Below are 45,081 nucleotides of genomic sequence, written 5' to 3'. Positions count from 1 at the left end.
GCTGCGCCTACTCTTTCACCTCTCAAATTTGCATCTTCGCAAAGCCACTAATTCACCACTTTCTGGATTGTGCAAGTGGCTCTATTTAATAGCGAATGGCAGTGAGGCGCCTTGAACGCCTTGAGGTGACGGCAGTGGTGGTTTTGCTTACGCAACTTGCGTTGCACGTTTTAGGTTGCCGCAAATTCCCCGTTAAGCTTGCCACCCATGCCCGCCTCATTTCCCGCCCTTCGCTCACGCCGTTGCCTTTTGCAGGGCGCACTTGCCACTCTCGGCGCAGCAGTACTGCCGCAAGCCATCTCAGGCGAGGCTTACCAGGTCAGCCCGTGGACTGATCAGGTGGAACCCTTGCAACTGGTGGACACCACCGGCAAGGTTTGGCAACCTGCTGATTTCAAAGGCCGGGCAGTGTTGCTCAACTTCTGGGCCAGCTGGTGCGAGCCCTGCCGCGCCGAGATGCCTTCGCTTCAGCAGGCGGCTGCCATGCATGGCGCCGACAAGCTGCTGGTGCTGGCGATCAACTTCAAGGAAAAACCGGCCAGTGCCCTGCAGTTCGCACAGCAAACGGGCATCACACTGCCGGTGCTTCTTGATGTCGATGGCCGGACCGCCCGGCGCTGGAGTGTCAGGATTTTTCCAACCACGCTCACCCTTGACCGCCATGGCCGGCCCATGCATCGGGTGCAGGGTGAACTGGACTGGACGGGCCCGGCCGCCGGCAAGCTGATCGCCAGCTTGCTTTGACCCTGGTTTTTCAGGTTCTACGCCATGGCACGGCGCCGTTTAAAAAGCCGCCTTGCCAACGCTGCCAAAGCGGCTCCAGCGATAATCGGCGACTGCCCGAGGCTGGCGAGCTGCCCTGCAGCGGTTTTCCAGTCCGGCCTCACTTCCCGGTGCTTCTTCACCTGTGCCGGTGCTGTGACCCTTTCACCATCCTTTCCCGGAGTCCATCAATGACCACCTTACGCCGCAGCTTCCTGAAAAACACGGCCGCCACTGCCTTGGCCGCTTCCCTGCCAAGCTTCGGCTTCGCTCAAACCCCAGCAAACCGCACCCTGTTTGCACCGCAAAGTGGCGCCTGGCGCACGTTCGAGGTCACGACCCGGGTGGACATTGCCCCGTTGAATGGCGCCACCCGCGTGTGGCTGCCGATTCCCTCGGTCAACAGCGACTACCAGCGCTCGCTGGAAAGCAGTTTCTCCGGCAACGGTGCTGCCAGGTTCATGCAGGACGGCCAGGACGGCGCCAAGATGCTGTACGTTGAGTTTGCCGCTGACGAAGCCAAGCCATTTGTCGAACTGACCAGCCGTGTGCAGACGCAAAACCGTGCCACCGACTGGTCGCAGAAAACCGCCCACGTGGAAAATGCCGACACGCTGCGCTATTTCACCCGGTCCACCGATTTGATTCCAACGGATGGCATTGTCCGCACCACCGCGCTGGAAGCGACGAAGGGCGCCCGGACCGACCTGCAAAAAGTCCAGCAAATCTACGACTGGGTGGTCACCAACACCTACCGCGAACCCAAGGTGCGCGGTTGTGGCGAAGGCGATATCCAGACCATGCTGGAAACCGGCAACCTGGGCGGCAAGTGTGCCGACCTGAATGCGATCTTTGTCGGCCTGTGCCGCGCCGTGGGCATTCCGGCACGCGACGTGTATGGCATCCGGCTGGTGCCTTCTGCTTTTGGCTACAAGGAACTGTCGGGCAACCCGGCCAGCCTCAAGGGCGCGCAGCACTGCCGCAGCGAAGCCTACCTGAAGGACTACGGCTGGGTGGCGATGGACCCGGCCGATGTGGCCAAGGTGATGCGCATGGAAACCGCCGACTGGATCAAGAACACCACCAGCCCGGTGGTGGCGCCGGTCAACAAGGCGCTGTTCGGCGGATGGGAAGGCAACTGGATGGCCTACAACACCGCGCATGACGTGTCCTTGCCGAATGCCAAGGGCAGCACGCTGGGCTTTTTCATGTACCCGGTGGGTGAGAACGCCGCCGGACGTTTTGATTCGTATGCGCCGGATGATTTCAAGTACCAGATCACGGCGCGGGAAATCAAGGCTTGAGGCTGATTTCTGGCAGGTGCTGACGCTTGCGCATTGATGGCTCCTTTTTGTACTTCGGCATGGGGCGCTGGGTAATTTCTTCTGTGGTTTGAGGGTGAGCGCCTTCCCGGCGGGGGGTAACTTTCTTTTCTGGCAAAAAAGAAAGTCACCAAAGAAAGTTGCCTTGGGGAGCGGGAGCGGATCAGAGCTGAACGCTCTGACGGGCCATCGCTTCGCTGGGCCTTGGGTTCTCTGATCGGCAGCGGGGAACCCATGCCTTTGCTTGCTGGTTCGACCGCTCGTTCGCCAACAGCTTCACGCTCTGCTTGATCGTTACTTTTGTGCCTCAAGCACTGCTGGCACGATACAGGTCGGGTTAGTGAAGCGTAACCCGGCATCTGCGACTAATGCCAAACGAGGGTTTCCCGCTTGCTGCACAAGTGCAGGAAGCTATCAAAATGAGAGTGCTTAACTCATTTCAGGAATAAGCCAAGCCGGCTTTCAAACCGTCGCGGCTCGCCGGTCAGCGGGTCGGTGAACGCAATCGATTTCGCCAGCAATTGCAGCGGCAGGGCGTAGTCATCGTCAGGTGTCACATCGACAGGCGGGTACATCCGGTCGTTGCAGATCGGCAGGCCCAGCGCGTTCATGTGGATCCGCAACTGGTGCTTTTTTCCGGTCACGGGGCTCAGCGCATACAGCGCCTGTTCGCCCCGGCGCTCCAGCACCTCGACCCACGTCTCGCTGTTGGTTTCGCCCGGCATTTCGCGCTGCCTGAAAAAAGGCGTGTCCTCGACGATGCGGGTCTTGCGCTGCAGGGGAAACTGCAAATCGGCGCGCCACGGGGCAACGGCTTCGTAATGCTTGACGACTTCATGCCGCCGGAACAGCGCCTGGTAGGCATCGCGCTCGTCTGGCCGGACAGAAAACAGCACCAGACCGGCGGTCTCGCGGTCGATGCGGTGGATCGGGATCAAGCTGTCGATGCCGAGCTGGTTCTTCAGCCGCACCAGCAGCGTTTCCTGCAGGTAGTGGCCTGAAGGCGTGACCGGCAGGAAATGCGGCTTGTCGGCCACCACCAGGTGCTCGTCCTGGAACAGCACGGCGGCTTCGAAGGGAATGCGGACCTCAAAGGGCAGGGCGCGGTAGTAGTACAGCCGCATGTGGCCCCGGTACGTGCGCAGCGCCGTCACGGGGCCGCCAAACTCGTCGGCCACCAGACCGGCGGCCATGCGCTCAAGCCAGGTAGCCCGCGTGACGGCCGGAAAGCGTTCGACGAGAAAGTCGGTGAAGGTCGGCCAGCTGCCCGCCGGCAGGCCGACGCAACTCGGGCTGACGCCGTGGCGCGTGGGCAAACCGCCGTGAAGCAAGGGAGCCGTCACACCCGCGTGAACACCAGGTCCCACACGCCGTGGCCGAGCTTGATGCCGCGGTTTTCAAACTTGGTCAGCGGGCGGTAGCCGGGTTTGGGCGCGTAGCCGCCGCTGGCCGCGTCTGCCGTGTTTGCCAGCAACGGCTCGGCGGCCAGCACTTCGAGGATCTGTTCGGCATACGGCTGCCAGTCGGTCGCGCAGTGCAGGTAGCCGCCGGGCCTGAGACGCGCCGCCAGCTTGGCGATCAGGGGCGCCTGGATCAGCCGGCGCTTGTTGTGCTTGGTCTTGTGCCACGGATCCGGGAAAAAGATGTGCGCGCCGTACAGGCTGGCCAGCGGCAGCATGTGGTCGATCACCTCGACCGCGTCGTGCTGCAGGATGCGGATGTTGCCCAGCGTTTGTTCGTCGATGCGCTTGAGCAGCGCACCGACGCCGGGCGTATGCACTTCGCAGCACAGGAAATTCTTTTCAGGCATCAGGGCCGCGATGTGCGCGGTGGCTTCGCCCATGCCAAAGCCGATTTCCATGATCGTCGGGACGTCGCGTTCGTAGATGGCCCTGAAGTCCACGGGCGCGCCGGTGTAGGCCAGCAGGAACTTGGGGCCGACATCGGCGAAGGCCTTGGCCTGGCCGACGGTGGTGCGGCCTGTGCGGCGCACGAAACTGCGGATGGTGCGGGGATGGCTCACATCGGCAGGTGCGCCCTCGTGGCTATCGGGCGTGGCGGACATGGCGGGCGGGGTTGGGGAGGAAGGTTCAATCACAAGGCGATTTTAGTGCGCCGCCTTTTGCCCGCCGGATGCAGGCGCTGGCGCCGCGCGCTTTTGCAGCACCACCAGCGCGATGCCGCCCAAAATGGCGCTTGATGCCAGCACCAGTCGCAGCGTCAATGGCTCGCCCAGAAAGGCGATGCCGCCGAGTGCGGCCAGCACCGGAACGCTCAGCTGCACGCTGGCCGCGCTGGTGGCTTTCAGCGCGGGCACCACGGTGTACCAGACCGCGTAGCCGATGCCCGATGTCAATGCGCCCGACGCCACCGCCAGACAGAAACCCGCTGCGTTCAGCGATGCGCTCCGGGACAGCAGCATGACCACGCCCAGCCCCACAGCCAGCGGCGCCGCCCGCAAAAAGTTGCCGGCGGTCACCCGCGTCGGGTCGCCTGCGCCCTTGCCGCGCAGCGAATAGATTCCCCATGACATGCCGGCCAGCAGCATCAGCACCGAGCCGGCCAGCGGCGGTGCGGACACGCCCGGCAGCAGCAGGCCGGCCAGCCCGCCAAAGGCCAGCGCCAGGCCGGCGAGTTGCAGCGGCCGCAGCCGTTCACCCGACCAGATGCCGTAGCCGATCATCAAGGCCTGGACCGCGCCGAAAAGCAGCAGCGCACCGGTTCCCGTCGGCAGGCTGACATAGGCGAATGAAAAGCAGGCCGCATACGAAAACAGCGCCAGGGCCGACAACCAGTTGCCCTGGCCTGCTTGCGCGCCACGCGTGCTGCGCGCCACGGCCCAGAGCACCAGTGCGCCGGAAACCAGACGGATCGCAGTGAACGACGCGGCATCGATGCCGGTTTGTTTCAATGCCAGCCGGCAGAGCAATGAATTGCCGGCAAAGGCGGCCATCGCTCCTGCGGTGAGGAAAAGGATGCGTAATGGGGACATGTCACTGCATTGCGGGATGGGAAGGGTTGGCAAGCATACCGGTGCCAGTCGCCGGACGGTGTGCGGGACTCGCCAGCGTGTCCTGCCAGGCGTTCACCCAGCGGGCCAATGCATCGGCCACCGGGCCGGTCTGCGCTGCCAGCCCCAGCACGCCGGCCGCCCGGTTCAGCGCTGCGAGCGGATCATGGGTGTCCAGCGCCTGGGCGCCGTTTTGTTTCGACAATTTTTCGCCGTTCGCACCCAGCACCAGCGGCGTGTGCAGGTAGCGCGGCGCAGGCAGGCCCAATGCGCCTTGCAGCAGGATTTGCCGCGCCGTGTTGTCGGCCAGGTCGGCGCCGCGCACCACATCCGTGATGCCCTGAACTGCATCATCGACCACCACGGCCAGCTGGTAGGCCCACAGGCCGTCGGCGCGCCTGAGCACGAAGTCGCCCACCTCGCGGCTGACATCCTGGCTTTGCCAGCCGAGCTGACGGTCGTGCCAGACAACTTTTTCCTCCAGCGTGCCGGCCACTCTATTTGCTATGAATCCAGTAGCTGGTAGCGCACGTCCACCAAGCGGAAACGCCGTATTCGGTTCATTTTTTTCGACCCTGAAGCGCCAGGCGCGCTCCGGCCGTCCGTGCAGGCCCTGGCGGCAGGTGCCCGGATAGACCAGTTCGCCGTGCCGCTGCCGGGAATATCCCGACGCGGCCAGCGCGCGGGCAATGTCCTGGCGCGTGCAGCCGCAGGGATACGCCATGCCGCCTTGCACCAGCTGGTCGAGCGCCTGCAGGTACAGCGCGCCGCGCCGGGACTGGTGAATTGGCGGTTCGTCAGGCTCCAGCCCGCAGGCGGCGAGTTGCTGCAGGATGGTCAGGTCGGCGCCGGGCACGCAGCGCGGCGTGTCGACGTCTTCGATGCGCACCAGCCACTGCCCGCTGTGCGCCCGTGCGTCCAGCCAGCTGGCCAGCGCGGCGACCAGTGAACCGGCGTGCAGCGGGCCGGTCGGGGAAGGGGCAAACCGGCCAAGGTATGTTGCCCCCACGCTCCCCGCTTCGCGTGGTTCGCTGCCCCCCGAGGGGGCCGCTGCGCCTGTGGCCCGGCAAAGCCGGTTCCACGGCCCCTGCTGGGTGGGGGATGCCTCCTCTACGCTTGCTGCGCCTGCGGACTGGCAAAGCCGGTTCCACGGCCCCTGCTGGGTGGGAGGGGATGCCTCCTCTACCCTTGATGCGCCTGCGGACTGGCAAAGCCGGTTCCATGGCCCCTGCTGTGTTGAAGAGGATGCCGCTACGCTCGTCGCGCCGGCCTGCGCCGCATTGCAGCCGCTCGCTTCGGGTAACTTTTTGTCCGGTTGAGCGGCTGCGTTTTCGGCCTTGCAAGGACGATTCAACGGCGCCTGCTGGGTAGCAAAAAACGCCTCCACGCTGGTCGCTTTGTTTGCGGCTCCGGTCGCCATCGCCTCAACCGGTCAAAGAATCGCCAGCGCCATTTCCAGTCCGGACACGAAGCCGTCCTCGACCCGGTGGCCCAGGCACCAGTCGCCGCAGGCGCCGATACGCGATTCGGCATCCCATGCATGTGTCTTGCCGAGGGGTTTGGTGGTCTGGGCATAGCGCCAGCGGTGTACTGACGCGTAGGGCGGCTCGGCGCGGATGCCGGTGACTTCGGTGAAGGCTTTCAGCAGCTTGGCCTTGACGCGCTCGGCGTCGTCTTCAAGGTGGCGCTGCGACCAGGCGGGGCTGGCCTGCACTGTCCAGCGTTCAATCGGGCCGCGTCCGGGCTTGGACGACTCGCGCGCCAGCCAGGCAATCCGGTGGTGGGTGCTGCGCGCCACGTTCCACTGCGGGCCCAGGCTTTGCAGCGTGGGCTGCTGCGCCTGCGGAAAGGCCACCATCAGCGTCCAGCAGGGCGCCACGTTCACGCCTGCCAGGTCGGCCAGCAGCGGCGCAGCCTGCTCCGAATCGCGCAGCAGGGCATGCGCCTGCGGTGCGGGAATGGCCAGCACCACGGCATCAAAGCCGGAATGCACGCCGGCGCCCGGGCCGTCGGTCTGCAACTGCCAGCGCTTCGGGTCCAGCTTGTCTTCCTCGATATAGACCACGCGCGTGTCCAGCACCAGCTGGCCGGCGTCAAGCAAGGGCTGGGCCCACTGGCGAACCAGCGCATTCATGCCCGGCTTGGCCACCCAGTGGGCTTCCTTGGCGGGCAGCGACGCCGCCACGACGCGCCCCAGGTCGTCCAGCACCTGCACGCTGTTGGCGCTCCAGGGCCGCACCAGTCCGGAGGCGGTGGCCAGGGCTTTTTCGAAGCGTTCGTCGCGCACGGTGAAATACTGCGCGCCATGGTCAAAACCGCCAAATTCGGTGTTCCGGGTGGACATGCGCCCGCCGGCGCCCTTGCTTTTCTCAAAGACGGTGACGCGGTGGCCGGCCTGAACCAGCGTTCGCGCGCAGGTGATGCCGGCAATGCCGGCGCCAACGACTGCGATGTGACGCTGTATGTCAGGTTCAAAGAAAGCAGCGGTGAAGGGTTTGTTTGTCATGGCTTTTTTGCTTTTTCTGAGGTGAAGGAAAAGGTCGGGAAGACATGGCATCGTGACGAAAGGTCAGGCATCAACGAACGCCATGCGCACACTCTACACCGCAGCCGCTGCCTGGGGCCCGCTGGCGCGGATTTATAGCGAGTGCGCGCGCTCCAGCAACGCCTTGCGGGTGGCCGGATTGCCGAGCTGCTGCAGCCACCATTGCAGCGCCTGCCCTTCGGCGCTGGGCGTTGCGCAGCGCCAGGCGTAGCGCATCGGAATCATCCGCGTGGCGCGCTGCATCTGCTTTTCGACCAGGCGTCCGGCGTCAATGTGCGGCCGCGCCAGGTATTCAGGCAAAAAGCCGCCGCCCAGCCCGCGCAGCTGGGCATGGAGCTTTTCCTGCATGCCGGGAACGGTGAAAACGTCCTGCCCGCCCAGCAGCCCGCTGGTCACGCCGCTGCCCTGCCTGACCGAATCGGCCACCACCACGGCACGATGCAGCAACAGCTGTGCGTCGGGCACCGGCTCGGCGGCCTGCGCCAGCGGATGGTGCGGCGCGACGGCATAGACAAAGTGAATGGTGCCCAGCGGCCGGCTTTGCACCGACAGGTTGGGCGCAGGATCGAGCGCCACGCCAATGGCCAGATCGGCCTGGCCGGACGTCAGCGCTTCGAGCGTTCCGGACAGCGCCTCCTCGCGGATTTTCAGGCGCGTCGGCGGATTCAGCGCGAAGAATGCTTCGCACAGCTCCAGTACGGTGGTGCGGGAAATGACGCTGTCCACCGCCAGCGTGAGTTGCGGCTCCCAGCCGGTGGCCACGCGCTTGACGCGGTTGGCGATGGCGTCGAGTTCGAGCAGCAGGCGGTTGCCTTCGCGCAGCAGTTCCTGGCCCGCCACAGTCAGCCTGGCCTGGCGCGACGAGCGGTCGAACAGCAGCACGTCAAGCGCGTCCTCGACCTGCCTGATGCGGTAGGTCAGGGCGCTGGGCACCACGCCCAGCGCGCGTGCGGCGGCCGCCATGCTGCCCGTGCGGTGAATGGTGTCAATCAGCCGGATGACGTCGGGCGTCAGAGCGTTGCGCACCGGATTTTGGGGTGCCAGCATGTAAATCCTTCAAAAAATTTGAATGATGCCAGCAAACCTGCGCAACGATGCAAGCGCTGGGGGCACCTAAAGTCAAGGCATTGCAACGCAGCTTGAAAGGCGCACTTCATGATGACATTACGGCCCTCGGGCGAACGCGGCCTTGCCGACCACGGCTGGCTCAAGTCTTTCCATTCTTTTTCCTTTGCGGGTTACCACGACCCGGCGCACATGGGCTTTGGCAACCTGCGGGTCATCAACGAAGACCGCATTGCCGCCGGCCGGGGCTTTGGCACGCACAGCCACCAGAACATGGAAATCATCAGCTACGTGCTGAGCGGCGAGCTGGCGCACAAGGACAGCATGGGCAATGTCAAGGGCATTCCGCCCGGCGACGTGCAGCGCATGAGCGCGGGCACCGGCGTGCAGCACAGCGAGTTCAACCATGCCGAGGGCCAGACCACGCATTTCCTGCAGATATGGATCGAGCCCAACGTCACCGGCATTGCACCCGGCTACGAACAGAAAACCTTTGCCGAACTTGACAAGCGCGGCGCGCTGCGGCTGGTGGCGTCGCCCGATGGTGCGCAGGGCTCGGTGCTGATCCATGCCGACGCCCGGCTGCATGCCGGCCTGTTCGATGGCGGTGAAGCGGCCGTGCTGGCGCTGGACCCGAAGCGCAAAGCCTATGTGCACCTGATTCGCGGCCAGCTGGAGGCCAACGGAAAGGTGCTGCACGGCGGCGACGCCTTGCGGCTCGAAGGCGAAGACCGCCTGAACCTGGCGCGGGGCCAGGACGCCGAGGTGCTGGTGTTCGACCTGGCGCCATGAGTGACCGGTTTTTTGCCGTTTGCCGTGCGGTCCGGCTTGCCCGGCCGCTTTTTTTAATTCATCATTCCATCAAATTTTTCAAGGATTTCCCATGTTTGCTTCGCTTCAAAATCCCCTGTCGCTCATTGGCCGCGTGCTGCTGGCACTGCTGTTCATTCCCGCCGGTTTCAGCAAGATCGGCGGTTTTGCCGGCACCGCAGGCTACATCGCCTCCAAGGGCGTGCCGCTTCCGGAACTGGCCGCTGCCGCCGCCATCGGTGTCGAACTGGGCCTGGGCCTGCTCCTGCTGATCGGCTGGCAGACGCGCTGGGCAGCGCTCGGCATTGCGTTTTTCACCGTCGTCATCACCTTCATCTTTCACAATTTCTGGGCCGTCCCGGTCGAGCTGGCCATGGCGCAGCAGCAAAACTTTTTCAAGAACATCGCCGTGGTCGGCGGCCTGCTGACGGTGGCCGCCTGGGGCGCTGGCGCCTGGAGTGTTGACGGCAACCGGCGGGGTGCGTGATGGCTGGCGCCACCGATTCCCGCGAACCGGTCGTGGTCGTCATCTACCACTCCGGCTACGGCCACACCCAGCGCATGGCACAGGCCGTGGCGGCTGGCGCCGGCGCCGAATTGATTGCCATTGATGGCGAAGGCAACCTGCCGGCAGGCGGCTGGGAGGCGCTGGCCGCCGCCGACGCCATCATCATGGGCTCGCCGACCTACATGGGCAGCGTCAGCTGGCAGTTCAAGAAGTTTGCCGACGCGTCGTCCAAGCCCTGGTACACCGAATCCTGGAAGGACAAGCTGTTTGCCGGCTTCACCAACAGTTCGGCACCCAACGGCGACAAGTCGTCCACGCTGATCTACCTGTTCACCCTGGCCATGCAGCACGGCGGCATCTGGGTCAGCCAGGGCATCCCGCCCAGCAACAGCAAGGCCGCGCAGCGCAACGACCCGAATTTCCTCGGTTCCTACAGCGGCGCGATGGCGCATTCGCCTTCGGACGCCGGCGCCGGTGAAATGGCGCAGGGCGACCTGGAAACGGCGCGCAGTTTCGGCGAGCGCGTGGCGGAGGTGGCGGGCCGTTTCAGCCGCTGATACGCCGGTGCGCTGTGGCGACCACGACCCTTGTCAATGTTTCAAAAGGAAAACGCATGACGATTGAACTCCGGCTTGACCGCACCGCCATACTGGCGCAGACGGTGCATATCCGTACCCACGAACTGGTGGCCGACATCAGCGAGGCCGAAGGCGGCAACGACACCGGCCCCAGCCCGCATGACCTCTACGATGCCGCGCTAGGCGCCTGCAAGGCCTTGACGGTGATGTGGTATGCCCGCAAGAAAGGCATTTCCGTCGATGACATCCAGACGCTGGTCGAGCGCGACGATGCGGACGAGCGCAAGGGTATTTACCGCTTGACCACCACCCTGAAGGTACACGGCGCCCTGAGCGATGCACAACTGAAGGAACTCGAAGCCGTGGCCCGGAAATGCCCGGTTCACAAGCTCATGACCACGGTGACCACTGAAATCACCACCCGGATGGAACGGCTGCCATGAGCATCGACCTCACATTGACGGGACAGGCCAAGGACCTGGGTGGCGGCTTTCTGGTCAGCCGCCTGTTGCCGGCGGCCAGCCGGCAGTCGGTGGGGCCGTTCGTGTTCTTCGACCATTTCGGACCGCTGGAAGTGCAGGCCGGCGAGAATCATGATGTGCGGCCGCATCCGCACATCGGGCTGGCCACCGTGACCTACCTGTTCGACGGAGCCATCCTGCACCGCGACAGCCTGGGCTCGGTCCAGCGGATCGAACCCGGCGCCATCAACTGGATGACGGCGGGGCGCGGCATCGTGCATTCCGAAAGGGCGCCCGAAGACCTCAGGGACAAGGCTTATTTGCAGCATGGCCTGCAGCTCTGGGCCGCGCTGCCCCAGGCGCATGAAGAAGCCGCGCCCGATTTCGCGCATACGCCCGCCAGCGACATTCCGGTCGTGGTGTCAGGCGCGGCCGAGGTGCGCGTGCTGATCGGCGAGGCGTTCGGACAGACATCGCCGGTCAGGACCTTTTCAAAAACGGTTTACCTGGACATTCGACTTGCTGCCGGGAGTCATGTTGACCTGCCGCCGCTGGCCGACGAGCTGGCGCTGTACGGCGTAGAGGGCGATCTGGCGGTGGACGGCGAAGTGCTGGCGGCGCGCACCCTGGCCATTTTGGCGCCGTCTGAGGCGACGCGCATCACTGCCACGGAACCCGCGCGCTTCATGGTGCTGGGCGGCGATGCTCTCGACGGGCATCGCTTTATCTGGTGGAATTTTGTCTCCAGCCGCAAAGAGCGCATCGCGCAAGCCGGCGATGACTGGACAGCCCAGCGCATGGGCCAGGTCGCCGACGACAAAGAATTCATTCCCCTGCCCGAGCGCAGGCTGTAGGGGCGGAATAGCCCCCAACCTTTCAAAAATTTTCAACCTTTCCAAACGCGACCATGCCAACCATTCCTGAAATATCTCCAACACCCGCACAGCCCGAAATGCCACCGGTGACGCCCGCCACACCTGAAACAGCCCCTTCGCCTGCAGTGCCCGAAATGCCCGTCACGCCCGATCTTCCGGAAATGCCCTCAGCGCCGGAGTTACCGGAAATACCGGCAATGCCTCAGTCACCAGCGATGCCCGAGACGCCAGGCATGCCGGAAATACGCGCGACGGGTTCTTAACCCTGAACGTTACGCGCCAGCCGCACGCCGCTGAACTGCCATTGCGCATCCGGCGGAAAAAAGTTGCGGTAGCTGGCGCGGACGTGGCTTTGCGGTGTGGCGCAGGAGCCGCCGCGCAGCACGAACTGGTTGCACATGAACTTGCCGTTGTATTCGCCGACCAGCCCTTCCCACGGCTGGTAGCCCGGGTAGGGGTTGTAGTTGGACTGCGTCCATTCCCACACATCGCCGAACATCTGGGCCGGTGACTCGCGGCTGGCGTGCTGCTGCGGCAGCGGATGGTAAGCCCCGGTTTCCACAAAATTACCCGGCTTTGCACTGGAGGCGGGCAGCCGGCGTGCGGCCAGTTCCCATTCAAACTCGGTGGGCAGCCGCGCCCCGGCCCAGCGCGCCAGCGCATCGGCTTCAAAATAACTGAGGTGGCAGGCGGGCGTGTTCGGGTCAACGTCCTGCAGCCCCTGCAGCGTGAAATGGCGGTAGCTGCCGGCGTCGTCTTCCTGCCAGTACAGCGGAAGCTGCCGCTGCCCGGCCTGCACCCAGTCCCATCCCATCGACAGCCACAGTTCCGGCCGCCGGTAGCCGCCGTCCGCCATGAATTCGATCATTTCGCCGTTGGTGACCAGCCGGCTGGCCAGTTCGAACGGCGCCACATAGGCCGGGTGGCGCGGGGTTTCATTGTCAAACGCAAATGCACCATCCAGCTCGGCGTCAAAGCCATGCGCGACCAGACCGCCTTCATAGCCATGCCAGCGTAGCGGCTGCGGCGCGGTGCTCGCCAGCGGCCAGTGCCGGGCATAGGCCGGACGCTGCGGATTGAACGACAGCGCATGCTGGATGTCGGTCAGCAGCAGTTCCTGGTGCTGCTGCTCGTGCTGCAGGCCCAGGCTGATGAGTTGCGCCAGTGCCGCGTGGTCAGCCTCGTCGGCCCTGGAAATGACACCCTGGACGCGGGCATCGACCTGCGCCCGGTAGGCCAGCACTTCCTTCAGCGACGGCCGGCTGATCAGGCCCCGCTGCGGGCGTGGGTATTTGTCGCCCACGCCGTTGTAATAGCTGTTGAACAGGACGCGAAAACTGGCGTCAAAGGGTTTGAACCGTGCTTCGTAACGTTCCAGCACGAAGGTTTCAAAAAACCAGGTCAGGTGGGCCAGGTGCCATTTGGCCGGGCTGGCGTCAGGCATGGACTGCAGCTGGCAGTCCTCCGCGCTCAGCGGCTTGACCAGCTGCACGGTTTGGGCGCGAACGTGCTCGAAGCGCAGCGCCAGCGGCGATGACGCTGCGGCGTTGGGGAATGCAGTTTGAAAGGAAGGCATGGTGGGCTCCGTCAGGTTCAGGCTGCCAAGCTTTACACGGCGTGTGCGGCGTCGCTGTCAGACGATGCCCCAATTTCGACGCGGGGTTTGAGCGCTGAATCCACCCCGCGCCTGTCGTCAAACACAAAGCATTCGCCATCAAAATGCGCTGGGCCGCAGTCCTCAAAGTATTTGAGGATGCCGCCGTCGAGCTGGTAAACATGCGCAATGCCTGCTTCGCGCAGGTAAATCGCCGCTTTCTCGCAGCGGATGCCGCCGGTGCAAAAGCTCACGATGGTCTTGCCGGTCAGCTCGTCGCGGTGGTCCAGCACTGCCTGCGGAAACTCGGTGAATTTTTCCAGCCGCCAGTCGATGGCCTGCCGGAAGGTGCCCGCATCGACTTCATAGGTGTTGCGTGTGTCCAACATCGCCACCGGCCGGCCGTCATCGTCCCGGCCCTGGTCCAGCCAGCGCCTGAGCGTGGCCGCGTCCACCGCTGGCGCGCGGCCCGCTGCGGGCTGGATGGCCGGATGGTTCATGCGGATGATTTCCGGCTTGATCTTGACCAGCAGCTTGTGAAAAGGCTGCGTCGCCGACCAGCTTTGCTTGATGTCAAGGCTGTGGAAACGCGCATCCCGCTGCAGCCATGCCAAAAAATCATGAATCGCGGCGCTGTCGGCGGCCAGGAAAAGATTGATGCCTTCTTCGGCCAGGAGCACGGTTCCCAAGATGCGCCGCGCTGCCAGCGCCTGCGCGATTCCGTCCTTCAGTTCGGTCAGGCGGTCGAGCGCCACAAACCTGTAGGCAGCAATATTCAGAATTTTCATGATGCCGCAATTGTAGGCAGGCGCTCTGGCGTATGGCCCGGGCGCGCTGGCGGGATGGCGGCGTCCGGGCCGCATCCCAGACCTAAAATGAAGCGCATGTTTGTCCATTTAAGAATCCACACCGAGTTTTCAGTCGTTGACGGTACCAACCGCATTGATGAAATTGTTGAAGCCGCTGCCGCCGACCAGCAACCCGCGCTGGCCATCACCGACCTGAGCAACCTGTTTGGCACGGTCAAGTTCTACAAGGAAGGGCGCAAGGTCGGTGTCAAGCCGCTGATCGGCGCCGACATCTGGCTCGAATCGCCCGGCAAGGACGCCAGCGCGCCGGCGTCGCGCCTGCTGCTGCTGGTGCAGGACAGCCAGGGCTACCTCAACCTGTGCGAGTTGATCACCCGCGCGTGGACCCAAAACGTGGTGCGCGACCAGGCGGTCGTCAAGCTGCAGTGGCTGCAGGAACTCAACGAAGGCTTGCTGGCCCTGTCGGGCGCGCAGCGCGGTGCCGTCGGCCAGGCTCTGGTCCAGGGCGACAGCGCGCGGGCGGCCGAATGTGCGCAGCACTTTGCCAGCATGTTCCCGCAGCGCTTTTACCTGGAGCTGCAGCGCTCGGGGCATGCCGATGACGAACGCCATGTCAGGTCCGCCGTCCAGCTGGCGGCGCAACTCAAGCTGCCGGTGGTGGCCACGCATCCGGTCCAGTTCCTGACCTATGACGACTACGAGGCGCATGAAGCCCGGGTCTGCATTTCAGAAGGCGAAATCCTGGGCAATGCTCGCCGGGTGCGCAAGTTCACCCGCGAGCAGTATTTCAAGTCAACGGCGCAGATGGAGGCGCTGTTCGCCGATGTGCCGTCGGCGCTGGCCAACACGGTTGAAATTGCCAAGCGCTGCAACCTGACACTGGAGCTGGGCAAGCCGATGCTGCCCGAATTCCCGACGCCCGAGGTCAATGGCGTTCGCATGGCGCCTGAAGACTATTTCCGCCACACGTCCTTCGAGGGGCTGGAAGAGCGGCTGCTGCATCTTTACCCGAGTCCGGCCGTTCGCGATGCCAGGCGGCCCGAATACGTGGCGCGGCTGGAGTTCGAGATCAACACCATCCTGAAGATGGGCTTCCCCGGCTACTTCCTGATCGTCGGCGACTTTATCCAGTGGGCCAAGGCCAATGGCTGCCCGGTCGGGCCGGGACGCGGTTCCGGTGCCGGCTCGCTGGTGGCGTATGCGCTGAAAATCACCGACCTGGACCCGCTGCGCTACAACCTGCTGTTCGAACGGTTTTTGAACCCCGAACGTGTGTCCATGCCCGACTTCGACATCGACTTTTGCCAGAGCAACCGCGACCGCGTGATTGACTATGTGAAAGACAAGTACGGCCACGCAGCCGTCAGCCAGATCGTCACCTTCGGCACCATGGCGGCGCGCGCGGCGATTCGCGACGTCGGCCGGGTGCTGGATTTCCCCTACGGCTTTTGCGACGGCATTTCCAAGCTGATCCCGAACAAGCCCGGCCAGGCCGTCACGCTGCAACTGGTGCCGGCCGACCGCAAGAAAAACGACAAGATGGTCTATGCGCTGGAGGCCGAGCCGATTCTGGCCGAGCGCGAAGCCAAGGAAGAAGACGTCCGCACCTTGCTGGAGCTGGCGCGCAAGCTCGAAGGCCTGACGCGCAACGTCGGCATGCATGCCGGCGGCGTGCTGATTGCACCGGGCAAGCTGACCGACTTTTGCCCGCTGTACCTGCAGCCTGGCAGCACGTCGGCCGTCAGCCAGTTCGACAAGAACGACGTGGAGGCGATTGGCCTGGTGAAGTTTGACTTCTTGGGGCTGGCGACGCTGACCATCCTGGAAATCGCACGCGAGTTCATCATCGCCCGCTACCCGGCGCAAAAAGACTTCAAGTTTGAGGACCTGCCGCTTGACGATGCGCGGGTGTACCGGCTGTTTGCCGACGGCAAGACCGAAGCCGTGTTTCAGTTTGAAAGTATCGGCATGCAGCGCATGCTGAAGGATGCGCGACCCGACCGGCTCGAAGACCTGATCGCGATGAACGCGCTCTACCGTCCCGGCCCGATGGACCTGATTCCGACCTACATTGCCCGCAAGCAGGGCAAGGAAGTGCCCGAATACCCGGACCCGCGCGTCAAGCCGATGCTGGAGGAAACCTACGGCATCATGGTTTACCAGGAGCAGGTGATGCAGACCGCGCAGATCCTGGGCGGCTATTCGCTGGGCGGCGCCGACATGCTGCGCCGCGCGATGGGCAAGAAGGACGAGAAGGAGATGGCCCAGCACCGGGAAATCTTCCGCAAGGGCGCCGGCATCAATGGCCTGACCGAGGAAAAGGCCGACGAGGTGTTCGACCTGATGGAAAAGTTCGCGGGCTACGGCTTCAACAAGTCGCACTCCGCCGCCTATGCGCTGCTGGCCTACCACACCGCCTGGCTCAAGGTGCACTTCCCGGCCGAGTTCTTCGCGGCCAACATGACCGTTGAAATGGACGACACCGACAAGCTGAAGATCCTGTTCGGCGACGCGCAGAAGATGGGGCTGACGTTCGAGGTGCCCGACATCAACCAGGGCGACTACCGCTTCGAGCCGATCACCGCCAAGTCGGTGCGCTACGGCCTGGGTGCCCTCAAGGGCACCGGCCGGCAGGCGATTGACGCCATCGTCGCCGCCCGGAAAGAGGGTGGCCCGTTCACCTCGCTGTTTGATTTTTGCGTGCGTGTGGACCGCAGCAAGATGAACAAGCGCACGGTGGAAGCGCTGATCAAGGGCGGTGCCTTCGACAAGCTGCACCTGAACCGGGCCGAATTGATGGCCTCGGTCGAACGCGCTTTTGATTTTTCTGCTGCCACGCAGGCCAATGCCAACCAGGGCGGATTGTTCGACATGTCCGACTCGCACGCAGCCAGCACGCAGGAGCCGGAACTGGTCGAAATGCCGATGTTCGGCGTCAAGGCGCGGCTGGTGCTGGAGAAGACTGCCATCGGCTTTTACCTGTCGGGCCACCTCTTTGACGAGGTGGAGCAGGAAGTGCGGCAGTTCGCCAAGCGAAAGATCGACGACCTGATTGACTCGCGCGACTCGCAACTGCTGGCCGGCATCGTGACCGACCTGCGCATCATCAACGGCAACCGTGGCAAGCTGATCATCTTCAAACTGGATGACAAGACCGATGTGCTGGAAGCCTCGGTGGACGAGGCGACCTACAACGCCAACCGCAATTTGCTGAAGGAGGACGAACTGGTGGTCGTGCAGGGAACACTGCAGGGCGCGTCCGAGCGCTTTGGCCGGCGCTTCAAGCTCACGCAGGTCTGGGACCTGGAGTCGGCGCGCTGCCGTTTCGGCAAGTTCCTGCGTGTCGCGGTCAATGGTACGGCGCCGGACATTTCAAGGCTGGTCCGGGACTTTCCGCCGCGCCAGAGCGGCCTGGCCGATGCGTCGGAGCCGGTCCGTGGCCTGCCGGTGCGACTGAGCCTGCGCCGCCAGGGTGCGACAGCAGAGCTGCACCTGGGGGACGCCGCCCGGTTTTTCCCGACCGACGCGGCGCTGGCAAGCTGGACGGCGCAGGCCGACAAGGGCCTGGCACGCATCGTTTATGAATGAAATAGTGCTTTTGCGCAGACTGGGCGGGCGCAACCAGCTATCTATTTGATAGTGACGGCCGGGCCGACCTAATTGGGCCGAAATTCGATGATCATGGGTGTCGGCACCCGGCCATCGACATCGCGCGGCAGCGAGCCGGTGCGAACGATGGCCTTGAGCACGGCATCATCCCAGGCCTTGTTGCCACTGGAGCCGATCAGGCGCTGACTCATGATGGTGCCATCGGCGGTGGTCCGCACCTCGACTTCCGCCTTGGGGTTGCCGGGGATGTCGTCGTTGAACACCACATTCGGCAGGACCCGCGCCCTGACCTTGCCGGCATAGCCCGCCGAAGGGCCGCTGGCTTTTCCTGCGCCAGACGATCCGTCGGAATTTCCCGCGCCAGCCATGTCCATGATGCGCTTCTGGATGGCCGCCTGGCGTGCCTTTTCCGCGCCTGCGGCGGCAGCAGCCTTTTGTTTCGCCGCTGCAGCGGCCGCTGCTGCCTCTTTCTGCTTTTCAGCATTGGCCGCAGCCGTGGCGGCAGCAGCCTTTTGCTTCGCGGCTGCAGCGGTCGCTGCTGCTTCTTTCTGCTTTTCGGCATTGGCCGCAGCAGCCTTTTGTTTTTCAGCGGCTACCTGCTTCTGCTTTTCAGCAGCAGCCGCAGCTGCCTGCTTTTGTTTTTCTGCGGCGGCGGCATTGGCGGCGGCGGTGCGTTTTTCCTTTTCCTTTTCTTTTTCCTTCTCGATAGCCAGTTGCCGGGCTTCCTGCTTTTTGGCTTCGGCTTTTTCAGCCACTTCCCGGGCCTTGCGTTCGGCCAGTTCCTCGCGGGCCTGCTGTTCCTTTTCCTTCTTTCGTTCCAGTTCCCTGGCTTGCCGGGCCTGCAACTCGGCCTCGCGTTTTTCCTGCAGTTTTTGCGCCTTCAGCACTTCGGCCTCTTTTTGCTGCTGGAGCAGCTTGCGTTTCTTTTCCTTTTCCAGCGCAATGTCCACATCCGGCAGCGGCGGCGTTTCCTTGATTTCGGGAGCCTTGGCCACGGGCGGGGCCGGGCGGGGCGGCGGCGCTGGCGTGGGAACTGGCGGTGTTGGCTCTGGCGCCGGTGCTGGCGGTGGCTCGGGCGCTGGTGCGGGCGGTGGTGGCGGCGGCGGCGGTGGGGCCTGAATCTGCCGGGGTGCGGCCGGTTGCGGCACGCCAGACCACAGTTCTGCTTCAAACGATGCCGCGTCGTCGGTACGCTTCCAGTTAACGCCCCAGGTCAGCGCGGCAATCAGCAGGGCATGGACCAGCAGCGCCAGCCCGAACGCGCGCGGCGAACCCTTGTCGCGCGGCGGGGCAAATTCAAGACGGTCTGCGTTGCTGGACATGTTTCAGGGGGCGCTTGAGGTTGAAAGGGACAAAGTTACTTGCTGGTTTGCACCGAAAGGCCGACACGGGCCACGCCGGCTTTTTGCAGCGTGTCCATGACCTGCACCACAGTTTCGTACTTGATCGACTTGTCGGCGCTGATCACCACCGGCACGGCCTCGGCGCCTTGCGCTTTCACATCGGGCTCCCGGCTGACAATATCGGCCGCCACGCCGCGCACGGTGCTGGACACCGTGTCGGACTTGAATCGGATCTGCACGCTTTCGTCTTTCTGGATGTCGATGCGCACCGGGCTCTGGGGCTGTTTGGACGCCTGGCCGACCTTGGGCAGGGCAATCATGCTCGGCGTGATCAGCGGCGCTGTCACCATGAAGATGATCAGCAACACCAGCATCACGTCGATGAAGGGCACCATGTTGATTTCACTGATGGTGCGGCGACCCCGGCCGCGTGAACTGACTGCTGGCATGGTGGTTTCCTTAATTAGGCAGAGGGCTGCAGCGCAGACCACATTGTGAAGGCGACTCGGGACTCCATACCAGCAGGCGCAGCGCCCCCTCGGGGCGCAGCGCAGTACGCGAAGTGACAAGCGTGGGGGTCATCTCTAGTGGCCTGAAGGTGACTGCGCGCCCAAATTTCGCTGCAAAATGTTCGAAAACTCTTCAATGAAGGTTTCCAGGCGGTTGGCGATGCGATCGATGTCGTGCGCAAAGCGGTTGTAGGCCACCACGGCCGGAATTGCCGCAAACAGCGCAATCGCCGTAGCCACCAGCGCCTCGGCAATGCCGGGCGCGACGGTGGCCAGCGTCACCGATTCCATCGCCGCAAGTCCGGTAAAGGCATGCATGATGCCCCAGACCGTACCGAACAGGCCGACATAGGGCGACACCGAGCCGACAGTCGCCAAAAACGACAGGTTGGATTCAATCGCATCCATCTCGCGCTGGTAGCTGGCGCGCATGGCGCGCCGCGCGCCGTCGAGCAGCGTGCCGGCGTCGCTGATATGGCGCTCGCGCAGCTTCTGGTATTCGCGCATGCCACTGGCAAAGATGCGTTCCATCGAGCCCGAGGTCTTGGCGTTTTGCGCCGCGCCGGCAAACAGGTCGTTCAGGCTGGTGCCCGACCAGAAGCCGCGGTCAAAATCGTCATTGAGCTGCTGGGCACGTTTGAGCGCCACGATTTTTCGGAAAATCGCCGCCCAGCTGGCAATCGAAATGCCAATCAGCAGGGCGACAACGGCCTGGACAACCCAGCTGGCATGGAGGAGTAGGCTGACAATGGAGAGGTCTTGGTTCATGTTGAAGCTTTTTGTGTCATCAGTTTTTCAAGCTGTCCAGAATGGAAACAGGAATGCGCCGGGGTTGCAGGCTGGCGCCGTGGACCCAGCCAATGCGTGTCAATCCTTCGCAGAGCAAGGTGGCCGGATGCTCACCGGGCTGCTCTGGTTTCAGTAGCGCCTGGTGGTTGAGTGTCAAGGACGCACGGCCGGTTTCTATCATACGGGAGGTCACGATCAGCGCATCGTCCAGGCGGGCAGGGCGGTGGTAACGGAGCGTCGTTTCTGTCACGACAAACATGCATCCTGTGCTGTCCTTCAATTGCTGCTGTCCAATGCCCCGTGATCTGAGCCATTCGGTGCGCGAACGTTCAAAAAACTTGAGGTAATTGGCATAGAACACGATGCCGCCCGCATCGGTGTCCTCCCAGTAAACGCGCACTGGCCACTGGAAGATGGCCCCCACGCTCCCCACTGCGTGTGGTTCGCTGCCCCCCGAGGGGGCTGCTGCGCCTGCAGTCCGGCAAAGCCGGTCCTGCGGCCCCTGCTGGTTTGGAGCGGGGGCATTCACGCGCGCCGCTTCGTGCGGCTTGCTGTTCGTGGAAGACGCTATTTCGCCTGCGGACCCGCGAATGCTGGGTTGGCTCATCTGTTGGCTAGCCCAGGAGGGACTCAAGCCGGGCCACGGCTTCTTTGAGTTGGTCCATTGAACTGGCGGTTGAAAACCGCACGAACTGCTCCGGGGCGGCATGGCCGAAATCCCTGCCTGGCGTGACGGCCAGGTGCGCGCGCTCCATCAATGCGAAAGCGAAATCCCAGCTGCCGGTCACGCCGAGCCGGGCCGCTGCTTCCGTGCAGTCGGCATAGGCGTAGAACGCGCCGTCGGGCATGACGGGCACGCGCAGGCCCAGGCGGTTGAGTTCGGGAATGAAGTAGTCGCGCCTGGCCTTGAATTCAGCCCGGCGGCGTTCGTATTCGGCCAGGCTTTCCGGCTCGAAGCAGGCCAGCGCCGCATGCTGGGCGACCGTGCTGGCGCAGATGAACAGGTTTTGCGCAATGCGCTCGATGACTGGCGCCAGCGCTTCCGGCACCACCAGCCAGCCCAGGCGCCAGCCGGTCATGTTGAAGTATTTGCTGAAGCTGTTGATGCTGATCACGCTCTGGCCGAGTTCGCCGGGCAGGGCCAGTGCCGAATGGCCGAAGTGTTCCTCGTAGCTCAGGCCCAGGTAAATCTCGTCGATCAGCGTGATGCCGCCCCGGCTGTGAACGAATTCGTGAATGCTTTTGAATTCTTCGGGGGCAATCGAGGTGCCGGTCGGGTTCGATGGCGACGCCAGCAGCACGCCGCGCGTTTTATCGTTCCACTCGGCTTCGACCTTTTTGCGCGTCAGCTGAAAGCGTTCGTCGGCGGTGGTCGGAATCAGCACCGATGTGCCGTCGGCCGCAGTGACGAAATGCCGGTTGCACGGATAGCTCGGATCGGGCATCAGGATTTCATCGCCTGACTCGATCAAGGCCAGGCAGGCGAGTTGCAGCGCGGCCGATGCGCCCGCCGTGATGATGATGCGGCCGGGCGCCACGTCTGCACCAAAGCGCGACGCATACCAGCCGCTGATGCGCTCGCGCAAGACGGGCAGGCCCATCGCCTGCGTATATTGCGTGTTGCCCTGTGCAATCGCACGGCTGACCGCTTGCTGCACCAGCGGCGGCGCGGTGAAATCAGGCTCGCCGATGTTCAGGAAAATCATCGGCGAGGCGGTATGGGCCACCTGCTGCGCCAGCGCACTGGCGGCCTTGGCCACTTCCATGACGTAGAAGGGCTCAATGCGGGCAGCCCGCTGGGAAATTTTCAAAACGGGGCTTTCAAAGAGAGGCAAGGAGCAGGTTCTCAAGCCTGGCGCGACTGGTCGGCCGCGACTTCCGCAGCGCGCAGCGAAGGCGCCATCTTGTGCAGTACGCCATTGACGTACTTGTGGCCGTCGGTGCCGCCAAAAGCCTTGGCCAGCTCGATGCATTCGTTGATCACGACACGGTAAGGCACGTCCAGGCAATGGGTGAATTCATAGGCGCCAATCCACAAAATGGCATGTTCCACCGGGGAAATTTCGGCCATTTTCCGGTCCAGCAAGGGAATGATGGCGGCGTCGAGCGTTGGCTCCGATTCAATGCAGCCGTGCAACAAGGCATCGAAATGGGCCGAATCGGCTTTGTGGAATCCGACCAGGTCGCGGGTGAAGGCATCGATCGAGTCGGCCGGGTTCTTGCCGACCAGGTGCTGGTACAGGCCCTGCAGCGCAAACTCGCGCGCACGGGTGCGGGATGATTTGTCAGCAGCTTTTTTCACACCGGTATCGGTCAGGCCGGTGCGGATTTGCGGAGGTCGCTTGGTTTTGATGAGGGGTTCAGCCATGAAGCTCCGTTGAATTTTTGTAGGAAAGGATGTTCAGGCAAGCGCTTCAAGCAGATTCGCCATTTCGACCGCCACGCGTGCCGCATCACGACCTTTTTCTTCCTGCCGCGCCTCGGCTTGCGCCAGGTTTTCGACCGTCAGGATCGCATTGGCAATCGGCAACTGGTAGTCCAGCGCCAGTCGGGTCACCGCCGAACCGCTTTCATTGGCGACCAGTTCGAAATGGTAGGTTTCGCCGCGAATGATGCAGCCCAAGGCAATCAGGGCGTCGAAGTTTTCGGTTTCAGCCAGCGCCTGCAGGGCGCAAGGCACTTCCAGCGCGCCGGGCACCTTGACATGCGTGATGTTTTTTTCTTTCACGCCAAGGGCTTGGAGTTCCTGAAGACAGGCTGCCGCCAGGATATTGGTGATGCCTTCATTGAAGCGCGCCTGGACGATCCCGATCGAGAGTTTTTTGCCATCGAGCTTTTCGCCCAGGCCTTTGTCTGCATTGAGCATGGTGCGTTTTCCTTATACGGTTTCAGGCTGGGTCTGGTGCTTGCCGATGTAGCCGACAATCTCCAGGCCGTAGCCATTCATGCTCGGCATGCGGCGCGGATTGCCCATCAGGTGCATTTTCTGCACGCCGCATTCACGCAGGATCTGCGCGCCCACGCCATAGGTGCGCAAGTCCATGCGGCCGCGCTCGGGCGCCTGGGCGGCGCGGGCGGTGCCTTCGAACTGCGCCATCAACTGGGCTGCGCTTTCGCCGCAGTTCAGCAGCACCACCACGCCCCGACCTTCGGACGCAATGTGCTTCAGGCTCTGGTCCAGGCTCCACGAATGCATGGTACGGCCGGTCTCCAACAGGTCGAGCACCGACAGCGGCTCGTGCACGCGTACCGCCACGGTGTCGTCAGCGGCCCATTGCCCCGTGACCAGCGCCAGGTGCAGGTCGTGGCTGGTCTTGTCCTTGAAGGCATGGGCGGTGAATTCGCCAAAGGCGGTCTGGAGCGTGCGACTGCCGACTTTCTCCAGCAGCGACTCGTTGCGGCTGCGGTGTGCAATCAGGTCGGCAATCGTGCCAATCTTCAGGCCGTGTGTGGCGGCGAACACCTGCAGGTCCGGCAGCCGGGCCATGGTTCCGTCGTCATTCATGATCTCGCAGATTACCGCTGCCGGTGAGCAGCCGGCCATGGCAGACAAGTCGCAACCGGCCTCGGTATGGCCAGCGCGCATCAGCACGCCACCATCAACCGCCTGCAGGGGAAATATATGGCCGGGCTGGACCAGGTCGCTGAACGTCGCGCCAGGCGCCACGGCGGCCTGCACCGTGCGCGAGCGGTCGGCAGCCGAAATGCCGGTGGTCACGCCTTCGGCGGCTTCAATCGACACCGTGAACGCCGTCGAATACTGCGCGCCGTTGCGCGCTGCCATGGGCGGAAGCTTCAGCAGTTCGCAGCGCTCGCGCGTCAGCGTCAGGCAAATCAGGCCACGGCCAAATCGGGCCATGAAGTTGATGGCTTCGGGCGTTACATGGTCGGCAGCCAGCACCAGGTCACCTTCGTTTTCGCGGTCTTCTTCGTCAACCAGAATGACCATGCGGCCGGCACGCATGTCGGCAACGATGTCTTCAACAGGGGAAATCAGTGGGGTCATTTAGAGGCTTGCTTGTTTGAGAGGGGAGTCCTGCAGCATGCGCTCGACATAGCGCGCGATCAGGTCGATTTCCAGGTTGACCGGTGAGCCCTGGGTCAGCTGGCCCAGCGCGGTGTTTTCGACGGTATGGGGAATCAGGTTGATACTGATCTCGCAGCCTGGTGCCTTGTCCGCATGGCCCGCCAGGTCCTGCACCCGGTTCACCGTCAGGCTGACACCGTTCACGGTGATGGAACCTTTGTAGGCCAGGTACTTGCCCAGCGACAGCGGCGCACGGATGCGAAGCTCCCAGCTTTCACCCACCTGGGCGAAGTGCGTCACGCGGCCGATGCCATCGACATGGCCCGACACGATATGGCCGCCAAGCCGGTCATGGGCGCGCAGGGCTTTTTCGAGGTTGATGACGCCGGGTTCCGCCAAGCCGCAGGTCTTGTCCAGTGACTCGGCGGAAATGTCGATGGTGAATTGATTTTGGGCAGGGTACAGCGCTGTGGCCGTCATGCAGGCGCCGTTGAGCGCAATGCTGTCGCCCAAGCCCACATCATCGAGATAACCCGGAGGTGTTTCAATGGTGAGTCGCTTGCCATGATCTGAAGAGCTGCCCAGGCGATGGATGGCGACGATGCGCCCCATGCCGGTGATGATTCCGGTAAACATACGGGTATTTTCGCAGGGAAAAGAGGTGGAACGCCCGCAAGAGTATGAAAGGCGTGGAAAAGGCTGTCAGTTTGCTTTGAACTGGCGTGAAAGAATGTGGCTAAAACTGGTCCCGCCCAGTGGCGCGGGCGACTATCCGCAGGTCGGCGCCCACCCGCTCCGTGGATTGAAACTGCAGCTCAACCGCATCAGAAAGTGCCTGCAATGGCCCGAACGACGCCATGCCCTGGCCCGTCCCGAGCAGCTTGGGCGCCAGGTAAAGCAAAAATTCATCGACCAGACCTGCGCGGATCAGCGAGCCATTGAGCTTGCTGCCGGCCTCGACATGCAGCTCATTGATTTCGCGGGTTCCCAAGTCTTTCATCATGGCCGCCAGGTCAACCTTGCCATTCACGTCAGGCAGCATGACGACCGTGGCACCGCGCGCTTCCAGTGCCGCTTTTTTAGCCTCATTTGGCACTGCAGCGTAGATGATGCAAGCGCGACCAGCTATGAAAAGATGAGCGTCCAGCGGCGTTTGCAGCCGGCTGTCCACCACCACGATGTGCGGCTGGCGAGGCGTGGCCACTTCGCGCACGTCGAGGCGCGGGTTGTCTTCAAGCACGGTGCCGATGCCTGTCAGCACAGCGCAGGCGCGCGCGCGCCAGGCATGGCCGTCAGCCCGCGCTTCGGGCGAGGTGATCCACTGGCTCTGACCATTCGCCAGCGCCGTCGTGCCGTCCAGCGAGGCGGCCATTTTCATGCGCACCCAAGGGGTTTTGCGGATCATGCGGCTGAAAAAACCGATGTTGAGTTCACGGGATTCGGCGGCGCCGGGGCCGACTTCGACTTCAATGCCGGCAGCCCTGAGCCGGGCGAATCCTTGGCCTGATACTAGAGGATTGGGGTCAGCGATGGAGGCCACGACTTTTTTGATGCCTGCGGCAATCAGGGCGTCGCAGCACGGGCCGGTGCGGCCGTGGTGGGAACACGGTTCGAGCGTGAGGTAGGCAGTGGCGCCTACAACTGGATGTCCTCGTGCGGCTGCGTCGCGCAGGGCCATGATTTCTGCGTGGGGGTCGCCGGCACGCTGGGTGTGGCCTTTGCCTAATGCAATTCCCTGGGTCGAAACCAGAATGCAACCGACCCTCGGATTCGGTTGACTCAGGTTGAGAGCTGATTGGGCCATAGTGAGTGCCTGCGATACAAAGGCAGTGCTTGTCGCTGAAATGGGTTGCGGGCTCACAAGCTTAACGATCCCAGCATTCGCGGGTGGTTTGATGCCGGTTGTTTTGACCTGCCGCGCCTTTTAGGTTCCGGTTGTCAAGCGACATCACGCCGCAAGTGTCACTAGCCTGGGCGCCTGTCGGCGTGGCAATCAGGGTGAAAGTCGTTGCAGTAGGGTTGGCCAAAAAAGTAATGTTGTAACGCGCATTTCCATTCAAGGGTGTTTGATTTAAACCCCATGACGTAATCAATGCGTCATTTACGGCTATTGCAACACCCGCTGTGTTTCTGGTCGTTACGTAGCTGGACTCCAGCGTATAAATTTGTTCAAGCCGCTGTGCCACGGCCAGCAAGGTGTTTTTAGCCTCCGCCCGGTGGCTTCTGAGCACATAGGCGTTGTAGCTGGGAAGCGCAATGGCAGACAAGATGGCGATGACGGCCACCGTGATCATCAACTCGATCAGCGTGAAGCCGCGATGTTTCTTCAAAATTGATTGGCTCATGGCAGGCTCCGGGTCAAAATTTCACGCCATGAATAACGCCCCTTGGGTGCCACGCCCCGGACAAAAAACGGGCTGTTTGGGCCTTTGCAATCGTCCTGGTTGCAAAGTATTTTCTCTCCTTTCTCATTTGAATAAGTGCTACTAACCTTGATCACGCCGGTAGAACTGAGGCCTACGCCGCCCACCAGCACGCTTCCATCAACCACCATCTCACCAATCTTGCCTTTGCAGATATCAACAGCCATCAAAAACCCAGTATTGCCCGGCGTGCACACATCTCCGGTAGGTCGGGTGGTGGCAAACAGCACCTTGCCGGTGTCGGGCGGCAGGGTGGAGTTGGAAAGTAAGCGTTCGCCCCCTGCAAAAAGCATTTTCCATCCTCGCTTGTTTGTCAGGTTGGGAGTGGTCCAGGTTCTGACGGCGGTCGCTGAAACAGTGGACGATGTATAAGGGATATTCACAATCTCCCCGGCACCGACGGTCAACGCAGAAGATGCGCCTTTGTCGACCACGGCATAAAAGCTTCTGGCCACTGAATCCGAGTAGTCCGTATCTTCGTTAAGTTTTCCCGTGCCAAAAAATACATTCCAGCCATTGCCGTCGCAAGCCGGAGCGACGGATGGTGCGGTGGTGATGGGCTCTCCGGATGCGTAAACTTTTCCAATGTAGCGCCATGCACCGCCATCTGCCGGACCGGATTTTGCAACCACATAGTCTGTTCGGGCAGGATTTAGTTTGGAAAACTGGAACTTGTGCATGTTTCCCAGCAAATCTCCGGCATAAACCGTGTCGATCAATCCATCCCTATCGGTATCGACCGGCCGGGGTGTTGAAAGGCCATTGCCGGAACTGATGCTGTCAGCCATCAGTTTGGACGCGCTGCTGCCCGTATTGGCATCCAGCAAAAACAGCGCAGCCCGTCCTGCAGTGGAGCCATAGCCATTGCCAACAATGACACGCCAAGCGCCGGTGGCGGTCGTGCTATCAGCCACCTTGGCAATCTGCGTGCTGGCGTTGTTGACCGGGTCTATCGCTGATTCATTGAAGGTGTAGCCCAAGTCGCTGTCTTGTGCGGAAGTGAATTCCCACAAGGGCAAGGTGGAACTCAAGGTGGCTTCGGTTGAACTGGCAAAGCTGCTCTGGTTGGTAAGGTCCAGCGCGTAATAGCCCTTGCCACCGGCACCCAGACCGCCTACCAGCACAGTACCCCAGGCACCGGTGGTTTTTTGGATATCCGCCACCATTGGTGTGCTGTCCACAAAAAACTTGTGCTCGAAATTCAAGGCAGTCAGTGCAGGAAGATTGGCAAAGACAGAGCCGGGAATGTAGCCAAACAATTCCTTGCCATCGGCGCCTGAAAACGCATGCAGCATGCCGTCATTGGCACCTACGTAAATCACGGGAGGCCGCGTCTTGTTTAGGGCGCGGTACGCGGTATGACCTGAAAAATTCGGCCCTGAATAGGCAATACCTGCACCCGACACATAAGTGATGCCGGAGTTGACAATGTCACCCAGCAAGCTATTTTCCCTTCTGCGGAAAAGACCGTTGTCTTCACCCGTCCGGTCACCACGCAAATAATCCAGACGGGCTTGGCCCTGGCTATCTGATGCAGCAAGAATACTTTTCTGTGCGCTGTTCAGGCTTGTCCACTGCAGTGGCATCGTTGTAAAGGATGCAGTGCGTGATGAAGTGAATACTTTTCTGGTGGAGGGCAGCAAAGGCGTTGTCACATAGGCAGGAAATGGACCTGTGGTTTTAAACCAGCTTGAGGCTTCCCAAGTTGGCGTGCTGGCGCACTGGCTCGCACTTTGAGTAGGGGAGCATGAAACAACCGAACCGGTCCAGCCTTTGGGGTTGTAACTGGCATACAGGCTTTGGCTCCCAGCTGTCTGGCGGGTTGAGTTGACTGCTGCGCTGGAAGCGGAATTGGCGCCGGAACGGCTGGCAATGTCGGCAAATGCACCACTGAGACCTGCACGCATTGAAATGGGATCGTTTCCCGCAAACCAGGTATCGGGGATGCCGTTCCTGACGCCGTTTTTCAGGGCATTCCATGAATCAGCATTGGTGTTGGGATTGTTTCCTGTCACTGCATCGGTCCTGAAACCACCGTATTTGGTGGCAAGCCAGTATTGGCTTTTTTTGCCGGGTGCAGAAGGCGACTCCAGAACGTCGACCCAATAGGTGCTGATGTTCTGATTGCCAACCAAATCGGACCGAATATCGTTGGTGTTGGCCCAGTGCGCCAATCCGGCTATGTAAGGCGTGTTGCCGCCGCTGACACCGCTTCCGGAACCAACGCCAAAAGCTCCGTTGTCTGCCATGCCCTCTAGGCCGCGCGTGATGTCCCAAAGACTTTGAACATTCAGGTTGTCCGGGTCTGCAGGTATGTCTGCTGAGCATTTTGTGTTGGTCGACCCCGGCAGATTGCCGTCGCAGTGGGTATTGATGTCACCAATGCCCAGAATGAAATTCTTCTGGCATGAGTTGATGATGGGGTCACGCGTACCCCCTCTTAGCAAATTGTTGCCTGTGATCACCGGAAAATTATCGGTAATGGCGGTCGTCAGGGAGCTTGAATAAGAAGCAGGAGGAGCCCTGCCACGAAGATAAAGCTGGGCTGCATAAAACAGTTCGCTTACGTTGTCATATGTTTCATAACTACCGGAATATCCAAACTTGTTCAGGTAGTTGATCAAACCTGATTTGGTGTCGGTTCTGCCAATCAATGCATCCGTGGCTGATGCGTCTGCAGCATCCGGATTTTCATAAATGGTGCCGGTGGCAGAGTCCCATTCTGGAACCGGGTTAGCTGATACTCCCCCTCCCGCAATGGCGGCGTTGGGACCTACGCTTTTCATGGCAGAGCGCAACACGGCACCATCACGGTAATTGTTCACATTGAGATAACCCAACGCAGCAAACCGCATGTTTCTGCTGTACTCCTGAATCAACCCTTCCGGCTTGGCCACGCCAGAATACTGGTTTTTGCAGTTGGCTTCCCGGTCCACATCCGGAATGGTTGCACCGACTGGAACCGCTAAACAGACTTCCACGCGTATGTTGAAGCAGTTGCTGGTGGCCGCCAGGGAAGGTGTCGATGCCAAACAACTGGCCTGTTGGTTGGCTGCTGATAAATTGACAAAATTGTTGCTGTCTGACACCACAAATTTTGAACCATAGCCAAAAGAGCGAACGGTTTTATTGGTACCGGTCAACGGCATTCCCGGCGTGCCGACAATCAAATCCTTCAATGGATTGTTGTTGAGGCCTCCCTGCTGGCTGCCGAACGACCGGATCAACACCGTGCGACCTGTCGTATCTCCATTGTCGGGATTGGGATTGCGCTTGGCCATGGTGGAAAAATTGTCGCGTGTGCCACCCGTCATGACAGACCTGAACTGGTCCAGATTGGTCATGGTGAGCCAGTTCAGCAGGTTTCCACTCCATTCGCTGGAGCTTGGGCAGGCGCCGGTGTTGATAACCTGCTTGCTGACGGGTTTGAACACTTCGTTCGTGGTGTCGTAGGAATAGCATTTGCGGTTGTCGAAATAGCCGTAGTAACGTGTTGCAAACGTATAGCCGGTGGAAGTATAGGAAATCTGGTTTCCGGTGGGAAACTCCACCGACAAGGCCAGCACCACATTGCCAGGAATGGAAATGCCTTCCGGTGGTCTTTGGCTGGGCATGAAAGCAGATGCCAGCGAGGAAAATGCCAGGACTGCCATCAGCAAGGCAGCTTTGAGGCTATATTTATTTTGAACAAACGAAGTCATTGTGATTTCCTTGCCCGAAGACTAAAGAGGAGAAAAAACCGATTGCAGCGTGACGGAAGTAAGAGCATTGCCACTTCCCGCCGTGCGTCCGAATCCCACTGCCGTTATCCTGAAGAAGATTTTGGCTGACGTGTTTCTGATCTTCAGATCGTCGGGCGTGAACATTTCAATCATGTAGCGCGGGGGCCGCGATCCTTGCGCGTTGGCCGGGGCAAATGACGTCACAGGCGCATTGGTAAATGTGCCGTACTGGATGGTGGGGACCGCCTGCGTGATGGTTCCGTTGCAAGGATTTGAAGCGGTATTGGAACCCCAGTTGGCGCCACTCCATAGCGGTCTGGCGATGCCAGTAACTGCGTTGATGCCACAAGCACTGCCGGTCATGTCAACGGCATAAACGCCCCGGTTTTCGGGTGTCAGGCTCAAGCCGCCATCCTGAAGCGCTATCGGAGTGATAGGGTCCGTGAGGGCGTCGTTTCGGGCAGACCAGAAAGTGGCTGCTTCTGCGGCATTCACTGGCCGCGTGCCAGCCGGACGCAACAAGGCACACAGTCCGGCCGCGCAGAACTGCCCATCAAAGCGTATGCCCAGTATGTCGCGCTCCGCGTCGCGCAAGGCAAGCTCTGCACTTTCGCGGGCCAGCGAAAGGTCGCGCTCATTGGCCGCTGACCGCTCTTCAAAAAGCGATCCCCGAACGGCCATGACCCCGAGCAGTGACAGCACCATCAAAAAAATGACTGCTGTGACCAGCACAAACCCTTCCTGTTTCGCAGGTGGGCGGATGGACAAATCAGTTAGGCGTGGAGTAAATGGCATTTCTTAGCGTGGTAACAGAGGTAAAGCGTTTCCAAAGCCGGTTGTCGCCTGCAGCCCTGGCAACGTCAGCAATGAAATTGCCTTTGTTGTCGCGCCGGCAGGTGGGCCGCAAAGGCTGAAGCGCTGCAGTACCGATGGCTGCAGAACCGCTGGTGGTGGCGGTAGCGGACACCATACACACCTCCACCGCCGAAACATTGGCCCAACCCAGTGCCGAGGCTGCCACTGCGGTCGCGTTGATATACTGCGACTGGGCTCCTCCGGCCGCTGGAGCAGTGTTGCCAAGCGCTGCTGCCACGCCCGGCTGGGCTGTCTGATAACGCAGCACAAATTCCTCAACGCCTCGTGCCAGCGGTTGCTGAGTGGAATTTCCAGAACCGGCACAGTACAACTCATTGATGTTGTCAGTACTTGTCTGAATAAAGTACCTGTTGATGATGAACTTTCTGCCGGGAACCGAAGCGTTGTTTGGGGCACCCTGCTGGTTGCAATCGCGTCCTTCACCTGTGTTAGCGTCGGGCGGTAATAAGCTTTTGATGGGATTAGGAATTACACTGGAACTGGGTACCGCCTGAAATGCCATTTGCAGCGATTGCTGTGTTGCACTTGCGGCACCGCAGGTTGGTACCACCGTCCCTGCAACCACAATGGCATTGGGTGTTCCAGCCATCGCACCATCGCAGCCGAATACCGGCATCACGCCCGGAAAAAATTGCGTCAGCGGTGCTTCAAGCGTTGTGGCTTCTGGCACTCGCTGGTAAAGATTCATCAATTTGGTATCACCAGGATTGAACAGGGAGGATGCCTGGGGCTGACCAGTTGGATCCCAGTCGAAAATGTCGACGTAGCCTGCCAAGGACAGGTCATGTTGCAGCATCCGCATCACCAGCGTGGCAGGCTCATTGAGTTCCGACTGGTTTTCACGCTGCCGCGCCAGGTTGGCGCTGTTGAGGTAGCTGGTGCCAATGGCAATCAAAATTACCAGTCCGATGGTGAGGGCGACCAGCACCTCGATCAGCGTCATGCCGCCTTGGCATTGGCGGGGTTGAAAAAATTTGCCGGTTTTCATGGAGTCACCAAAACAGTAAAACAGCGCACACCGGCAAGTTGCGGCGGAGGGCACCCTGCATCCACGGAAGCGGTAGGGTCGGAATTGGCGGCCGTGCCGACTTCGTTTTGCTGCTTTTCTTGCCACATGACGACCACCTGGCGTGTTGCCTGGTCCGTTGCGCCGCCTGCAGCGGTTACAGGAAAGATAGCGCCGCGACCGCCGGGGAGTGCCTGAATCGAGGTACGCCAGTCACGCATATCCTTTACGGCCGCTTGTGCCGATGTACAGGCCGTGGCCACGCCGCAATTGGGATCGGCAGGAAGTACTGCAAGTGTTGCAGCCGCATATGCCTGGGGCGCAAGGTAGGCGCTGGTGGCGTTGGGCGGGGCAGCGTCCATCACCGCATTGCTGTTTGCCCTGATCTTTTCAGTGATGAACTTGGCCTGAATCACGGCCTGGGTGCGTATCTGGGCTGTCTGCTGGAAGCGGGTGGCTGACAACTGAAGGCCCGCCGCTCCCAGCAATCCGATGGCCACCACCAGCATGGTCACCAGAATTTCAATCAGCGTAGCCCCTTGCTGCGCCTTCGGGCAAAGCCTTGCTGTCGTCAATGGTGCGTTGTTCATTTGCTGGTTCCACTTCAAAACCAATCCGCCGACAAGTTGTTGCTTTGCGCGTACACACCTGGGCGCCACGTCCGGAACTTCGCGGTCCATCGCTTTGCAGTTAAGTGCCACTCTGATCATCATTAGCATGATCCGCTCAGGGCCAGATACTGCGCATTTGTATAGACCCTGGCGCGTCCTGTGCGTGCAACGCAGATGTATTTTGAGAGTGCATCGTCCACCGCCGGGTCATCCCGTACCATCAAGCGAAATCCCGCAAAGTTACCCTCCGGCAGTCCGTTCGGCAAAAAAGTAATGGAGCGTGCCGAGTTGGTATTGGGGGTGAGGGTTGCACGCTGAACGGGCAGCGTGTCTTGCAGGATGGTGCCAGTAATAGCCGGAAGTTCCGTCTTGACGATCCAGCCTGCTTCATAGCCTGAAGCGGTGCAACTCGATCCGTCGCTGCTGGCACAAATCGTAATGCGGGTGTTTTGCCGGATGGCCTCGCTCCGCGCGAAGTAAAGTGACTGTGTCCAGTCGTTCACCGCAGCGCGAATCCGATTGTTGACTACCATGGTGTTCCATGAGGGGATGGCCAAGGCTGCAATCAGGGCGACCATGCTCATTACCACCATGAGTTCAATCAAGGTAAATCCTACCTGGATTCCTTCAGGCAGTTTGCGGATTGAACAGGGCTTCATGGGTTGCAATGTAAAACAAAATTTACATGCAAAGAGTAGTTTTCGCCAAACGGTTATTTTTGAATGCTGAATGGTCGAGTTTTTATCTCGGATGGTTAACCGCCGTGTAGTTTGCCTACCGCCCCACCTCATCAACGAGCATCCTGAACTCGTCAATGTCCTCAAAGCTCCGGTACACACTGGCAAAGCGGATGTAGGCAATCTTGTCGAGCTTTTTCAACTCCAGCATGACCAGTTCGCCCAGGCGGCTTGAAGCAACTTCACGCAGTCCGAGATTCAGCAGCTTTTCCTCGATCTGCTCGACCGCTGCATCGACCTGCGCGGTGCTGACCGGGCGCTTGCGCAGGGCCAGGGTCATCGAACCCAGAATCTTGCTGCGCTGGTAATCAGTGCGCCTGCCGTCTTTCTTGACGATGGACGGGAAGCTGACGTCGGCGCGTTCATAAGTGGTGAAGCGTTTTTCGCACGCGCCGCACTGGCGGCGGCGGCGAATGAAGTCGGCGTCTTCGGAAATCCGGGTTTCGACCACCTGGGTTTCAAGATGACCGCAAAAAGGACATTTCATGCGTCCTCCTGGCAATTTATCAAGTGTTTCAGGTCGTTCGCGCAATATCCACGGGCGCAAGCAGCTATCAATTCAATAGCTTCTGCGCCGTTCACGGGGTTCAGCCGTAAACCGGAAAGCGGCTGGTCAGGGCGTGAACCTTGGCGCGAACCGCCTCAATGTTGGCCGCATCACGCGGGTTGTCCAATACATCGGCTACCAGGTTGGCGGTCATGCGCGCTTCCTCATCGCCAAAACCGCGTGTGGTCATGGCGGGAGTGCCAATGCGCACGCCGCTGGTGACCATCGGCTTTTCCGGATCGTTTGGAATGGCGTTCTTGTTGATGGTCATATGGGCGCTGCCCAGCACCGCTTCGGCTTCCTTGCCAGTGATGCCCTTGGCACGCAGATCGACCAGCATGACGTGGCTTTCAGTACGGCCGCTGACGATGCGCAGGCCGCGCTCGGTCAGGGTTTCGGCCACGATTTGCGCATTTTTCAGGACCTGCTGCTGGTAAATCTTGAACTCGGGCGACAGTGCTTCCTTGAAAGCGATGGCCTTGGCGGCAATCACATGCATCAGCGGTCCACCTTGCAGGCCGGGGAAAATCGCGCTGTTGATGGCTTTTTCGTACTGGGACTTCATGAGGATGATGCCGCCGCGCGGACCGCGCAGGCTCTTGTGGGTGGTCGATGTCACCACGTCGGCATGCGGCACCGGGTTGGGGTAGATGCCGGCGGCAATCAAACCGGCGTAATGCGCCATATCGACCATGAAAATCGCGCCGACATCTTTGGCGACTTTGGCAAAACGCTCAAAGTCAATTTGCAGGCTGTAGGCTGAGGCACCGGCAATGATCAGCTTGGGTTTGCTTTCGTGGGCCTTGCGCTCCATGGCGTCGTAGTCGATTTCTTCCTTGTCGTTGAGACCATAGGAGACGACGTTGAACCACTTGCCGCTCATGTTCAGCGCCATGCCGTGCGTCAGATGGCCGCCTTCGGCCAGGCTCATGCCCATGATGGTGTCGCCGGGTTTCAGAAAGGCGAGGAAGACGGCTTCGTTGGCAGATGCGCCGCAATGCGGCTGCACGTTGGCGGCGTCGGCGCCAAAGATCTGCTTGACGCGGTCGATGGCCAGTTGCTCGGCCACATCGACATGCTCGCAGCCGCCGTAGTAGCGGCGGCCGGGGTAGCCTTCGGCGTATTTGTTGGTGAGCTGGGAGCCCTGCGCGGCCATGACGGCAGGCGAGGCGTAGTTTTCGCTGGCAATCAGCTCGATGTGATGTTCTTGCCGGGCGTTTTCAGCCTGAATGGCGGCAAAAATTTCGGGGTCGGTTTGTTCAATCAGAATGTTGCGGTGGTACATGGCAGTCCTTCAAGACTTCGGTTCCTTGTCCTTTGGCTTTGCTGCAAAGCAAAGGAAGCAAGGGCTGCCCAGGCGAACGGCTGAACGCTTTTTGGCCCAATGGCCGCAAACGGTGCGCTTCCCCGTGGTGTCCCACGTCCGCATCGATGGTGGTAAAACCCCGATGCCTATCGCCAGTCGCGCACCGCGCTAGTGTAGCGCAGGGTACACGGCGGGCACGTTCACGCCCTCAGGATTCGTCCAGTTGCGCCACATCCTGCGTGGGCTTGCGCTCTGCGGGAAAGGACACCGATGTGGTGTGCGCAGGCGCTGGCGCTGCAACAAAGCGAGGTGTGGTCGTCGGCGGGCGCTTGCCGCCGACGACGGCCAGCAGGCGGGCGCGTTCGGCCATCACCTTGTTGGCATAGCCGCCGTCGCTTTCCAGGTTGGCGGCACCAACATAGTATTTGAGTCCGCCTTCGATGGAGCCCGCGCGCGTGATGCATTCCTGCAGCACCTTGACACCGACCCGCAGGTTGGCCACCGGGTCGAAGGCCGCGAGCCGGCCGCCGATCTTGGCGTATTTGTCATGGTGAACCTGCGTCATCACCTGCATCAGGCCCTGGGCGCCGACCGGGCTTTGGGCAAAAGGGTTGAAGCCCGATTCAATGGCCATGATCGCCAGAATGAGCGTCGGATCAAGCTTGACGTTTTGGCCGATCTCGAAGGCTTCGGCCACCAATGTTCCGACCGGCTCCTGCGCCACTGAATACTTCTTGCTGATCCACGAGGCGACGGCCGCCTGCTGGGTGGAAAGGGCCTTGGGCTTGTCGGCCACCGGGCGCTCGGCCACCACGGATTTCGGGGGCGTGATGCTTTCCGGTTCGACCACGGTGCCGCGCCGCTCTTGCAGCCAGGCCATGAGCTTGACCTCGCCGGTATCGCGCAGGTCGGGCCGGGCCATCAGCGTGACCACGGCAAAGGCAACGACCAGGCCCAGGAGGGCAAAACTGCTGTGCGTGATCACAAAAAATCCACGGGCAATGTCGTCGGCAACCGTCCCAAGGCCGCTTTTCAAATTCTTCAGACAAACCTTGACGTTGAAATCAAGACGGTTATTCACTAGCGCTGTCATAGCACTCCTTTCTTTGCATGCAACCCTTGTGGGGTGGCGCAGGCTTTGATTGGGTCGCCATCAAACCAGGCAGATGCCTGCCGGTTGCTGACCCTCGTTGAGGCTGCCGGGGAAGGCAGCGAGTTCGGGTAAGCCCTTACGTTTGTAGGACTTGTGGGCATTCTAGTTTCCGCTCAAATAACCTGTCAATAATAAAGAATTAGTTTGATATATGAATGTGTATTTTAAGAAGGCATTTTTCAATGAAAAACACCTCATTTCACGAAGTTCTGTGTTTCTTTGCAAAGCTTGCTTAAGGTAACGTTTGCCACCGATGTGTTGGGGAGTGCGGGCTGTCCTGGTGTTGAAAAGGATTGAAGAAAATCTCAATCACCCCGGTTTGCGTGATTGAAAATTTAGGCTTGCCGTCGTGAAGCAGTGGCTTTAACCTTCAGTTGTCCGATTTTTTCGGACGACCACCGGGTAACCAGTCCCGGTAATAAACGGAAGCAATCACTTGCTTCCATCGCACTGCGAGACGATTCATCTCTCCTTTTGCGAAACCAGATGGCATGGGTTTTATGCCCGCCATCAACCCCGGTCAGTGATGCTGGCCGGGGTTTTTCTTTATTCCGGCAAGCCACTTCACGGCAGGGCATTGACCTTTGGCGCCGGGTGTCAAAAACTAGGTGGCTATGACAGGCAATGCAATCAATACCGGGTGGCGGAACCGTCTAAACACTTTTTGGGCCAGCGTCGTCGCCGTGCTTCGTTCGCCTCGCTGGCATCGACGCGTCGCTTGGGCCATCGGCATCTGGCTGCTGGTCTGGGCGCTGGCCTATGCCGCCGTGCCGCTGGTTGTCAAGTCGCAGCTTGAACGACTGGGTTCTGAAAAGCTCGGGCGCCGGGTGAGCGTCGGTTCGGTGGATTTCAGGCCCTGGTCGCTGGAGCTGACGCTTCATGACCTGGCGGTTGCCAAGGCCGGTTCAGCCGCTTCACAGTCGGCTGCGCCACAGGCCGTTCCCCAGCTGAAAATCCGTCGCCTCTATATAGATGCGGAACTGGTGTCGCTGCTGCGGCTGGCGCCTGTGGCCGACGCGCTGACGGTCGAGGAGCCGGCGCTCTCGCTGACCTATTTCGGCCAGGGCCGCTACGACATCGATGACATCCTGGCGCGGCTCAAGACGCCTGATGCGCAACCGGCCGGAGACGGCGCGCGGTTTGCCCTTTACAACCTGGTGCTGAGCGGCGGCCGGGTGGATGTTGTCGATGAATCTGTCCACACCACGCATGCCCTGCGCGACCTGCAGCTGGCGGTGCCGTTCCTGAGCAATCTGCCCTCGCAGCGCGAGATCAAGACCGCACCCCGGCTGGCTTTCGTGCTCAACGGCAGCCGGTTTGACACGGCGGCCGTGGCCACGCCGTTTGCGCCGACGCGCCAGACCGATGCGACGCTGCAGCTGCGCGGTCTTGATTTGCAGCCTTACCTGGCGTACTGGCCCGACAGCCTGCCATTCCGGTTGCAAAGCGCCGTGCTGCAGGCCGACCTCAAGCTCGCGTTCGAGCAGAATCCCGCGCCGGCCGTGACGATTTCAGGAAGTGTCACGGCTGAAAAGGTCAGGCTGCTGGAGGCCGGGCCAACGGGCAGCGCGCCCGGCGCCGAGCTGCTGGCCTTTGACCGCCTGCATCTGGCGCTGGACGATGTGCGGCCGCTGGAGCAACTGGTCAAGCTGTCGGCGGTGGAACTGACTGCGCCCATGTTGTCCGTGGCACGCGACCGGGCAGGACGGCTCAACCTGCTGCCAGTCAATCCACCGGTTGCTACAGAAAATGTAGCTGCAAGCGCACGTCCGGCAAGCGCAAAAGGCCGAAATGATGCAAAAAAGGAGGCTGCGGCAGCTTCCGCCAAGCCCTGGCGCATCCAGGTGGGCCGGGTGGACGTCAAGGGCGGCGCGCTCGACTGGCGCGATGAAACGCTGCCGTCGCCGGCGCGGATTCGCCTGAAAGACCTGACGCTGAATGCCACGTCGATCGCCTATCCGTTTGCCGACATCGCGCCGTTCCAGTTCAGCGGCTCGCTCGGGCTCGACCCGTCGATACCGAATCAGCCGGCAGCGGGCAAAACCGCCGCGAAGTCCGCCGCGAAGCCGCCGCTCGGCGTGGCCACCGTGGCGCCGGCAAGTCCGCCAGCGGCGTCGCTGGTCACCTTCAGGGGCTCGGCCACCGACCGCTCGGCCGATGCCACGGCCACCGTCGGTGCCTGGCCGCTCGACATGGCGGCGAAATACGTCGGCCAGTTCTTGCTGCCGTCGCTCAGTGGCCGGCTGGATGCCGACGTCGGCCTGAAATGGCAGGCCGCCCAAGACGGTAAGCCGCAGGCCCTGCGCATCACCGCGCCCGCGTTGGCGCTCAGCGACGTGCGGCTGGCGCAGGGCGGCGCTTCGCTGGTGTCGGTTCAGCGCGCGGAACTGGCCGGGGTGGACATCGACCTGCCGGGCCAGTCCTTCAGGGCCACCAGCATGCAGCTCGGCCAGCCCCGGGCCCAGGTCGAGCGCGATGCCGGCAAGCGCTGGATGTACGAGCGCTGGCTGGTGGCCCGCGACGCGGCAGCGGCAGCACCCGCCGCCGCATCTGCCACGCCCGCTGCTGCGCCGTGGGCCGTTGCCATCGATGAAGTGGTACTGGACGGCGGCGCCATGTCGTTTCTGGACAAGGCCGGCGCCAAGCCGGTAGCCTTTGAGGTCACGGCCGCCAATGCCCGGCTTGGCGCGCTGGTGCTCAACGACAGCCCGGCCGGCCAGAAGCAGGCCGCGCAGGCCATGCCGCTGTCGGCTTCGCTGCGGCTGGCCACGGGCCGGTTCCCGCCGGGCAAGCTCGACTTCAAGGGCAGTCTGGGCCTGGCACCGCTGCAGGCCAAGGGCCAGCTGGCGGTCGAGCGCCTGCCGGTGCAGGCGTTCGAGCCTTACTTTGGCGGTGCGCTGAACATCGAACTGCTGCGCGCCGATGCCAGCTTCAAGGGACGGGTGGCCTACCGCCAGACCGACGCCGGGCCACAGGCCGATCTGTCCGGGGACGCCGCGCTGGAGTCGTTCAGCGCCAACACCCTGGCACCGGCCGAGGAACTGCTGGCCTGGAAGTCGCTGAACGTGCGCGGCCTCAAGGTGGCGCTGGAGCCGGCCCGGGCGACGCGGGTGGACGTGCGGGAAACCGTGCTGAGCGACTTTTTTGCCCGCGTCATCATCCTCCCCGACGGCCGCATCAACCTGCAGGACCTGGTGAAGCCGGCGGCGCCCGTGGCCGGTGCCAAGGCCGACGATGCGCCTGCCAGCACTGCCACTGCCGATGCTACGAAAAATAGAGCTGCTAATGTAAGCCAGACAAGCGTAAATGGCATAAAAGGCTTGAAAAATCCGGACATCGCCGCCGTGGCGCCGCCTGCCGCCACTGCCGCGCCGTCCGGCCCGTCGCCAATCATCAACTTCGGCCCGATCAGCCTGCTCAACGGCCAGGTGCGGTTTTCAGACCGCTTCATTAAACCCAACTACTCGGCCGACCTGAGCGAATTGACCGGCACGCTCAGCGCGTTTTCATCCGTCGCGCCCGACGCTGCCGGCACTGGCGCGACGGCGGCGCCCGCCATGGCCGACCTGGAACTTCGCGGCAAGGCCGAAGGCAGCGCGTCGCTCGAAATCATGGGCAAGCTCAACCCGCTGGCCACGCCGCTGGCGCTGGATATCACCGGCAAGGTACGCGACCTGGAACTGCCGCCGCTGTCGCCCTATGCCATCAAGTATTCCGGCTACGGCATCGAGCGCGGCAAGATGAGCGTCGATGTGAACTATGTCGTATTGCCCGACGGGCAGCTCACCGCCAAAAACAAGCTGGTGCTGAATCAGCTCAGTTTCGGCGACAAGGCCGAGGGTTCGACGGCCAGCCTGCCGGTCAAGCTGGCCGTCGCGCTGCTGGCCGACCGCAACGGCGTCATCGATCTCGATTTGCCCATCAGCGGCTCGCTCAATGACCCGCAGTTCAGCCTCGGCCCGGTCATCATCAAGGTGATCCTGAATGTCATCACCAAGGCGATCACCGCGCCCTTCAGCTTGCTGGCCCGCGCGCTGGGCGGCAGCGGCGACGAACTGGCGACGGTGCAGTTTGCTGCCGGCAGCGCGCAGCTCACGCCGGACGCCCGCGCCGGACTCGACAAGGTCGCCAGGGCGCTGGCCGAACGCCCGGCGCTGCAGCTGACGGTGGTTGGAACCGGCAGCCTGGACGCCGAGCGCGACGCCTTCCAGCGCGAGCAGCTGGCCGAACGCGTGCGCGCCGAAAAGCGCCGCCAGCAGGCCCGGCAGGGCACTGCTGCGACCGAACCCGCCAGCGTCAGTGCGGACGAATACCCGGCACTGCTCAAGGCGGTGTACCGGCAAAGCGAGCTGCCCAAGCCGCGCAACCTGGTCGGCCTGGTCAAGGATCAGCCGGTCGGCGAGATGGAAAAGCTGCTGCTTTCAAGCATTCCGGTCAGCGGCGAAGACCTGCGTCAGCTGGCTTTCAAGCGCGGCCAGGCGGTCAAGGATTACCTGGTTTCGCGTGATTTGCCGCCCGCCCGGCTGTTCCTCGGCGCTGCCCGGAGCGTGCCGCCAGACGCCAAATGGACACCGCATGCCGAACTTAATTTGGCAATGCCGTAAAAACAGCGAAAATAGGCGGATTGCTTTAATGTCTAAAGCTGTAGGTAGCCAGGCCTTGCAAGCCACAAACCAAATTTTTCTTCGCTGACAGAACTTCCTGTTCTTCGCCCCTTGAGTCTTGACGCTGCCGGCAGGCACGCCCGTCGGGGGCTTTGAATGCGTGGCGCAGGTGCTGTTGCTGGCGGCTTTTTTTCCGAAACGATTGTTAACTATGCTGCGCTTTCCCTTGTCCAAATCTTCCAAAGCCGACACCACGCCGGCCGCCGCCGTGAAAACCGGCAGCGCCAAAACCACCGAAGCCCATCCGCTGGACGGCCTGACGGGCGGCGCTTTTTCAGCCTCCACCTCGGGCGAGCGGGCTTCCCGCATCCGCCAGTGGCTGGCCACCGACCCGAGCGTCGAGCAGATGGCCGAGGTCTACAAGGACCTGGCCAACCGCGACAAGGGCGCGGCCAAGCCGTTGAAGGAAAAGCTCGACGAAGCCCGTCGCAGCAGGGGACAGGAAGCCGTCGCCGCCGAATGGGCCGAAAAGGCCCAGGCGCTGCTGGCCCTGCCCAAGCTCAACCTGGCCAATGCCCTGGCCTGGCAGCGCGACGCCGCCAAGGCCGGCGCGCCCTTGTCCAAGGAGCCGCTGGCCGGCCTGAAGGTGCAACTGGCCGAGCGCGTCAAGACGATTGAAGACCTGCAGCACCGCACCCAGGTCCAGCGCGAAGCCGCCGTGCTGATCGCCCAGCGCATCGAAGTGCTGTCGATCAAGCCATGGCGCGACGCCGAGTCCGTACTTGAAACGCTGCGCACCGACGTGGCGCACTGGCAGGCACAGGCCGACGAAGTGGCGCAGGACGCCAACTGGGCCAGCGTCGATGCCAAGTTCCCGCCGCTGCTTGATGCCTCGCGTGGCCAGCTGCTGGCCGTCTGGGAAGCCTTTCAAAGCGCCCTGGCCGTGGCCTTGAAAGCCGCTGAAGACAGCGCTGCGCCGCTGCCCGCCGTGCCGGTCTGGGCCGATGAGCTGCGCGCTGCACGTGGCCTGCCGACTTCGAAATCCGAGCAGCAAGGCGCTGCCGACGCTGGCCAGCCGGCCCGTGCGCCCAAGACCCGGATGGACCCGGCGGCGCTGAACGACCTGCGCGCCAAGTCGTCCGCCTTCGTGCAGCAAGCGCTGGCCAAACTGGAACACGAAGTCACCGAAGGCCACGGCAAGTCCACGCCCAAGGTCGCCGCCGAACTGCGCCAGGCACTCAAGGACAACATCCGCAACATCGACAGCAAGCTCGAAGCCGCCGCGCATGCCGCGCTGACCGCCGCTGGCGAACTTGAAGGCTGGCAGCGCTGGCGTGCCGACCAGATCCGCGAGGAACTGGTCGTCAAGGCCGAGGCGCTTCTGGCCAAGCCGCTGGGCGGTCGCAAGCAGCAGGACGCGCTGCGCCACATGCGCGAGCAGTGGAAAACTAGCGACCAGGGCGGCACGCCCAACCACGCGCTGTGGAAGCGTTTTGACGATGCCTGCAACGAAGCACACAAGGTCGTCGAAGCCTGGCTGGAAAAGGTCAAGGAACAGGCCGAAGCGCACAAGGCCCAGCGCCAGGCGCTGATCGACGAAGTGCTGACCTGGGCCGAAACCCACAAGGACAACAGCGACTGGAAGATGCACATTCGCAGCCTGAATGGCTTTGTCGAAAAATGGCGCGAAGCCGGCCACCTGGGCGACAAGGCGTTTGCCGAAGTCCAGCCGCTCTGGAAAGCCGCCATGGACCAGGCCGATGCCGGCCTGACCGCCGCCCGAGGTGCCAGCCTGGCACGCCGCCGCGCCATGATCGAGGAAGCGCAAGCGCTGGGCGCCGAGCCGCAGCTGCGCATCGACGCCGTCAAGTCGCTGCAGCAGCGTTGGCAGCAGGAAGCCCAAAGCGTGCCGATCGAGCGCAAGCAGGAACAAAAGCTGTGGGACGCCTTCCGCAAGCCGATTGACGACGCCTTCCAGCGCAAGACCGTCGAGCGCGAAAAAGCCGCCTCCGCCCTGGGCGAACACGACCGCTACGTGCTCGATGCCGCCAAGGCCGTCGAGCAGGCCACTGCCAGCGGCGACGCGCAAAAAATCCATGCGGCCGCCAAGGCGCTGGAAGCCGCCGTGCGCGGGCAGGTGGCCGCCGCTGCCGCCGATGCCAAGACTGCCGCTGACGTGGCCGACGCTGCCGCCAGCGGCGTGAAGCCATCCGATTCTGAACAAAATCAGCCTTCCGCGCAGGACGCGCCTGCGCAAGCAGCTACTGAAAGCATAGCAACCGACGCTGCTGTCGATGCCGACGGCAACCCGACGCCTGAAGCCATCGAGGCTGGTTTTTCCGAATCGTCGGAACCCGCCATCCCGCCCGCAGAGCCTGCCGCCCCGCCAAAACCGGCGCCCAAGAAGGTCATCGCCATGCGCGGCGACGACCGTCCCGGCGCCCGCAGGGCCGAGCCCGCCGCCGCTGCCGGCCGTGGCGGCAAGTTTGGCGACCGCAAGGACGCACGTCCGGGCGGCAAGCCCAGCGGCCCGCGCCAGAGCACCGACAACAAGTTCGAGCCTTACCGTCCCGAGCGCACCGAGCGTTTCAGCGAACGCAACGAGCGTCCGGCCTTCGAAGATCGCGGACCGCGCCTGGGCGATGCCGCCTTCCGCGCCCAGCGCGAGGCGTTCGAGGCCGCCAACCATGCGCTGAAAAAGCTCGCCATGCAGGCGCACGGCGAAGTGCTGACCAACCTGCTGACCGCCTGGGAAAAACGCGATCCCGAGCAACTGCCCGCCGCGCAGGAACTGGGCAAGCAGGTCGCGCCTGCGGTGCGCGCTGGCTGGGTGAAGGCGCTGGGCGCCCCGGCCGGAAAAGATGCTGTCGAATCGCTGCTGCGCCTGGAAATGGCCGCCGAACTGCCAACGCCGGCCGAGCACATCAGCGCGCGCCGCATGCTGCAACTGCAGTTGCTGACCCGCCGCAATGCGCCAGCGCCGGCCGAGACCTGGGGCGAAGACACCGCCAAGGTGCTGGCCGCCGAGTTTGACGCCGGCAATGCCCGACGCCTGCAGAACGCGCTCAAGGCCCTGCTCAAGCGCTGAGCAGGCAGGCCCGGTTGCCGGGTTGACGACTGCGTCAATCCGGTTTCAACGGCTGAACTGTGCAGCCGTCATTTCCCTGCGCACCATGAAGCCGGGCCGTCAGGACTTTGTTCAACAATGAAGTCCCGGCGGCCCGGCTTGTTCGTTTGCTCAATCAATCCGATATGTTGCTGCTTCACCATGCCGTGCTGGGCATTTTGTGCGGCTTCGTGCCTCAATCACGGATTGATGTGGAAACGGAAGAAGGCACCTTCAAGCGGCTGCTGGCGCGGAGCCTGCAGCGCGCCACAGTGCGGAACGCTATTAAATAGAGCCACTTGCACAATCCAGAAAGTGGTGAATTAGTGGCTTTGCGAAGATGCAAATTTGAGAGGTGAAAGAGTAGGCGCAGC

Annotated in this window: 40 protein-coding genes and 1 riboswitch; of the genes, 12 read left to right on the top strand and 28 right to left on the bottom strand. The window is 62.0% G+C overall.

The window, feature by feature from the left end; genetic code table 11:
- Positions 1–207 precede the first annotated feature (207 nt).
- Both GZ092_RS17050 and GZ092_RS17045 read left to right on the top strand, forming a co-directional pair.
- Positions 208–744 (top strand): TlpA disulfide reductase family protein, encoded by a 537-nt coding sequence (locus tag GZ092_RS17050; protein ID WP_293638150.1) that lies wholly within the window; start codon positions 208–210, stop codon positions 742–744.
- Positions 745–953: 209 nt separating this feature from the next.
- Positions 954–2,066, top strand: coding sequence for a transglutaminase domain-containing protein (locus GZ092_RS17045; RefSeq protein ID WP_293638148.1), 1,113 nt, complete (start codon positions 954–956; stop codon positions 2,064–2,066).
- A gap of 452 nt (positions 2,067–2,518) precedes the next feature.
- On the opposite strand, the gene GZ092_RS17040 is transcribed toward GZ092_RS17045, so the two are convergent.
- The 5 genes from GZ092_RS17040 to GZ092_RS17020 all read right to left on the bottom strand — a co-directional run bounded on the left by GZ092_RS17040 (position 2,519) and on the right by GZ092_RS17020 (position 7,516).
- Positions 2,519–3,427 (bottom strand): pseudouridine synthase, encoded by a 909-nt coding sequence (locus GZ092_RS17040; protein WP_293638146.1) that lies wholly within the window; start codon positions 3,425–3,427, stop codon positions 2,519–2,521.
- Complete coding sequence (gene trmB / locus GZ092_RS17035) at positions 3,424–4,149, bottom strand: tRNA (guanosine(46)-N7)-methyltransferase TrmB (RefSeq protein ID WP_293638144.1); 726 nt, start codon at positions 4,147–4,149, stop codon at positions 3,424–3,426. The genes GZ092_RS17040 and trmB overlap by 4 nt, the downstream gene beginning before the upstream one ends.
- 42 nt (positions 4,150–4,191) lie before the next feature.
- Complete coding sequence (locus tag GZ092_RS17030) at positions 4,192–5,076, bottom strand: DMT family transporter (RefSeq protein WP_293638142.1); 885 nt, start codon at positions 5,074–5,076, stop codon at positions 4,192–4,194.
- Between the two features lies 1 nt (position 5,077).
- Positions 5,078–6,103 carry a tRNA glutamyl-Q(34) synthetase GluQRS gene (gene gluQRS, locus GZ092_RS17025; protein ID WP_293638140.1) on the bottom strand — a complete coding sequence of 342 codons (1,026 nt, stop codon included), beginning with the start codon at positions 6,101–6,103 and terminating at the stop codon, positions 5,078–5,080.
- A gap of 423 nt (positions 6,104–6,526) precedes the next feature.
- Positions 6,527–7,516, bottom strand: a complete 990-nt coding sequence (locus GZ092_RS17020) for an FAD-dependent oxidoreductase (protein ID WP_293638157.1) — start codon at positions 7,514–7,516, stop codon at positions 6,527–6,529.
- Here GZ092_RS17020 and GZ092_RS17015 point away from each other — a divergent pair.
- A complete protein-coding gene (locus GZ092_RS17015; protein WP_293638159.1) occupies positions 7,400–7,738 on the top strand; it encodes a hypothetical protein in 339 nt (112 codons plus the stop codon). The genes GZ092_RS17020 and GZ092_RS17015 overlap by 117 nt on opposite strands.
- Here GZ092_RS17015 and GZ092_RS17010 read toward each other — a convergent pair.
- On the bottom strand, positions 7,733–8,686 hold the full coding sequence (locus tag GZ092_RS17010) for a LysR family transcriptional regulator (protein ID WP_293638138.1): 954 nt from the start codon (positions 8,684–8,686) through the stop codon (positions 7,733–7,735). The two genes, GZ092_RS17015 and GZ092_RS17010, sit on opposite strands and share 6 nt — an antisense overlap.
- Before the next feature lie 108 nt (positions 8,687–8,794).
- Here GZ092_RS17010 and GZ092_RS17005 point away from each other — a divergent pair, with 108 nt between their 5' ends.
- The 5 genes from GZ092_RS17005 to GZ092_RS16985 all read left to right on the top strand — a co-directional run bounded on the left by GZ092_RS17005 (position 8,795) and on the right by GZ092_RS16985 (position 11,915).
- The gene (locus GZ092_RS17005; protein WP_293638136.1) at positions 8,795–9,496 is read left to right on the top strand and encodes a pirin family protein; all 702 of its coding nucleotides are present in this window, start codon (positions 8,795–8,797) and stop codon (positions 9,494–9,496) included.
- Between the two features lie 91 nt (positions 9,497–9,587).
- A complete protein-coding gene (locus GZ092_RS17000) occupies positions 9,588–10,001 on the top strand; it encodes a DoxX family protein (RefSeq protein ID WP_293638135.1) in 414 nt (137 codons plus the stop codon).
- The gene (locus GZ092_RS16995; RefSeq protein ID WP_293638133.1) at positions 10,001–10,579 is read left to right on the top strand and encodes a flavodoxin family protein; all 579 of its coding nucleotides are present in this window, start codon (positions 10,001–10,003) and stop codon (positions 10,577–10,579) included. The genes GZ092_RS17000 and GZ092_RS16995 overlap by 1 nt, the downstream gene beginning before the upstream one ends.
- Positions 10,580–10,635: 56 nt before the next feature.
- Entirely contained in the window at positions 10,636–11,043 is a 408-nt protein-coding gene (locus GZ092_RS16990) for an OsmC family protein (protein WP_293638131.1), read from the top strand.
- A complete protein-coding gene (locus tag GZ092_RS16985; protein WP_293638129.1) occupies positions 11,040–11,915 on the top strand; it encodes a pirin family protein in 876 nt (291 codons plus the stop codon). Before GZ092_RS16990 ends, GZ092_RS16985 begins: the two co-directional genes overlap by 4 nt.
- A gap of 22 nt (positions 11,916–11,937) precedes the next feature.
- Here the strand turns inward: GZ092_RS16985 and GZ092_RS16980 are convergent, their stop codons facing one another.
- The 3 genes from GZ092_RS16980 to GZ092_RS16970 all read right to left on the bottom strand — a co-directional run bounded on the left by GZ092_RS16980 (position 11,938) and on the right by GZ092_RS16970 (position 14,321).
- The gene (locus tag GZ092_RS16980) at positions 11,938–12,081 is read right to left on the bottom strand and encodes a hypothetical protein (protein ID WP_293638127.1); all 144 of its coding nucleotides are present in this window, start codon (positions 12,079–12,081) and stop codon (positions 11,938–11,940) included.
- Positions 12,082–12,195: 114 nt separating this feature from the next.
- The gene (egtB, locus tag GZ092_RS16975; protein ID WP_293638125.1) at positions 12,196–13,512 is read right to left on the bottom strand and encodes an ergothioneine biosynthesis protein EgtB; all 1,317 of its coding nucleotides are present in this window, start codon (positions 13,510–13,512) and stop codon (positions 12,196–12,198) included.
- Positions 13,513–13,544: 32 nt separating this feature from the next.
- The gene (locus tag GZ092_RS16970; RefSeq protein ID WP_293638155.1) at positions 13,545–14,321 is read right to left on the bottom strand and encodes a sulfurtransferase; all 777 of its coding nucleotides are present in this window, start codon (positions 14,319–14,321) and stop codon (positions 13,545–13,547) included.
- Positions 14,322–14,414: 93 nt separating this feature from the next.
- Between GZ092_RS16970 and dnaE the strand changes: the two genes are divergently transcribed.
- Complete coding sequence (gene dnaE, locus GZ092_RS16965; RefSeq protein ID WP_293638123.1) at positions 14,415–17,927, top strand: DNA polymerase III subunit alpha; 3,513 nt, start codon at positions 14,415–14,417, stop codon at positions 17,925–17,927.
- 68 nt (positions 17,928–17,995) lie between these two features.
- Here dnaE and tolA read toward each other — a convergent pair whose 3' ends face one another.
- The 19 genes from tolA to GZ092_RS16870 form a co-directional block, all read right to left on the bottom strand.
- Complete coding sequence (tolA, locus tag GZ092_RS16960) at positions 17,996–19,270, bottom strand: cell envelope integrity protein TolA (RefSeq protein ID WP_293638121.1); 1,275 nt, start codon at positions 19,268–19,270, stop codon at positions 17,996–17,998.
- A 35-nt stretch (positions 19,271–19,305) separates the two neighbouring features.
- Positions 19,306–19,740: a biopolymer transporter ExbD gene (locus GZ092_RS16955; RefSeq protein WP_293638119.1), complete on the bottom strand. Its 435-nt coding sequence runs from the start codon at positions 19,738–19,740 to the stop codon at positions 19,306–19,308.
- 135 nt (positions 19,741–19,875) lie between these two features.
- Complete coding sequence (tolQ, locus tag GZ092_RS16950) at positions 19,876–20,568, bottom strand: protein TolQ (protein ID WP_293638117.1); 693 nt, start codon at positions 20,566–20,568, stop codon at positions 19,876–19,878.
- A 19-nt stretch (positions 20,569–20,587) separates the two neighbouring features.
- Entirely contained in the window at positions 20,588–21,004 is a 417-nt protein-coding gene (locus GZ092_RS16945; RefSeq protein ID WP_293638154.1) for a YbgC/FadM family acyl-CoA thioesterase, read from the bottom strand.
- Between the two features lie 199 nt (positions 21,005–21,203).
- Entirely contained in the window at positions 21,204–22,400 is a 1,197-nt protein-coding gene (locus GZ092_RS16940) for a pyridoxal phosphate-dependent aminotransferase (protein WP_293638115.1), read from the bottom strand.
- 35 nt (positions 22,401–22,435) lie between these two features.
- The gene (gene nusB / locus GZ092_RS16935; protein WP_293638113.1) at positions 22,436–22,957 is read right to left on the bottom strand and encodes a transcription antitermination factor NusB; all 522 of its coding nucleotides are present in this window, start codon (positions 22,955–22,957) and stop codon (positions 22,436–22,438) included.
- Between the two features lie 33 nt (positions 22,958–22,990).
- Positions 22,991–23,455: a 6,7-dimethyl-8-ribityllumazine synthase gene (gene ribH, locus GZ092_RS16930; protein ID WP_293638112.1), complete on the bottom strand. Its 465-nt coding sequence runs from the start codon at positions 23,453–23,455 to the stop codon at positions 22,991–22,993.
- Positions 23,456–23,467: 12 nt separating this feature from the next.
- The gene (gene ribBA, locus GZ092_RS16925; protein ID WP_293638110.1) at positions 23,468–24,595 is read right to left on the bottom strand and encodes a bifunctional 3,4-dihydroxy-2-butanone-4-phosphate synthase/GTP cyclohydrolase II; all 1,128 of its coding nucleotides are present in this window, start codon (positions 24,593–24,595) and stop codon (positions 23,468–23,470) included.
- Positions 24,596–25,252, bottom strand: a complete 657-nt coding sequence (locus tag GZ092_RS16920; RefSeq protein WP_293638108.1) for a riboflavin synthase — start codon at positions 25,250–25,252, stop codon at positions 24,596–24,598.
- A gap of 100 nt (positions 25,253–25,352) precedes the next feature.
- Complete coding sequence (ribD, locus tag GZ092_RS16915; RefSeq protein WP_293638152.1) at positions 25,353–26,462, bottom strand: bifunctional diaminohydroxyphosphoribosylaminopyrimidine deaminase/5-amino-6-(5-phosphoribosylamino)uracil reductase RibD; 1,110 nt, start codon at positions 26,460–26,462, stop codon at positions 25,353–25,355.
- 19 nt (positions 26,463–26,481) lie between these two features.
- The gene (locus GZ092_RS16910) at positions 26,482–26,961 is read right to left on the bottom strand and encodes a type IV pilin protein (RefSeq protein WP_293638106.1); all 480 of its coding nucleotides are present in this window, start codon (positions 26,959–26,961) and stop codon (positions 26,482–26,484) included.
- Entirely contained in the window at positions 26,958–30,740 is a 3,783-nt protein-coding gene (locus tag GZ092_RS16905) for a PilC/PilY family type IV pilus protein (protein ID WP_293638104.1), read from the bottom strand. The genes GZ092_RS16910 and GZ092_RS16905 overlap by 4 nt, the downstream gene beginning before the upstream one ends.
- A gap of 21 nt (positions 30,741–30,761) precedes the next feature.
- Positions 30,762–31,529, bottom strand: coding sequence for a PilX N-terminal domain-containing pilus assembly protein (locus GZ092_RS16900; protein ID WP_293638102.1), 768 nt, complete (start codon positions 31,527–31,529; stop codon positions 30,762–30,764).
- 1 nt (position 31,530) lies between these two features.
- Entirely contained in the window at positions 31,531–32,625 is a 1,095-nt protein-coding gene (locus tag GZ092_RS16895; protein WP_293638100.1) for a PilW family protein, read from the bottom strand.
- The gene (gene pilV, locus GZ092_RS16890) at positions 32,622–33,362 is read right to left on the bottom strand and encodes a type IV pilus modification protein PilV (RefSeq protein WP_293638098.1); all 741 of its coding nucleotides are present in this window, start codon (positions 33,360–33,362) and stop codon (positions 32,622–32,624) included. Before pilV ends, GZ092_RS16895 begins: the two co-directional genes overlap by 4 nt.
- Complete coding sequence (locus GZ092_RS16885; RefSeq protein ID WP_293638096.1) at positions 33,356–33,913, bottom strand: GspH/FimT family pseudopilin; 558 nt, start codon at positions 33,911–33,913, stop codon at positions 33,356–33,358. The genes pilV and GZ092_RS16885 overlap by 7 nt, the downstream gene beginning before the upstream one ends.
- A 115-nt stretch (positions 33,914–34,028) precedes the next feature.
- The gene (gene nrdR / locus GZ092_RS16880; protein ID WP_293638095.1) at positions 34,029–34,478 is read right to left on the bottom strand and encodes a transcriptional regulator NrdR; all 450 of its coding nucleotides are present in this window, start codon (positions 34,476–34,478) and stop codon (positions 34,029–34,031) included.
- Positions 34,479–34,578: 100 nt separating this feature from the next.
- Complete coding sequence (gene glyA, locus GZ092_RS16875; protein WP_293638094.1) at positions 34,579–35,823, bottom strand: serine hydroxymethyltransferase; 1,245 nt, start codon at positions 35,821–35,823, stop codon at positions 34,579–34,581.
- 59 nt (positions 35,824–35,882) lie between these two features.
- Positions 35,883–36,014: riboswitch (ZMP/ZTP riboswitch) on the bottom strand.
- Positions 36,015–36,052: 38 nt separating this feature from the next.
- Positions 36,053–36,937 carry a lytic transglycosylase domain-containing protein gene (locus tag GZ092_RS16870; RefSeq protein WP_293638092.1) on the bottom strand — a complete coding sequence of 295 codons (885 nt, stop codon included), beginning with the start codon at positions 36,935–36,937 and terminating at the stop codon, positions 36,053–36,055.
- Positions 36,938–37,611: 674 nt separating this feature from the next.
- Between GZ092_RS16870 and GZ092_RS16865 the strand changes: the two genes are divergently transcribed.
- The 3 genes from GZ092_RS16865 (at position 37,612) to GZ092_RS16855 (ending at position 45,000) form a co-directional block, all read left to right on the top strand.
- Positions 37,612–41,601, top strand: a complete 3,990-nt coding sequence (locus tag GZ092_RS16865) for a DUF748 domain-containing protein (RefSeq protein WP_293638091.1) — start codon at positions 37,612–37,614, stop codon at positions 41,599–41,601.
- A 211-nt stretch (positions 41,602–41,812) separates the two neighbouring features.
- The gene (locus tag GZ092_RS16860) at positions 41,813–44,689 is read left to right on the top strand and encodes a DUF349 domain-containing protein (RefSeq protein ID WP_293638090.1); all 2,877 of its coding nucleotides are present in this window, start codon (positions 41,813–41,815) and stop codon (positions 44,687–44,689) included.
- 107 nt (positions 44,690–44,796) lie between these two features.
- Entirely contained in the window at positions 44,797–45,000 is a 204-nt protein-coding gene (locus tag GZ092_RS16855; protein ID WP_293638089.1) for a hypothetical protein, read from the top strand.
- The last annotated feature ends 81 nt before the right edge of the window (positions 45,001–45,081 follow it).

This window comes from Polaromonas sp. (genome assembly GCF_010365105.1).
In the GTDB taxonomy this organism is placed as follows: domain Bacteria; phylum Pseudomonadota; class Gammaproteobacteria; order Burkholderiales; family Burkholderiaceae_C; genus Polaromonas.
The sequence above is the reverse complement of the archived record's forward strand: the minus strand, read 5'-3'. Positions and strand labels throughout refer to the sequence as shown.

Coding starts and splice junctions, on each gene's coding strand:
- egtB (WP_293638125.1), bottom strand. CDS start 13,512: ATGCCTTCCTTTCAAACTGCATTCCCCAACGCCGCAGCGTCATCGCCG.
- tolQ (WP_293638117.1), bottom strand. CDS start 20,568: ATGAACCAAGACCTCTCCATTGTCAGCCTACTCCTCCATGCCAGCTGG.
- GZ092_RS16860 (WP_293638090.1), top strand. CDS start 41,813: ATGCTGCGCTTTCCCTTGTCCAAATCTTCCAAAGCCGACACCACGCCG.
- GZ092_RS17030 (WP_293638142.1), bottom strand. CDS start 5,076: ATGTCCCCATTACGCATCCTTTTCCTCACCGCAGGAGCGATGGCCGCC.
- tolA (WP_293638121.1), bottom strand. CDS start 19,270: ATGTCCAGCAACGCAGACCGTCTTGAATTTGCCCCGCCGCGCGACAAG.
- pilV (WP_293638098.1), bottom strand. CDS start 33,362: ATGCTAATGATGATCAGAGTGGCACTTAACTGCAAAGCGATGGACCGC.
- GZ092_RS16920 (WP_293638108.1), bottom strand. CDS start 25,252: ATGTTTACCGGAATCATCACCGGCATGGGGCGCATCGTCGCCATCCAT.
- ribBA (WP_293638110.1), bottom strand. CDS start 24,595: ATGACCCCACTGATTTCCCCTGTTGAAGACATCGTTGCCGACATGCGT.
- GZ092_RS17050 (WP_293638150.1), top strand. CDS start 208: ATGCCCGCCTCATTTCCCGCCCTTCGCTCACGCCGTTGCCTTTTGCAG.
- nusB (WP_293638113.1), bottom strand. CDS start 22,957: ATGGCTGAACCCCTCATCAAAACCAAGCGACCTCCGCAAATCCGCACC.
- GZ092_RS16895 (WP_293638100.1), bottom strand. CDS start 32,625: ATGAAAACCGGCAAATTTTTTCAACCCCGCCAATGCCAAGGCGGCATG.
- GZ092_RS17000 (WP_293638135.1), top strand. CDS start 9,588: ATGTTTGCTTCGCTTCAAAATCCCCTGTCGCTCATTGGCCGCGTGCTG.
- GZ092_RS17010 (WP_293638138.1), bottom strand. CDS start 8,686: ATGCTGGCACCCCAAAATCCGGTGCGCAACGCTCTGACGCCCGACGTC.
- GZ092_RS17015 (WP_293638159.1), top strand. CDS start 7,400: ATGGTCAAAACCGCCAAATTCGGTGTTCCGGGTGGACATGCGCCCGCC.
- GZ092_RS16990 (WP_293638131.1), top strand. CDS start 10,636: ATGACGATTGAACTCCGGCTTGACCGCACCGCCATACTGGCGCAGACG.
- GZ092_RS16995 (WP_293638133.1), top strand. CDS start 10,001: ATGGCTGGCGCCACCGATTCCCGCGAACCGGTCGTGGTCGTCATCTAC.
- GZ092_RS16910 (WP_293638106.1), bottom strand. CDS start 26,961: ATGAGCCAATCAATTTTGAAGAAACATCGCGGCTTCACGCTGATCGAG.
- GZ092_RS16885 (WP_293638096.1), bottom strand. CDS start 33,913: ATGAAGCCCTGTTCAATCCGCAAACTGCCTGAAGGAATCCAGGTAGGA.
- GZ092_RS16955 (WP_293638119.1), bottom strand. CDS start 19,740: ATGCCAGCAGTCAGTTCACGCGGCCGGGGTCGCCGCACCATCAGTGAA.
- GZ092_RS17045 (WP_293638148.1), top strand. CDS start 954: ATGACCACCTTACGCCGCAGCTTCCTGAAAAACACGGCCGCCACTGCC.
- nrdR (WP_293638095.1), bottom strand. CDS start 34,478: ATGAAATGTCCTTTTTGCGGTCATCTTGAAACCCAGGTGGTCGAAACC.
- GZ092_RS16870 (WP_293638092.1), bottom strand. CDS start 36,937: ATGACAGCGCTAGTGAATAACCGTCTTGATTTCAACGTCAAGGTTTGT.
- ribH (WP_293638112.1), bottom strand. CDS start 23,455: ATGCTCAATGCAGACAAAGGCCTGGGCGAAAAGCTCGATGGCAAAAAA.
- glyA (WP_293638094.1), bottom strand. CDS start 35,823: ATGTACCACCGCAACATTCTGATTGAACAAACCGACCCCGAAATTTTT.
- GZ092_RS16985 (WP_293638129.1), top strand. CDS start 11,040: ATGAGCATCGACCTCACATTGACGGGACAGGCCAAGGACCTGGGTGGC.
- GZ092_RS17005 (WP_293638136.1), top strand. CDS start 8,795: ATGATGACATTACGGCCCTCGGGCGAACGCGGCCTTGCCGACCACGGC.
- GZ092_RS16865 (WP_293638091.1), top strand. CDS start 37,612: ATGACAGGCAATGCAATCAATACCGGGTGGCGGAACCGTCTAAACACT.
- GZ092_RS16905 (WP_293638104.1), bottom strand. CDS start 30,740: ATGACTTCGTTTGTTCAAAATAAATATAGCCTCAAAGCTGCCTTGCTG.
- trmB (WP_293638144.1), bottom strand. CDS start 4,149: ATGTCCGCCACGCCCGATAGCCACGAGGGCGCACCTGCCGATGTGAGC.
- dnaE (WP_293638123.1), top strand. CDS start 14,415: ATGTTTGTCCATTTAAGAATCCACACCGAGTTTTCAGTCGTTGACGGT.